Annotated in this window: 54 protein-coding genes and 6 pseudogenes (2 of these 60 running past the window's edge); 23 read left to right on the forward strand and 37 right to left on the reverse strand. The window is 61.1% G+C overall.

Translation table 11 applies throughout. The annotated features are described in order from the left end of the window. From AC07XM_RS03340 to AC07XM_RS03355, 4 genes and pseudogenes are all read left to right on the forward strand, one after another. A protein-coding gene (locus AC07XM_RS03340) for a cytochrome c (protein WP_102688877.1) crosses the window boundary here: on the forward strand, positions 1–909 show its 3' portion. 387 nt of this gene lie to the left of the window's left edge; only the last 909 of its 1296 coding nucleotides appear in the window; its start codon lies off the left edge, out of view; the stop codon is at positions 907–909. Positions 910–1073: 164 nt separating this feature from the next. Beyond that, positions 1074–1604 (forward strand): annotated as a pseudogene (locus AC07XM_RS03345) (NAD-dependent epimerase/dehydratase family protein); the annotation flags it as partial. After that, a pseudogene (locus tag AC07XM_RS03350) lies at positions 1603–1788 on the forward strand (cyclase family protein); the annotation flags it as partial. The pseudogenes AC07XM_RS03345 and AC07XM_RS03350, both read left to right, overlap by 2 nt. 395 nt (positions 1789–2183) lie before the next feature. After that, complete coding sequence (locus AC07XM_RS03355; RefSeq protein WP_016486311.1) at positions 2184–2699, forward strand: MgtC/SapB family protein; 516 nt, start codon at positions 2184–2186, stop codon at positions 2697–2699. 39 nt (positions 2700–2738) lie between these two features. Here AC07XM_RS03355 and AC07XM_RS03360 read toward each other — a convergent pair whose 3' ends face one another. The 3 genes from AC07XM_RS03360 to AC07XM_RS03370 form a co-directional block, all read right to left on the reverse strand. Further along, the gene (locus AC07XM_RS03360) at positions 2739–6848 is read right to left on the reverse strand and encodes a CheR family methyltransferase (RefSeq protein ID WP_102688878.1); all 4110 of its coding nucleotides are present in this window, start codon (positions 6846–6848) and stop codon (positions 2739–2741) included. Between the two features lie 120 nt (positions 6849–6968). Continuing rightward, positions 6969–8066, reverse strand: coding sequence for a mechanosensitive ion channel family protein (locus AC07XM_RS03365; protein ID WP_016486313.1), 1098 nt, complete (start codon positions 8064–8066; stop codon positions 6969–6971). A gap of 72 nt (positions 8067–8138) precedes the next feature. Then, positions 8139–8639, reverse strand: a complete 501-nt coding sequence (locus AC07XM_RS03370) for a DUF4142 domain-containing protein (RefSeq protein WP_102688879.1) — start codon at positions 8637–8639, stop codon at positions 8139–8141. Positions 8640–8853: 214 nt separating this feature from the next. Between AC07XM_RS03370 and AC07XM_RS03375 the strand changes: the two genes are divergently transcribed. The 6 genes from AC07XM_RS03375 (at position 8854) to ku (ending at position 13529) form a co-directional block, all read left to right on the forward strand. Beyond that, positions 8854–9039: a hypothetical protein gene (locus tag AC07XM_RS03375; protein WP_016486315.1), complete on the forward strand. Its 186-nt coding sequence runs from the start codon at positions 8854–8856 to the stop codon at positions 9037–9039. A gap of 14 nt (positions 9040–9053) precedes the next feature. After that, a complete protein-coding gene (locus AC07XM_RS03380; protein ID WP_016486316.1) occupies positions 9054–10379 on the forward strand; it encodes an iron-containing redox enzyme family protein in 1326 nt (441 codons plus the stop codon). Continuing rightward, positions 10379–11332 (forward strand): methyltransferase, encoded by a 954-nt coding sequence (locus AC07XM_RS03385; protein ID WP_102688880.1) that lies wholly within the window; start codon positions 10379–10381, stop codon positions 11330–11332. The genes AC07XM_RS03380 and AC07XM_RS03385 overlap by 1 nt, the downstream gene beginning before the upstream one ends. 7 nt (positions 11333–11339) lie before the next feature. Next, entirely contained in the window at positions 11340–12446 is a 1107-nt protein-coding gene (locus tag AC07XM_RS03390; RefSeq protein ID WP_016486318.1) for a carboxylate-amine ligase, read from the forward strand. 99 nt (positions 12447–12545) lie between these two features. Then, positions 12546–12683 (forward strand): PSPA7_2676 family Cys-rich small protein, encoded by a 138-nt coding sequence (locus tag AC07XM_RS03395; RefSeq protein WP_016486319.1) that lies wholly within the window; start codon positions 12546–12548, stop codon positions 12681–12683. 9 nt (positions 12684–12692) lie between these two features. Beyond that, positions 12693–13529, forward strand: coding sequence for a non-homologous end joining protein Ku (ku, locus tag AC07XM_RS03400; protein WP_016486320.1), 837 nt, complete (start codon positions 12693–12695; stop codon positions 13527–13529). Between the two features lies 1 nt (position 13530). On the opposite strand, the gene AC07XM_RS03405 is transcribed toward ku, so the two are convergent. The 5 genes and pseudogenes from AC07XM_RS03405 to ligD all read right to left on the reverse strand — a co-directional run bounded on the left by AC07XM_RS03405 (position 13531) and on the right by ligD (position 19039). After that, positions 13531–14193, reverse strand: a complete 663-nt coding sequence (locus AC07XM_RS03405; protein ID WP_016486321.1) for a glycosyltransferase family 2 protein — start codon at positions 14191–14193, stop codon at positions 13531–13533. Beyond that, a complete protein-coding gene (locus AC07XM_RS03410; protein ID WP_054888249.1) occupies positions 14190–14789 on the reverse strand; it encodes a class I SAM-dependent methyltransferase in 600 nt (199 codons plus the stop codon). The genes AC07XM_RS03405 and AC07XM_RS03410 overlap by 4 nt, the downstream gene beginning before the upstream one ends. Continuing rightward, entirely contained in the window at positions 14786–15556 is a 771-nt protein-coding gene (locus AC07XM_RS03415; RefSeq protein WP_102688881.1) for a PIG-L deacetylase family protein, read from the reverse strand. Before AC07XM_RS03415 ends, AC07XM_RS03410 begins: the two co-directional genes overlap by 4 nt. Further along, positions 15553–16578, reverse strand: coding sequence for an acyl-CoA dehydrogenase family protein (locus AC07XM_RS03420; RefSeq protein WP_024717784.1), 1026 nt, complete (start codon positions 16576–16578; stop codon positions 15553–15555). The genes AC07XM_RS03415 and AC07XM_RS03420 overlap by 4 nt, the downstream gene beginning before the upstream one ends. Further along, positions 16575–19039: pseudogene (gene ligD, locus AC07XM_RS03425) on the reverse strand (DNA ligase D). The gene AC07XM_RS03420 and the pseudogene ligD overlap by 4 nt, the downstream one beginning before the upstream one ends. Before the next feature lie 155 nt (positions 19040–19194). Here ligD and AC07XM_RS03430 point away from each other — a divergent pair. Then, a complete protein-coding gene (locus AC07XM_RS03430) occupies positions 19195–19656 on the forward strand; it encodes a hypothetical protein (RefSeq protein WP_054888251.1) in 462 nt (153 codons plus the stop codon). Further along, positions 19653–19883, forward strand: a complete 231-nt coding sequence (locus AC07XM_RS03435; protein ID WP_016486327.1) for a metallothionein — start codon at positions 19653–19655, stop codon at positions 19881–19883. Before AC07XM_RS03430 ends, AC07XM_RS03435 begins: the two co-directional genes overlap by 4 nt. A 97-nt stretch (positions 19884–19980) precedes the next feature. Here AC07XM_RS03435 and AC07XM_RS03440 read toward each other — a convergent pair whose 3' ends face one another. Genes AC07XM_RS03440 through AC07XM_RS03460 form a run of 5 tightly spaced genes read right to left on the reverse strand, consistent with a single transcriptional unit; the run spans position 19981 to position 24285 of the window. Then, positions 19981–20409 carry a hypothetical protein gene (locus tag AC07XM_RS03440; RefSeq protein ID WP_016486328.1) on the reverse strand — a complete coding sequence of 143 codons (429 nt, stop codon included), beginning with the start codon at positions 20407–20409 and terminating at the stop codon, positions 19981–19983. A gap of 27 nt (positions 20410–20436) precedes the next feature. Further along, a complete protein-coding gene (locus tag AC07XM_RS03445; protein ID WP_024717783.1) occupies positions 20437–21396 on the reverse strand; it encodes a lysylphosphatidylglycerol synthase domain-containing protein in 960 nt (319 codons plus the stop codon). Next, positions 21396–22598 carry a cardiolipin synthase ClsB gene (gene clsB / locus AC07XM_RS03450; RefSeq protein ID WP_016486330.1) on the reverse strand — a complete coding sequence of 401 codons (1203 nt, stop codon included), beginning with the start codon at positions 22596–22598 and terminating at the stop codon, positions 21396–21398. Before clsB ends, AC07XM_RS03445 begins: the two co-directional genes overlap by 1 nt. Further along, positions 22595–23368: an endonuclease/exonuclease/phosphatase family protein gene (locus AC07XM_RS03455; RefSeq protein ID WP_054888252.1), complete on the reverse strand. Its 774-nt coding sequence runs from the start codon at positions 23366–23368 to the stop codon at positions 22595–22597. Before AC07XM_RS03455 ends, clsB begins: the two co-directional genes overlap by 4 nt. Then, the gene (locus tag AC07XM_RS03460) at positions 23365–24285 is read right to left on the reverse strand and encodes a DUF72 domain-containing protein (RefSeq protein ID WP_016486332.1); all 921 of its coding nucleotides are present in this window, start codon (positions 24283–24285) and stop codon (positions 23365–23367) included. The genes AC07XM_RS03455 and AC07XM_RS03460 overlap by 4 nt, the downstream gene beginning before the upstream one ends. A 164-nt stretch (positions 24286–24449) precedes the next feature. Between AC07XM_RS03460 and AC07XM_RS03465 the strand changes: the two genes are divergently transcribed. After that, positions 24450–24830: a low affinity iron permease family protein gene (locus AC07XM_RS03465; protein ID WP_016486333.1), complete on the forward strand. Its 381-nt coding sequence runs from the start codon at positions 24450–24452 to the stop codon at positions 24828–24830. Between the two features lie 90 nt (positions 24831–24920). After that, positions 24921–25085, forward strand: coding sequence for a DUF6021 family protein (locus AC07XM_RS03470; RefSeq protein ID WP_176393845.1), 165 nt, complete (start codon positions 24921–24923; stop codon positions 25083–25085). A gap of 84 nt (positions 25086–25169) precedes the next feature. Here the strand turns inward: AC07XM_RS03470 and AC07XM_RS03475 are convergent, their stop codons facing one another. From AC07XM_RS03475 to AC07XM_RS03490, 4 genes are all read right to left on the reverse strand, one after another. Further along, positions 25170–27614, reverse strand: coding sequence for a TonB-dependent siderophore receptor (locus AC07XM_RS03475; RefSeq protein ID WP_016486334.1), 2445 nt, complete (start codon positions 27612–27614; stop codon positions 25170–25172). A 138-nt stretch (positions 27615–27752) separates the two neighbouring features. Further along, complete coding sequence (locus tag AC07XM_RS03480) at positions 27753–28709, reverse strand: FecR domain-containing protein (RefSeq protein ID WP_102688882.1); 957 nt, start codon at positions 28707–28709, stop codon at positions 27753–27755. Continuing rightward, the gene (locus AC07XM_RS03485) at positions 28706–29212 is read right to left on the reverse strand and encodes a sigma-70 family RNA polymerase sigma factor (RefSeq protein WP_016486336.1); all 507 of its coding nucleotides are present in this window, start codon (positions 29210–29212) and stop codon (positions 28706–28708) included. The genes AC07XM_RS03480 and AC07XM_RS03485 overlap by 4 nt, the downstream gene beginning before the upstream one ends. A gap of 162 nt (positions 29213–29374) precedes the next feature. Beyond that, on the reverse strand, positions 29375–29914 hold the full coding sequence (locus tag AC07XM_RS03490; RefSeq protein WP_016486337.1) for a type 1 glutamine amidotransferase domain-containing protein: 540 nt from the start codon (positions 29912–29914) through the stop codon (positions 29375–29377). 167 nt (positions 29915–30081) lie between these two features. Between AC07XM_RS03490 and AC07XM_RS03495 the strand changes: the two genes are divergently transcribed. The 3 genes from AC07XM_RS03495 to AC07XM_RS03505 all read left to right on the forward strand — a co-directional run bounded on the left by AC07XM_RS03495 (position 30082) and on the right by AC07XM_RS03505 (position 32391). Next, a complete protein-coding gene (locus tag AC07XM_RS03495; RefSeq protein ID WP_102688883.1) occupies positions 30082–30324 on the forward strand; it encodes a hypothetical protein in 243 nt (80 codons plus the stop codon). After that, a complete protein-coding gene (xth, locus tag AC07XM_RS03500; protein WP_102688884.1) occupies positions 30321–31118 on the forward strand; it encodes an exodeoxyribonuclease III in 798 nt (265 codons plus the stop codon). The genes AC07XM_RS03495 and xth overlap by 4 nt, the downstream gene beginning before the upstream one ends. A gap of 163 nt (positions 31119–31281) precedes the next feature. Beyond that, complete coding sequence (locus AC07XM_RS03505; RefSeq protein ID WP_054888257.1) at positions 31282–32391, forward strand: sensor histidine kinase; 1110 nt, start codon at positions 31282–31284, stop codon at positions 32389–32391. Between the two features lie 5 nt (positions 32392–32396). On the opposite strand, the gene AC07XM_RS03510 is transcribed toward AC07XM_RS03505, so the two are convergent. The 6 genes and pseudogenes from AC07XM_RS03510 to AC07XM_RS03535 form a co-directional block, all read right to left on the reverse strand. Next, a complete protein-coding gene (locus AC07XM_RS03510) occupies positions 32397–32645 on the reverse strand; it encodes a hypothetical protein (RefSeq protein ID WP_080641017.1) in 249 nt (82 codons plus the stop codon). A 77-nt stretch (positions 32646–32722) separates the two neighbouring features. Continuing rightward, the gene (locus tag AC07XM_RS03515) at positions 32723–33187 is read right to left on the reverse strand and encodes a PA2171 family ribosome-binding persister protein (RefSeq protein WP_016486340.1); all 465 of its coding nucleotides are present in this window, start codon (positions 33185–33187) and stop codon (positions 32723–32725) included. Positions 33188–33503: 316 nt separating this feature from the next. After that, positions 33504–33851 (reverse strand): annotated as a pseudogene (locus AC07XM_RS03520) (SDR family oxidoreductase); the annotation flags it as partial. A gap of 33 nt (positions 33852–33884) precedes the next feature. After that, positions 33885–34118, reverse strand: a complete 234-nt coding sequence (locus tag AC07XM_RS03525) for a PLDc N-terminal domain-containing protein (protein ID WP_016486342.1) — start codon at positions 34116–34118, stop codon at positions 33885–33887. A 13-nt stretch (positions 34119–34131) separates the two neighbouring features. Continuing rightward, positions 34132–34410, reverse strand: a pseudogene (locus AC07XM_RS03530) (glutathione-dependent formaldehyde dehydrogenase); the annotation flags it as partial. 9 nt (positions 34411–34419) lie between these two features. Further along, positions 34420–34596: pseudogene (locus AC07XM_RS03535) on the reverse strand (glutathione-dependent formaldehyde dehydrogenase); the annotation flags it as partial. Between the two features lie 357 nt (positions 34597–34953). On the opposite strand from AC07XM_RS03535, the gene AC07XM_RS03540 reads away from it, so the two are divergent. Next, the gene (locus AC07XM_RS03540) at positions 34954–35373 is read left to right on the forward strand and encodes an NUDIX domain-containing protein (RefSeq protein WP_223817393.1); all 420 of its coding nucleotides are present in this window, start codon (positions 34954–34956) and stop codon (positions 35371–35373) included. 153 nt (positions 35374–35526) lie between these two features. Further along, positions 35527–35817 carry a hypothetical protein gene (locus tag AC07XM_RS03545; protein WP_016486344.1) on the forward strand — a complete coding sequence of 97 codons (291 nt, stop codon included), beginning with the start codon at positions 35527–35529 and terminating at the stop codon, positions 35815–35817. Positions 35818–35940: 123 nt separating this feature from the next. Here the strand turns inward: AC07XM_RS03545 and AC07XM_RS03550 are convergent, their stop codons facing one another. The 6 genes from AC07XM_RS03550 to AC07XM_RS03575 all read right to left on the reverse strand — a co-directional run bounded on the left by AC07XM_RS03550 (position 35941) and on the right by AC07XM_RS03575 (position 42643). Next, on the reverse strand, positions 35941–36267 hold the full coding sequence (locus AC07XM_RS03550; RefSeq protein ID WP_024717780.1) for a KGG domain-containing protein: 327 nt from the start codon (positions 36265–36267) through the stop codon (positions 35941–35943). 214 nt (positions 36268–36481) lie between these two features. Further along, the gene (locus AC07XM_RS03555; RefSeq protein ID WP_102688885.1) at positions 36482–38680 is read right to left on the reverse strand and encodes a xanthine dehydrogenase family protein molybdopterin-binding subunit; all 2199 of its coding nucleotides are present in this window, start codon (positions 38678–38680) and stop codon (positions 36482–36484) included. Beyond that, positions 38677–39678, reverse strand: a complete 1002-nt coding sequence (locus tag AC07XM_RS03560; protein WP_016486347.1) for an FAD binding domain-containing protein — start codon at positions 39676–39678, stop codon at positions 38677–38679. Before AC07XM_RS03560 ends, AC07XM_RS03555 begins: the two co-directional genes overlap by 4 nt. Then, on the reverse strand, positions 39675–40202 hold the full coding sequence (locus tag AC07XM_RS03565) for a (2Fe-2S)-binding protein (protein WP_016486348.1): 528 nt from the start codon (positions 40200–40202) through the stop codon (positions 39675–39677). The genes AC07XM_RS03560 and AC07XM_RS03565 overlap by 4 nt, the downstream gene beginning before the upstream one ends. A 98-nt stretch (positions 40203–40300) precedes the next feature. Beyond that, a complete protein-coding gene (locus AC07XM_RS03570; RefSeq protein WP_016486349.1) occupies positions 40301–42088 on the reverse strand; it encodes a thiamine pyrophosphate-requiring protein in 1788 nt (595 codons plus the stop codon). Between the two features lie 174 nt (positions 42089–42262). Beyond that, positions 42263–42643, reverse strand: a complete 381-nt coding sequence (locus AC07XM_RS03575; RefSeq protein ID WP_016486350.1) for a hypothetical protein — start codon at positions 42641–42643, stop codon at positions 42263–42265. Between the two features lie 629 nt (positions 42644–43272). Here AC07XM_RS03575 and AC07XM_RS03580 point away from each other — a divergent pair. After that, complete coding sequence (locus tag AC07XM_RS03580) at positions 43273–43602, forward strand: hypothetical protein (protein WP_080641019.1); 330 nt, start codon at positions 43273–43275, stop codon at positions 43600–43602. Here AC07XM_RS03580 and AC07XM_RS03585 read toward each other — a convergent pair. The 3 genes from AC07XM_RS03585 to AC07XM_RS03595 all read right to left on the reverse strand — a co-directional run bounded on the left by AC07XM_RS03585 (position 43591) and on the right by AC07XM_RS03595 (position 48585). After that, the gene (locus AC07XM_RS03585; protein WP_102688886.1) at positions 43591–46140 is read right to left on the reverse strand and encodes a bifunctional diguanylate cyclase/phosphodiesterase; all 2550 of its coding nucleotides are present in this window, start codon (positions 46138–46140) and stop codon (positions 43591–43593) included. The genes AC07XM_RS03580 and AC07XM_RS03585 overlap by 12 nt on opposite strands. Before the next feature lie 140 nt (positions 46141–46280). Further along, the gene (gene chrA, locus AC07XM_RS03590; protein WP_102688887.1) at positions 46281–47651 is read right to left on the reverse strand and encodes a chromate efflux transporter; all 1371 of its coding nucleotides are present in this window, start codon (positions 47649–47651) and stop codon (positions 46281–46283) included. Continuing rightward, positions 47644–48585 (reverse strand): chromate resistance protein ChrB domain-containing protein, encoded by a 942-nt coding sequence (locus AC07XM_RS03595; protein WP_145914299.1) that lies wholly within the window; start codon positions 48583–48585, stop codon positions 47644–47646. Before AC07XM_RS03595 ends, chrA begins: the two co-directional genes overlap by 8 nt. A 383-nt stretch (positions 48586–48968) precedes the next feature. On the opposite strand from AC07XM_RS03595, the gene AC07XM_RS03600 reads away from it, so the two are divergent. Then, complete coding sequence (locus AC07XM_RS03600; protein ID WP_102688888.1) at positions 48969–50108, forward strand: glutathione-independent formaldehyde dehydrogenase; 1140 nt, start codon at positions 48969–48971, stop codon at positions 50106–50108. A gap of 181 nt (positions 50109–50289) precedes the next feature. Here AC07XM_RS03600 and AC07XM_RS03605 read toward each other — a convergent pair whose 3' ends face one another. From AC07XM_RS03605 to AC07XM_RS03620, 4 genes are all read right to left on the reverse strand, one after another. Then, complete coding sequence (locus AC07XM_RS03605; protein ID WP_102688889.1) at positions 50290–52044, reverse strand: glycoside hydrolase family 15 protein; 1755 nt, start codon at positions 52042–52044, stop codon at positions 50290–50292. Positions 52045–52224: 180 nt separating this feature from the next. Then, positions 52225–52668 carry a DUF421 domain-containing protein gene (locus AC07XM_RS03610; RefSeq protein WP_054888264.1) on the reverse strand — a complete coding sequence of 148 codons (444 nt, stop codon included), beginning with the start codon at positions 52666–52668 and terminating at the stop codon, positions 52225–52227. A gap of 9 nt (positions 52669–52677) precedes the next feature. Next, the gene (locus tag AC07XM_RS03615) at positions 52678–53184 is read right to left on the reverse strand and encodes a hypothetical protein (protein WP_024717777.1); all 507 of its coding nucleotides are present in this window, start codon (positions 53182–53184) and stop codon (positions 52678–52680) included. An 11-nt stretch (positions 53185–53195) separates the two neighbouring features. Further along, positions 53196–53699 (reverse strand): CinA family protein, encoded by a 504-nt coding sequence (locus AC07XM_RS03620; protein ID WP_054888265.1) that lies wholly within the window; start codon positions 53697–53699, stop codon positions 53196–53198. Between the two features lie 153 nt (positions 53700–53852). Here AC07XM_RS03620 and AC07XM_RS03625 point away from each other — a divergent pair, with 153 nt between their 5' ends. Beyond that, complete coding sequence (locus AC07XM_RS03625; protein ID WP_016486359.1) at positions 53853–54014, forward strand: hypothetical protein; 162 nt, start codon at positions 53853–53855, stop codon at positions 54012–54014. A 52-nt stretch (positions 54015–54066) separates the two neighbouring features. Here AC07XM_RS03625 and AC07XM_RS03630 read toward each other — a convergent pair whose 3' ends face one another. After that, positions 54067–54924, reverse strand: coding sequence for a glucose 1-dehydrogenase (locus AC07XM_RS03630; RefSeq protein WP_016486360.1), 858 nt, complete (start codon positions 54922–54924; stop codon positions 54067–54069). A gap of 196 nt (positions 54925–55120) precedes the next feature. Here AC07XM_RS03630 and AC07XM_RS03635 point away from each other — a divergent pair, with 196 nt between their 5' ends. Next, positions 55121–55192, forward strand: partial view of a hypothetical protein gene (locus tag AC07XM_RS03635; protein ID WP_016486361.1) — the 5' end (the start) only. 453 nt of this gene lie beyond the right edge of the window; the window shows 72 of its 525 coding nt (coding positions 1–72); it begins with the start codon at positions 55121–55123; its stop codon lies beyond the right edge, outside the window.

The following is a 55192-nucleotide window of genomic DNA, read 5'->3' on the forward strand; positions in this document are numbered from 1 at the left end:
GTGACCCAAGCTACTCAGGCCCCGAACATTCCCTGGCCGCTATCGATGCGTTGGCCACTGCATGTGTGGCGCAACCTGTTCGCACCAAGCGTCGACACGGCTGCTGCTGACACGCCGATGCAAGACCCTGTGCTTGCGCGGGGCGCGTACTTGGTAGAAGGGCTCGGCCATTGCGGCGCCTGCCATACGCCGCGTGCGTTCAGCCTGCAGGAAAAAGCGCTCGGCGCTAGCGAAGGCGAAGCATTTCTCGCAGGTGGTGACGCGCAGGAAGGGTGGGTCGGAAAAAACCTCAGGGGGGATCATCGACACGGCCTGGGAAGCTGGAGCGAGGCTGAGCTGGTCGACTTTTTCAAGACCGGGCGAACGGACAAAGCGGCAGTCTTCGGCAGTATGAGTGAAGTGGTGGTGCACAGCCTGCAGTATCTGACCGATGAAGACCGGTTGGCGATCGCCCGATACCTCAAGCAGTTGCCAGCGCTCGATCCGGACGATCGCCCTCACGTTGCGGACCCTGCCACCTATCAGGCACTGCATGACGGCCTGACTCCGACCCTGGGCGCAAGGCTCTACGCGGATAACTGCATGGCTTGCCACCGCAGTGACGGCAAGGGCTACGCGCAGGTCTTTCCTGCATTGGCCGCTAACCCTGTGCTGAATGTCGACGATCCGCAATCGTTGATTCGCCTGGTGCTTGAAGGCGGGACATTGCCTTCGACCCACGCCGCACCGACGTCGTTCAGCATGCCGCCGCTGGGGTGGCGCCTGAGCGACAATGAGGTGGCCCAGGTGTTGAACTTTGTCCGAGGTGCCTGGGGCAACTCCGGAGTGCCGATCACTGCAAGCTCCGTTGCTCGAATACGCGACGCGTTGTCAGCTGACGCATTGCGAGTACCTGGAATGCAGAAATAGAGTGCGGTTTCAGATGCCCTGAGAGTTCAAATGGAGCTGATCAATCTGCCACGCTTGAGCGGCGCATTTCACCGTCTACTAATCGCAATAATCCCAGCGGATTGGTATTTTGCAGCGCCGGGGGCAGTAACTCGTCCGGGTAATTCTGGAAGCAGGCCGGACGTAGGAAAGCGTTCTATCGCGACCGCCTGGGCTTCGTCACCACCGACAGCTTCATGGGCGTCGGCCCGTTCATGCGCACAGCCGGCATGGACGACCACCACTGCCTGTTCATGATTCAGACGCCGCCGCACATGCAGGGCTGCGAGCACTTCACCTTCCACATGGGCAGCGGCACCGAGGTGCTGCTGGCTGGCACGCGCTTCCAGCAGAACGGCTGGACCAGCTTTTGGGGCCCAGGCCGGCACCTGCTGGGCTCCAACTGGTTCTGGTACTTCAACAGCCCGCTGGGGGGTTACCCGGTGAACCTGCAAGCCAGCCTCGAGCTGCTCAACCAGTTGCGCAACCCCAATTGGCCACCGGTGCTGGTGTATGCCAGCAGCGTCGTGGTGTACGGCGGTGAGTTGCCGGCTCGCATGGACGAAGGCCAGCCGGCGTCACCTCAACTATCTTATGCAGCGCACAAGCGCAGGGTGGAAATCGCCTTGCTGGACCTGTCACGCACATGGATGCGCCCTGGCACTATGCGTCAGTGAAACGGGAGATGCTTCAATCATCTGGGAAGGGCACAAGGCCGGGCGGGATATCGGTTATGGGCAGATGGAAAAGCTGGCCAACCTGGAGCAGTTACCTGATTTCGGTTTTCTGGTGAGTTGTTTTCCGTACAAGATCCGCCATGCCTCGGCCGGGTTTGTTCGAGCTGTCGCAATAATGGAGTAAATGAGCGCTGGTACAACCATTCCCCCATCAGGCGCAGCATGACCCCGGAAGGCTTCTTGGCCGCCTACAGACTGTCAGGGTCGCCAAAAAACATTTGGAAAGGCCTCTGGAACGGCGTTTCTGGCTTCAAAAAGCAGAAATGTACCCCCAAAAATACCCGCGATACCCCCAGCAGGATGCGCGATCGAGAATGGCGATTTCTGACAGCTGTCAAAGTCAGCCAGACGGCTTGCACTCGACCTGCCAGGCAGTCCGATGCAGCAACCTTGAAGTGCTCGCAGTCATACGCTTTAACCGTCCTCGGAAGCCGCTGCCATGCCGATCAAGATCGAACCAACGAGCGCCTGTGAAGAGCGCCGCACCAGCAGAAAGCCTCATCAGGCCGGTACCTGTCAATGGACCTGATCTGGCAAACAATCCAGGCCGAATTCGCCGACATTGGCGATGAGCGCGAGATCGTACGAATCCTCGTACGCCTGGTAATGGCTGCCGTACTCGGCGCAGTGCTGGGCTTCGAGCGCGAGCACAAGGGCAAGTCCGCCGGGGTGCGCACGCACATGCTGGTGTCGCTGGGGGCGGCGCTGTTCGTGCTGGCACCGAGCATGGCAGGTGCCGATGCGCAGGCGCTCAGCCGGGTGATTCAGGGCATCGTTGCCGGTATCGGCTTTCTGGGCGCGGGCACCATTCTCAAAGGCAATGGCCAGGACACCAGTCATGTGAAAGGCCTGACCACAGCCGCGGGGCTATGGATGACGGCGGCCATCGGTACGGCAGCCGGGATGGGACGCGAAGCCACGGCGCTGGTCAGCACGGTGCTGGCGCTGTTGGTGCTGGGCACGATGCCCTTGCTGGTGGAAAAGGTCGAAAGGCAAGACGAAGAAAAACAGAAGGAGGAGGGCAGGAAGCACTGAGGGGCGTGGGTCGCCCCCGCAAAGCCTGCCTTCCCTTATTCAGACCGACGCTGATCCATTCAGGCGCTCGATCGCTTCGATCAGGTCGTCATAGCCCACAGGCTTGTTCAGGTGACGGTCGAACCCGGACTGGCGAGACTTGTATTGGTCGGCGCTGGCCCCATAGCCTGTCAACGCGATGGCCGGGATGTAGCGCAGATGCTCCAGGCCGCGCAGCGCCCGGATCAGAGCATGGCCGTCCATGCCAGGCATGCCGATGTCGGAAATGATCACGTCGTAACGCGCATCTGCCGCCGACTGCAGCGCCAGTTTCGGGTCGCTGTAGGCATCGACGTCGGCATCTTCCATCAACAGCAATTGTTCCATCACTTCCAGCACATCGACCGAGTCATCCACCAGCAGGATACGAACCCCTTTCAGCCGACCTTCTGATGGCAGCACTTCGGCTTGCACCTGGGGTTGCTGGGCGTACGCGCACAAGGGCAGGGTGATGATGAACGTACAACCCTGGCCTATTCCGGGAGACTCTACGCTGACCGCTCCGCCATGGGCTTCTACCAATTGACGAACCAGGGAAAGGCCAATACCTAGCCCCTCTCGCCCATGGCCGGTGGGTGCAGCCTGGTTGAACAGCTCAAAAATATCTTCCAGGGAGTTTTTGGCGAGGCCTATGCCCTGATCGATGACTTCAAGTCGCGCCTGCTCATCCTGCCGAGCAAGTCTCAACAGAATTTCGCCATCGGCAGGGCTGAACTTCAGTGCGTTGTTCAGCAGGTTCCAGATGATCTGGTCGACACGGGTGCTGTCGGCCTCCACATAGACCGGTTCCCCATCGGCCGGCAGCGTCAGCCGAACACTTCGGCCGCGCTGCTCATTGCAAGCTACGGAGCAGATACCCTGCAGCACGGCGCACAAATCGACCGGCTGGGTCTTCAGTTTGAGTTTGCCCGTGCGGATGCGCGCTACATCGAGCAAGTCATCGATGATCCGCGCCTGGCTGGTGACCGCTTCGCGAATGACGTTGACCGCTTTGCTCGCCATGCCGGTACTTGTGACCGATGGTATACGTCGCAAGATATCGGCATTGAGCTGAATCAGGTTCAACGGGTGCTTGAGCTCGTGGGACATCACTGCGAAGAACTCGTCCTTCATGTGGCTGGAGCTTTGTGACTCGGCCAGGCGCTTGCTTTGTTCGTCCTGCAGGCGCTTGTGGCCGGTCAGGTCACGGGCGATCTTCACGTAACCGCGCAGGCTGCTGCCCTTGAGGCGTGACACTTCGCCACTGCAATAGAAGCGGCTGCCGTCCTTGCGCACATGCCAGCGTTCGTCCTGGCCGCGGCCATGCAGGCGCGCGGCACGCAGTTCACGTTCTGGTTCGCCATCTTCGCGGTCCTGATCGGTGAAGATCAGCGCATAGTGCTGGCCAATCACTTCATCCTTGGCGTAGCCGAAGATCAACGCAGCGCCCGTGTTCCAATCGATTATCAGGCCCTGTTCATCAAGCAGGATGATGGCGAAGTCATGGGTGCTCTCCGCGACCAGGCGCATGCGCTCCTCACCTTGGCGCAAGCGTTCTTCGGCTGCGCGGCTTTTGGTGATATCAATGAACGTCAGCACGGTGCCATCGACATTCTGCTCGCTGGCCCGGTACGGTAGCAGGCGCGCCAGGTACCAATGCTGGTCCTGGCCGATCACTTCACGCTCGATCGTGGTTTCGCGCTCGATCACCGCACGCGCATCGTCCGCCAGGCCTGGATATTCCAGGCGATGGGTGATGTCGAGCAGCGAGCGGCCGGTGTCGACCGGCAGTATGCTGAAAATGGCGGTGGCCCCAGGGGTGAACCAGCGAATGTGCAGGTTGCGGTCGACAAACACGGTGGCGATCTGGGTGGAGGCGATCAGGTTGCTCAGGTAGTCGTTGATCTTGTCGGTTTCATCGACCTTGGTCTTGAGCTCGTAGTTGACCGTCAGCAATTCCTCGTTGATGGATTGCAGCTCTTCCTTGCTGGTTTCCAGCTCTTCGCTGGCCAGGCGCAACTCTTCGTTGACCGCCTGCATTTCTTCGTTCGAGGCCATCAGCTCCTGGCTGGAGATGTCGGACTGCTCGATGGTTTCCTGCAACTGCTGACGGGTACGCTGCAGTTCGCGCTCCAGGGTGCTCAACACCATGCCTTCGGTTTGCTGAATGGCAGGCGGGTTGTGGGGATCAGCTTCGCGAACCTGGAAAATCACCAGCAGGCATTCGCTGCCACTGGGTTCGTCCTGGTGGGGCTGTACCTGTACCTGGACTTCGACGCGCTGATCGTCGACGGTGATGATCACTGCGCCCGAGCTGACCGGCTGGCCGGTGTTTTGAGCCTGCAACAGGGTACTGCGCAGGGCAGGGCGCAGCGGCGTGAGTACCAGGTTGAGCAGGCTGGGGCTGACTTCGCCACCGGCGTGGCGCAGGAAGCGGCCGACACCATCGCTCATGTGCAAGATGTTGCCGTCAGCATCGACGATCAGGCTGGGCGGTGTGCGCCTGGACAACGCCCGGTGATGGATTTCAGCATAGGACAGCTTGCGCAGGGGCTTGGGTTTGGCGCGTACTGCTGGCGTGTCGGGCGTCTGAAGCCGCCCCGGGCGGCGCGCCGGTTCCACTTCCCTGGCGCGGAAGATGCGATGGCGCTTGTCCACGGCAATAAACAGGTCGGCCGCCACGTCCGCTGATTCCGAACTGCCCAGGAACAGGTAACCTCCTTTACGCAGGGCGAAGTGGAACAGCCGCAGGATTTCCCGTTGCACTTCCCGGTCCAGGTAGATGAGCAAGTTACGGCATACCACCAGGTCCAACTGAGAGAACGGTGGATCGGACAACAGGTTGTGCCGGGCGAACAGCACTTTTTCGCGAATGTCCTTGCGTACGCGGTAATTCTGATTTTCCTTGATGAAGAACTGGCGCAGCCTGGCCGTGGGAACATCGGTGGCGATGGCATCGGGGTAAACGCCCAGCCGGCCGACATTGATCGCGCGCTCGTCGAGGTCGGTGGCGAACACCTGCACCTTGGCACTGCGCTGCTCCATCGCCAATTGCTCGGTTGCCATCATCGCCAGGCTATAGGCTTCCTCGCCGGATGAACACCCCGCCGACCAGATGCGTATTTCGCGCTGCGGATCCTCGCTGTCATCGTTGGCCAGCCCCGGCATCGCCTGTTGTTGCAACGCTTCGAAGGCGTCCCGGTCGCGAAAGAAGTTGGTGACCCCGATCAGCATGTCCGCCAACAGGGCGCGAGACTCCTCAGGATGCCGCTCGAGGTAGTCGCGGTAACCGGCAAGGTCGGTCTGCGCGGTGACGTGCAGGCGACGTTCAAGCCGGCGCAGCACCGTCGCGCGCTTGTAGTGCTGGAAGTCGTGGCCGGTGCTGGCATGCAGCCGGGCGAGGATGTCGTCGAGGAGCGGGTCGCATTGGGCTGGGTCGCCTGAGCGTTCGCCTAGCGGCGGCGGGAGGCTGTCATCCTCGATTTCCGGCAGTTTGACCTTCTGAGCCGAGCGACACAGTTCTACCAGCTTGCCCGGAATCTCGGTCACCGGAAGGATCAGGTCGACCATGCCGGTGGCGATGGCGGCCTTGGGCATGTCAGGGTACTGGGCGTCATCGGGCGACTGCACAAGCGTCACGCCACCTTGTTCCTTGATCCGCGATAGGCCCACTGCGCCATCGCTGCCGCTGCCCGAAAGGATTACGCAGAACGCATGGTCCTTGTGCACATCAGCAAGGTCGCGAAAGAACAGGTCGATGGCGACGTGGTCGCCGCGGCTGCGCCTGGCCGGGCTGACCCGCAGGTAGCCGTCATTGGTGGACAGGCGGTTGGCTGGCGAAATGACATAGACGTGATCACGCTCGATCGGTACCGGCTCGCTTACCTGGCACACCGGCATTCGCGTGACGCGCTGGATCAAGCGGTCTGCCTGGCTCTGGTGGTCCGGCGACAAGTGCAACACTACAACGAACGCCATGCCGCAGTTTTCGGGGACGCGCTGAAAAAACGCCTGGACCACCTCCAGGCCGCCGGCCGATGCACCGATACCCACCACTGGGAAGTCCAGATGGCTGGGGCTTAGGGCAGGGTTTTGCGGCGAGGCGGGCGTGGGTTTGCTGGACGATTTCATGGGCACGAGCCTTGTGCGAACCGGGAGTGAGCAGTGGCAGCGATTATAGGCCTGGCACCGATCAATCTACGAGCGGGGTTCAAGTAGGACTGCCCATGCTGGCCAAAGTGCCGCTGTCGGTCAAAGGGCCTGGGGCTGCTCGAGGGATTGTGGCAGTGCGGTCACCTTGATGGCACGTACCGGTACGGCAAACTTGGCTCCGATCCTGTTGAAGCGCTCGAGCAGGTGGAAATTGATCGCCTGCTGAATATCCATGTAGAGGTTGTAGCCAGGGTCTCTCACGATATAGACGCATTCGAACTCCAGTGCCTCTTTGCCAAAGCCGCGCAAATGGGCGCGATCAAAACGCACCTGCTGTTGGGCTGTGATCGCCTCTTCGACGATGGCGGGCGCCTGTTTTACCGCATCAGTGGGCGTGTCGTACGACAAGCCGAACTCGAACACGATGCGTCGCTCCTGCAAGCGTTTGTAGTTCTGGATCGTGCTGCTGATCATGCTGGCATTGGCCATGACGATCTGCTCGCCACCCAGGCTGCGGATGCGTGTGGTCTTAAGCCCCACGTGCTCCACCGTGCCCGCCAGCGGACCGATGACGATGAAATCACCGACTTCGAACGGTTTGTCGACGGCGATCGACAATGAGGCGAACAGGTCACCCAGGATGTTCTGCACGGCCAGGGCGACGGCAATGCCGCCCACACCCAGGCTGGCCACGAAGGCGGTGACATTGACGCCCAGATTGGACAGCATGGCCAGCAACACCACCGACCACAACAGCACGCGCGCGCCCCAGGCCGAAAGCGTGGCCAGCGCACTGCCTTGGTATAGGCCGTCGGCGCTGTGCCGGCTGAAGTAGCGGGTGAGGCCCAGCGCGATGGCGCGATTGACCCAGAGGCCGATCTGCAGGGCAGCGACCACGAACCACAAGCTACTGACCCGGCCCAGCCAGCGCTCGGGCAGGTCCAGCATGCTCAAGCCGACCAGCAGCGAAGCGAGCAGCAGCAGGCTGTTGCTGGTGCCGGCCAGTACCTTGGCCAGCACCTGACTCATTGCCCCGTCATGTTCGGACCAGCGCTGCACCCGGCGCATCAACAGGCCGATGACAGCTCTGGCAATCACGAACGTCAGCACAGCAACGCACAGCGCTACCAGCAGGTTGAGGATGGAAATGCCGAAGAATGTGGTGTCGGTGAACAGTTCGATGATTCGATCATTCATGGGGAGCCCACCTCCAGATGGCTCAAGGCAGGGCCGCAGGGCGGCCCCTGGGATTACGTGGTGACGTGTGGGTTACTTGCCGTGAGTGGCTTGCAGCGCCTTGGCCTGTTCCAGATGGTGTTGCAGCGTTGGCAGCTTGTCGCTGGCGAAGGCCTTCAGCTCCGGCTTGTCGGAGGAGGCGGCCTCTTTCTTGAACAGTTCCACGGCCTTTTCGTGCGCGTCGACCTGGCTATTGACGTATGACCGGTCGAACGACTCGTCGCGCCATTCGAGGATCATCTTCTTCACCTTGTCGGTCAGCGCCGCTTCGTCGGGCACGCTGATGTCCAGCTTGCGGGCGATGTCACCGAGTTCCTGGTTGGCTTTGGTATGGTCTGTGACCATTTGCTGGGCGAATTGCTTGATGTCTGCGCTCTGGCTCTTTTCCTGCGCCAGGTTGCCGGTGACCACTTCGGCGATACCGGCTTCAGTGGCCGCATCGACGAAATCGTCCGAAGACGCTGCCTGTACCTGCAGCGAAGCCAGGCCCATCAACAGGGTAACGCCGGCGATTTTCAACAATGGTGTGTTCATGTCTCACTCCTTCGTTCTGTTGGCGCGACCTCAATGTCGCACTCGGTTGAACCGCAGGTGTGGGTGAAGGTTTAGTTTTTCTTGAAAACAGGGCCGCCGTGGCAGCGCAATCTGCGTGTCCGGGCACCGCTCATCCGCTATGTCGTAATCAGAACGAATTCAGGGGGACGGTGAGACTCGTTGGTTTAGGTCTTCACAAAAACGAGTAACCATCATGAAAAACAACCTGTTCGCCATGTTGCTGTTGACTGCCAGTTTCTCGCTGCTCGGAGGTTGCTTCGACCGCGACAGTGATCATCCAGCGAAGGATGCCGACCCAAGCAAACCGTCACTGCAGATGCAGCAACCCAGTGACCCTGTAATTAACCCTCCAGCTGAGACCAAACCGCAGAATCAATGAGTGAGGTACAGGGCATGGTGGCAACCACAAAGGCAGGTATAAGACCTCAAAATGCCGACTTAGGGCTGGAGCATCGCTATCGAGCGCTACTTGAGGGCCCGGAGCCCACCACCGAGGCCTGGCTGGAAGAGCAACTGCATCTGGCCCGTGCGCTTTGCGACGACCTGCCAGATGATCCTGGGCTACTCCCGCAATGGGCCGATAACCATGCGGGACGTGTCGCCAGCGAGCATGCGGCCTACCTGGAACAACGGCGTCAGGGCGGCCCCCGTCGTTTTTTTGCCAATCGGGCCCATGCCTTGTGGTTTCTGCAGCAAGTCGCGCCGACCAAAGCGGTCGACGGCGCCTGGCTACACGGAGCCCTATGGCATTGGCAGGACCCGCGCTTCCATGGGCTGATCCGCACCTTCCTCGAAGAACTCGGAGACGGTGACCCACGCTGCAATCACGTGTTGATCTACCAGCGCTTGCTCAGTCGCCTGGGTTGCCTGCAGGAGCCATCGCTTGACCCCGCTCGCTACCTGCAGGGCGCGTTGCAACTGGCGCTCGGCCAGCACTGCGAGCGTTTTCTTCCAGAAGTGATCGGTTACAACCTGGGTTACGAACAGCCCCCTTTGCATCTGCTGATCACCACCCACGAGCTGGCCGAGCTGGGTATCGACGCCCATTACTTCCAGTTGCATGTGACCATCGATAATGCCGCCAGCGGCCATGCGCGCCGCGCCGTAGAGAGCTTCACCGAGCTGGTGCGGGACGAGAAACCCGCGTTCTACGAGCGTGTCAGGCATGGCTACCGTCTTAATGACCTGGGGATCGACACGCCGTCGTTGATCGCCTCGTTCGACCTGCAGGCCGAATTGCTCGGCGCGCTGGAGCGCAAGCGCATCTATGGCCAGTGCATGCATTCGGACCGTTGTCGCCTGCAAGGACGCACCATCAACCAGTGGCTTGCCGAACCCGGCGCGATGCCTGATTTTCTGGAGGCGCTACAGGTTCAGGGTTGGATCAAGCGCGACAACGATCCCCGACAAAGCCGCTTCTGGTCGCTGATAGAAGGCCCTGTAGCGGCCATGTTCGGTGTGTTCGATGCTTATGAAAAGCAGCTTTGGCATGACTGGATCGCCGGAGACTGGCAAGGCGCAGAAATCCGTCGGGTGCTGCCAGGGCAGTGGGAGCACGCCTTGCAGTTGGCAGATGAAACACCCCTTGCGCCACCGGCTGCAGACATGGCTGCGCTGATCGAAGCGATGGCTGGCAATCGGCATGCTACCCCCCAGGGCCTGCAGGCCACCCGCGCGTTCATTCAGGCCACCGGCTTGATGCAAGGAGGGCTCTACTGATGCTGCTCGACCAAGACCAGATCCGTGCCGATGAGGCCTTGTTGCAGTTGGGGCGTCGCCTGCGTGCCGACGGCTATCGTTTCACTTGCGTGACGCCGGCGACCCAGGCCAGGGTCAATGCCCGGGCCGATGCGCAGCAGGCGCGTACCCTGCGTGATGTGTTCGGCTGGAGTAGGCCGTTCGCCGCGTCACTGCTCAGCCCCGATGAACTGGCGCAGCTGCGCCTCGCTGGCGTGCTGGAGGCCCAAGGTGCGCTGTGGCGCAGCACTGTGCGCTGGTCCAGCCTGGACGATCTGTTGCTGGTACATGCTGCCTGGCCAACGGACAGCCGCGACGCGGTGTTCTTTGGCCCCGACAGCTACCGTTTCGCCCAGCTGATACACGATCATTTGATCAGCACGCCCGAGCGCGTGCAGCATGCCGTAGACATCGGCTGTGGCAGCGGTGTAGGGGCGTTGGTGATCGCTCGCGCCGCCCAACACGCTCAGGTTTGCGCAGTGGACATCAACCCTATGGCATTGCGCTACACCGCCATCAATGCCGCCTTGGCCGGTGTGGCCAATGTCTCGGTCGAGCACAGTGACCTGCTCAATGACATCGCAGGTACGTTCGACCTGATCGTCGCCAACCCGCCGTACATGCTTGACGCCGGACAGCGCGCCTACCGCCACGGCGGCGGCGCACTGGGTGCCGAGCTGTCGCTGCGCATCGTCGACCAAGCCCGGGAGCGCCTGTCGCCCGGGGGCACGTTGCTGCTGTACACCGGTGTCGCCATCGTCGAGGGGCGCGACGCGCTGCTCGAAGCCGTGCGGTTACGCCTGGCAGGGCCTGCGTTCAGTTGGTTCTATCGTGAGCTGGACCCAGACGTATTCGGTGAGCAATTGCTTGAACCCGGTTACGAGCAGGTCGAGCGCATTGCCGCCGTGGCCCTGACCGTCACCCGTCGCGGCTGATAGCGTCGTGGCGCGGCAGTGCACGTTTGGCATCGAGGAAGAATACCTGCTGGTGAAGCTGGCCACCGGGCAGGTCATGGCGGCTCCGTCAGCAGCCGTGGCCCGCTGTTGTCGGGACGCGTTGGGCCCGTGGTTCGCCGAAGAAATGTTCCATAGCCAGATAGAGATCGCTTCGCCGGTTTTCGACACGTTGCACCAGGCGCGTGAGTTCTTTGGCGAGCGGCGACAGTGCCTGGCCCAGGCGCTGGCCAACGAGGGAGCGGGGCTGTACGGCGCGGCGAGCCACCCCAGCGCCCAGTGGCTGCGTCAGCGCCCACGTGGCTCCCCGCACTATCGCCAGTTGTTCGACGATTACCAGCTGGTGGCCCGGCGCAGCCTGTTGAATGGCCTGCACGTGCACGTCGGCGTACCGGTGGGCATTGATCGGATGCGGGTGATCAATCGGGTGCTGTACTGGCTGCCCTTGTTGTTGGCGCTCAGTACTTCGTCTGCGTATTGGGGCGGTGAGGATACCGGCTACATGAGCTATCGCCGCGCAGTGTGCGGGGAATGGCCGCACATGGGGCTGCCAGAGCCGTTGCCGGACTGGAGTGCCTACCAGCGCTACCGGGCATTGCTGCAACGTACCGGTAGCCTGGCCGAGGACGGTGACTTCTGGTGGGCGATCAGGCCCTCGCGGCGGTTTCCGACGGTCGAGCTGCGTATCTGCGATGGCTGCCCGCGGCTGGAGGATGCCCTGGCCGTTGCCGGCCTGTTTCGCCACCTGGTCGAGCAGGCGCTGGCCCGCCACGATGACCCCGCCAGCCGCGAGATGCGCTGGGTCACCCAGGAAAACTACTGGCGCGCCCTGCGTCAGGGCCGCCTGGCCACCTTCATCGGTGTCCACGCGCAACAGCCGGTCAGCGCCGAGGGCTGGCTGATGCAGTTGCAGCAGCAGTGCCCGGCTGACACCGCCGATGCCGAGCGTTCATTCATCCAAGCGCGGCACATCCTGCGCGAGGGCAGCAGCGCCGATCGCCAGCGCCAAGCCTTCGTACTGGCCCGTGAACAGGGCCTGGATAACCGTCAGGCGATGCGCGCAGTGTACGGGCAAGTGATGAGTGACTTCCGGTAGGTGGCCTGATGGCTGCCCGGCAAATCCGGATAAACCTTCTCGGCGCCGCGCAGTCAGTCACAGTAAGGGCCTGTATTTCTCGGGCCAGGGAGGTGGCTGATGAAATTCGTCTGCCTGCTGCGAGGCTGCCAATGGCGCAGCCTGTTGGTGAGTGAAGTCGCCGGCCTTCACTGCCAGTGTTGCGAACGCTGTGGCGCGTTGCGCTACAGCCATCCCGGCCAATCTTTCGATGCATAGGAACCGACCATGGCGAGGGCAATCTGGAAAGGCGCGATCAGCTTTGGCTTGGTGCACATCCCCGTCTCGCTGAATACCGCCGTGCGCAGTGAGCGAGTGGACTTCGACTGGCTGGACAAGCGCAGTATGGAGCCGGTTGGCTACAAGCGGGTGAACAAGGTGACCGGCAAGGACATCGACAAGGAGCACATCGTCAAAGGGGTGGAGTACGAAAAGGGCCGCTACGTGGTGATCAGCGAGGAAGAAATCCGCAAGGCCAGGCCCGAGGCGACCCAGACCATCGACATCTTCTCGTTCGTCGACGCCGGCGACATTCCGCTGCAACAGTTTGACACCCCCTACTACCTGAGCCCCGATCGTCGTGGTGGCAAGGTCTATGCCTTGCTGCGCGAGACCCTGCACAGCACCGGTAAGGTGGCCTTGGCCACCGTGGTGCTGCACACCCGCCAGCACCTGGCCCTGCTGCGCCCGCTGGAAGATGCACTGGTCTTGATCACCCTGCGCTGGCCGGAGGAGGTGCGCGGGCTGGATACGCTGGAACTGGACAAGAGCGTGACCGAGACTAAGGTCGACAAGCGTGAGCTGGACATGGCCAGGCGCCTGGTGGAGGACATGAGCGGGCAATGGACGCCCGATGAGTACCATGATGCGTTTCGCCAGACCATCCTCGACCTGGTGGAGGAGAAAGCCAGCAAAGGCAAGATCGAAACCGTGGACAAAGGCGAGGGCGCGACGGCTGAGAAGGGCGCCGACATCATCGACCTCACCGAGCTGCTTAAACGCAGCCTCGGCGGCAAGACCAAAGCGAAGAAGCCGGCGGCCAAGCGACCGCGCAAGGCTTCATGAGTTACGCAAGCGGTCCCCCCAGCCCCTTGAGATAGTCCCCAAAGCCCTCGCGCGCACGGCTGTCCACCCGGCTGCTGGTGGCCACGCTGTGCGCTGCGGTCCAGACGATCTGTGCGCCGCTGGCTTCCAGGGCCAGCACCAGTTGCACATCTTCATGCGCCGGCAATGGCTGGAAGCCGCCCACGCGCTCGTAGGCCTTGGCGCATACGCCGAGGTTGGCGCCATGGATATGCCGATGCCCTTCACGGGCCTGATAACGGCTGCGGTACAACTGGCGTAACGCTGCGTTCTGCCAAGGCTGCCAGCGTTCGATGTGCACCGTGCCGCACACCGCGTCCGCGTGCCATTGCAGCTGTGACACCAGCCAATGCCTGGGCACGCGACTGTCGGCGTCGGTGAAGGCCAGCCACTGGGCACCGCGCTCGATCATCCACGCCGCCCCCAGGCGCCGGGCGATGCCGACGTTGCCGGCCTCCAGTTCCAGGGTATGCACGCCGTGGCGGCGGGCGATGCGCGCGCTGGCGTCGACACAGCGATCGAGCACCACCAGCACCTCCACCGCCAGCCCAGCCCCCTCGGCGTGTGCCACGGCCTGTTTGACCGCAGTCAGGCAGCGCCCCAACCGGCGCGCTTCGTTGTGCGCGGGGATGATGACGGCGATCATGGGCAGATCTCGTCAAGGTCCACGACGCTGGGCTGACACGACCAGTATTCGAGCAGGAAATCCGCCTCTTCGTGGCGCAGCACTGGGTAAAGTGGCAGATGCCGGGCCAGCAGGGCATGCACCTCGCGGCCATCCTGCGGGCAGCCGGCGATGGGATGGCGCCAGTGGCAGGCCAGCAAACCACCGTCATACGCCAGGCTGGCCACCGACTGCTCGATCACCTGCAACCAGTCGGTGGGGTCCAGGTAGTAGCCGATCTCACTGAACACGATCAGGTCAAACTGACCGCCCGGCCAGTCGCCCGGCAGGTGGCCCTGTTCGACATGGGCGTGGCTCACGCCTGCAAGCCGTTGACGGGCCAAGGCCACAGCGGTCGCGTCGATGTCCTGGCACGACAGGCTGGCGCAGCGCTCGGCCAGCAGAACGCTCAGCTCGCCGTTGGCGCAGGCCGGCTCGAATACGCGCTCGTAGCATTGGCGCGGCAGGCTGGCCAGGGTCAGCTCGCGCTTGCGCCGTTCGTACCAGCGGGTACGAAAGGCCCAGGGGTCATCGTTGCCGGCGTACAAGTCGGCGAAGTACTGTGCGTCCAGGCTCATGTTGCCTCCGTTGACAGAAAGAGCAGCTCGAATGGTTGCAACAGGCAAGCCTGCAGCTGTTCCGGCACAACCGGTGGGCGATCACCATCAGGCTGCAACTGGCTGGCATGTGCAGCGAGGGCTTGGCGCTTGAGCGCCAGGTGCTCATCGCACAGTTGCACGCGGTGTGCGCGGGGCCAGGGCAGGCGCGGGTCGTCGGGGCTTGCCCAGTGCCAGGCCCAGACTGGGGCCTCAGCGAGTTGTACACGCCTGGTCTGGGCCGCCTGGGCACAGGCGCGACCTGATGCTTCGTGGTCGCAATGGCCGTCGCCGCGCCACGTGGTCAGCAGCAGGTCGCCAGGTTTGAGCAACTGGTTCAGGTGGTTGACCAAAAAGGCTTCATCGTGGGGCAGCGCGCCATCCTTGAGGTTGAGTCGTCGCCAGTCGAGGCGGTTGAGGTCCAGCCCAAGCAGTTGCAGGGCATGGCGGCTTTCCAGTGGGCGCTGATGGCGCAGGCGGCGCTCTGGCCATTGTGAGGAATGCGGGTGGCTGCCCTCGCCATTGGTGGCAGAAAGAAGCAGCACGTCCTGTTCTCGTCCCTGGAAGCTGGCCAGCAGCCCGCCGGCCATGAGGATTTCGTCGTCCGGGTGCGGAGCCAGCAGCACCAGGCGCCTCCCGGGTGGGCACAACTGCTCGGGCAGCGTCCAGCTGGCGCGGGCCAACTGAGCAGAATGCTGCCAGGCGCTCCACGGTGTGCCTTGCGCGGCCTGTATCAAGTTCTGGCTCATAGTTGCCATGCTCCCGCCGGCAGGCCGGTCAGTTGCCGGCCCAACTCGGCCAGGTCGCGTTCGGCGTGGCTCTGGCGTATGTATACCGGCAGGTCGGCACTGAGCCGGGCGAAATGGCTGCTGCAACAGAACGGCGTGGCACCGAGCGCCCGGCCGGCATGCTGAATGACCTGCTCGACCGCCTGCTCGACCTGGGCGCGGGTGCGCCGCACCTCGAAGCTGGCGTCATCCTGAGGGTGAAGGTCGATCCAGGTGGCGCATTCGCGAAGGGCGGCACGGGCACCGTACAAGGCTGCATCGACTGCGCCCAGATGCGCATCGGCATGCGGGTCGCGCCGGGGTTTGCGGCACTGTTCGTGAAGGTACCCGGCCAGTGCCTCGGCGGCGCCATACCAGCAAGCGGCGATACCCGCGCCGCCTTGCCAGAAGCCAGGACGGGACAGGTACTGGCCGGGCGAACCGATGGCCAGCCCTGGCGAGTCGTCGAATTCGATCACAACGCTGCGGGTGGCGGCCATGCCTACGGCCTGCCAATGTTCGGCCAAGATGCGCTGGCTGGGATGAGGCAATTCGATGGCCACCAACTGAGGCTGGTCGTCTTCCCAGGCCGTCAGCAGGGCACGGTCGACCTGCAACGCGCCCGAACACCAAGCCTTGCGGCCTTGCAGGCGCACGCGTTCACCGTCCCGCTCGACAATGTATGCCCGGGCATCTGGCGGCTCGGCGGCCCACACGCCCCAAATGCCGTTGAAGGCATGCTGGGCGGCGCCGCATTCGGCGAGGATTGCCAAGGCGTCGGTATGGCCTTCATAGAGTTTGGCCAGGCTTAGATCGTAACCGGCGACCCGCGCCAGGACGCGCCAGCGTTCGAGCGTGCAGCCCTGGCCGGGCAACGGGAGTACGTCGAGCCGGTCGCCCTGCAAGGCCTGCATCAGTTCTATTAGCGAAGCGTCGCGTTCGATGGCCTGCGAACGGTGAGCAAAACGGTGTAACAACGAATCGAAGTGGGTCAGTTCCATCATGCAATTCCCAACTGCTTGCGCATACGCAACGTGATCGACTGGCGTGTCTTGCCCATTTCGGCCCACGGGTCTTCGACCTGTGCAAGCCGCGTGTGAAGGTTGCCGATGTTCCACTGGTTGGCACCCTTGAGCTGGCTCAGTTCCTCACGCCAGATCGGCACCGACACCGGCAGGCCCTCGCGGGCCCGCAGCGAGTAGGCGGCGACGGTGGTGGCACCCTTGCCGTTACGCAGGTAGTCGATAAAGATCCGCCCGACCCGGTTCTTCGGCCCGGACACGGCGCTGAGACGATCAGGGAACAGCCCGGCCATGTGATTGACCAGGGCATGGCTGAAGTCCTTCACCTCGTCCCAGCCAGCGCGTCGGGTCAAGGGTACGACGAGGTGCATGCCCTTGCCGCCGCTGGTCTTGAGAAACACCTTCAGGCCCAGTTCGTCGAGCAGGGTAAGGGTCAGCTGGGTGGCCTCGAGCATGGCTTTCCACGGCAGCGCCGGGTCAGGGTCCAGGTCGAGGACAAAGCGGTCGGGTTTATCGAAATCCTTGGTGGTGGCATTCCAGGTGTGCAGTTCAAGCGTGTTCATCTGCACCGCGCCCAGCAGGCTTTCGGCGCCGTTGAGCACCATGGCCGCCTGGCCGGCCTGGGCCTTGTTGTAGCTGAGCACCTTGGGAATATGCAGCTGGCCGGCGTTTTTCTGAAAGAACAGTTCGCCGCTCAGACCATCGGGGCGCGGACGAGGGCTACAGGTCGGTCCTTGAGCTGGGGCAGCAGCCAGTCGGCGACCTGAGCGTAGTACTGGGCGACCTCGCGCTTGGTGGTGCCCGTGGTTGCGTCGACCACGCGGTCGGGGTGGGTCAGGCGCAGGGTGCCCAGGTTCTCGGGTTCTGTCTGTGCTGCGCGCTTGGTGGGCATTGCTCGCTCCAGGTCGATGGCGGTGGCAGGTTTATCGTCACGCAGGCCGTGGAACACCGAGTGACGCACGATGCCTTCGCGGGTCATCTGGGCATAGGCGACCTCTGCCAGCAGCTGTGGCCTGAGCCAATGCACGCCGCGGTCTTCGGCACCGGTAGGTGGTTTCGGCAAGGGGGATCTGTCGGTTTGCAACGGCTTGAGGCGGGCGTGAATGCTGTCCAGGGTGGCCGCGCTGAAGCCCGTGCCGACCTTGCCGGCGTAACGCAGCTGGCCGCTGTCGTGGTCGTGCAAGGCCAGCAGCAGGGCGCCGAAGCCGTTGCGGCTGCCCTTGGGGTCGGTGTAGCCGACGATCACGAACTCCTGGCGCTGCTTGCACTTGAGCTTGACCCAGTCGCTACTGCGCCGGCCAACGTAAGGGCTGTCGGCACGTTTACCGATCAAGCCTTCGAGTTCCAGTCGGCAGGCGCTGTCGAGCAGTGACTCGACGGGCTCCTCAAAATCGGCGGAATACCTGAGTACCTGCGATGCATGGCCTTCCAGCAACCGGGCGAGGGTTGCACGGCGCTGTTGCAGCGTCAGTGCTCGCAGGTCCTCACCGCCCAGCCAGGGCAGGTCGAACAGGTAGTAGGTGATGCGCTCGTCATGCTCGGTGTCGAAGGCGTTCTGCAAAGCCTGGAAGTCGGCCACGCCGTTGTCGTCGACCACTACCATCTCGCCGTCCAGCCATGCCGAGTCGAGGCCCAGGGCCTTGAGCGCCTCGACCTGCCGGGGCATCTTCGCACTCCAGTCGTGGCCATTACGGGTAAACAGGCGTATGTCGTCACCGTCGATACGCGCCAGGATGCGGTAGCCGTCGAACTTGACTTCGTAGCGCCAATCGCCGCTTGGCGGGGAATCGACCAACGTGGCCAGTTGCGGCTGGAGTATATCCGGCAGGGCTTTGCGGCCGGCTCGCTTGTGCCTGGTGGTGGTCGCCTTGGCCGGGCTGCGCGGGGGCAGGGTGCGCTCGCTCAGCACGCTGTCCGGCAGGGCCTCGACAATGCTGTAGTCCGTTTCACTGCGTGCCTGCCCATCATGGGACTTGACCAGCATCCACTGCTCTTTCTTGCCGGCCAGGTGAGTGCGGAACAGGTTCCAGACCCCTGACAGTTTCTCGCCCTGCAGGCGAAAGCGCAGCTTGCCCTTTGCATAGGCTTCGCGCGGGTCGCCCTCGGGCTCCCACACACCCCGGTCCCAGACAATGACATCGCCGGCGCCGTAGTGGCCTTCAGGGATGCTTCCTTCGAAGTTGGCGTAATCCAGCGGATGATCCTCTACATGCACTGCCAGGCGCCGGACCTTGGGATCCAGTGAGGGGCCCTTGGGGATGGCCCAGCTCTTGAGGGTGCCGTCGAGCTCCAGGCGAAAATCGTAATGCAGGTGGCTGGCATCGTGCTTCTGGATGCAGTACTGCAGCGCATGGGCCGAGCGGGGGCGGGCGCGTTTACCAGCCGGCTCGGGCGTGGCATTGAAGTCGCGCTTGCGCTGGTACTCCTGTAGGGGTTTGGCCATGACGGGCTCCGGAAGGGTTCGCGGGTCTCAGGATTGGGAGGCGGCGGTGGCGCGAGGAGTTCAAAAAATGCGAGGGGTGGGGGGCTGGCAGAAACTCTGAATCATTTGCCGCTGGGGAGGATCGACCGAGTGAAGCCCACAGACGGAGAACGTTCATGTCCACACCCGATGACCCAAGACCGCCCATTGAGATCGACGACACCGAGGACCGCATGGGCAGCGTCCACGAGCTGGATTTCAGCGAACGCCGCGATGAACGCCAGGGGCGTGTCGGCGACGAGCGACCGGCGCGGGAGATCGCCGAGGATTATCCGCCCCGGCGTGTCGCCGAAAGCGGGATGACCGGCGGCGAGGCGCTGAGCGACAGCCTGCACGAGGACAATGTCACCCTCGATGACCTGAGCCCCGATACGCTGCTCGATGAGACCGGTGCCCGCGATCCGGATGAGCCTGGCAGCGGCGGCCCGGCGGACAAGACCTTGCGCCAGGTGCAGGCCCACGAGATCGGTGGTGGGTTCGGCCTGGACGAGGCCGAACTGGCTCGCTCCGCGCCGCTGGACGGCGAGCTGTGGACCGATGACGTGGTACCCGATGACGAAGGGAGAGAGCCGAGATGAACGAGCAACGCTGTTCCTGCACCCATTGTTCTTGCACAGTGGATGCCAATGCTGTGGTCCAGGATGGCAAGGCCTATTGCTGCGAAGCCTGTGCGAAGGGCCATCGCAACGGCGAGCCCTGTCGTATGAGCGACTGCAAGTGTGGTGAGTTGGCTGAGTCGAAAGAATCCAATGTCGATAATGCACTGGATGAAACATTCCCGGCGAGCGATCCGATTTCGCCATGAGGCCCAGTGGCTGACAGATGTGAGACGGGAGAGCGACAGGACGTTGTTCAGATCATGTGGAAACTCACCCGTCACGCATCTGGTTTGAGTTACGCCCTCAATGGGTCTGCCAGACACCGTTGTTGCGTTCGCAATCGCTACGTGCCTGGCCCAAGCCAGGGGTGTCGTAGTAGTAGGTGATGATCCGCGCATCCTTGGGTAGTGCAGGGCGGGTGGCAGGCTCATCACGCCCAGCGGCATCGGGGTTGGCCAGCGTCTCCTGCGTCAGAGGCGCGATGCAGCTGCCAACGCTGCCGTCGGGGCAACGCTCCACCCGACGCTTCTGGCTGTTCAACATTTCCTTGCTTTCGTTGCTGCACGACCAGGCAATCGCCTCAGCGGGCATGTTGCCGTAGCTGTAACAGGTGTGTTGCTGCACCGGTTTGACCGCCTCGCTGGATGAGCGGGTGACCACGTCGCAACCTTCGGCCAGCACCTGCCCGCTGCTCAGGGTGCCCAGCATTGCCATGTACAGAGCGAATCGCATGATATACCTCCCGGGCACCAGGGCCCGTCAGCGCTTGTCGAGGGCTGCCCCGGCCTGTCTGCGCAAGGCCTTGGCACGCTTTTCGAGGATCAGGTAGGTCACCACCGCCATTAGCAGCGGGATCAGGTAGTACAACGTCCGATAGCCGAGCAGTGCGGCCACCAGGGTGCCTTGGCCTAGCTGGCCGTGGAGCAGCGCCAGGAATACGGCTTCCAGTACGCCGAGTCCGGCAGGAATGTGAGCGACCACGCCGGCGACGCAACTGATCAGCAACACACCCAGCACCGAGGGATAGAACAGCTCAGGGGGCAACAGCAGGTGAATCAGCGCTGCCATCAGCGCCCAGTTGCTTGCGCCCAGCGCCACCTGGCAGAGGGCCATACGCAGGCTCGGCAGAGTGACTTCGTGCCCGCGCAGCGCCCACGTGCGCCGCGTGGCGAAGGCACAGGCGCACAGGTATGCCAACGCTACCGCCACCATCAATACGCCGATCAGGCGCAGGCCGCTGGCACCCACCGCCCAGCTTTCCGGCAGTTTCACAAAGCCCAGGGCGAATACCGTACCGGCCAGCAGCAGGTAGCCCATCCAGTTGGTCAACAGCCCCAAGGTGATGATGCGGGTGATGGTTGGGGTATCCAGGCCCAGCCGGCTGTACAGGCGATAACGCAGGGCAACGCCACCGACCCAGGTGGTGAAGTTGAGGTTGAACGCATAGCAGACGAACGCTACCGGCAGTACCTGTCGGGCCGGCAGGTGGTGGCCTGTGTAGGCGCGGGCGAGCAGGTCGTAGCTGGCGAATACCAGGTAGCTGCACAGGGCCAGCAGCAACCCCAAGGCCAGGGTCGAGGGCCGGTACGCCAGCAGCGACTGGCGGACTTCGTTCCAGTCCAGGTTACGTGCCAGGGTGAACAGCAGTACCGGTATCAACACCAGGAACAGCACGGTCAGCAAGCGCTTGCCCCAGGTCTTCCAGCGTGAAGTGGCCATCATGTCTTGCCCCCGTGGTAGTCGGCCGGGGCCTCGCCGTCGCCTTGCAGCGACTGCAGGCGCTGCCGGTGCGCCGGAAACCAGCCGGCGATCCGCGGGAAATAGCGCGTGATGTGGAAGCCCAGAAAGATCAGCGGGGCACGCCACCAGTAGCCGCGCACCATGCGCTCCAGCGTCACGGTCTTGCAGTGCTCCCGGCTCAGTTCGGTCAAGTGCTGGTACAGGTGTTCGTTGAACGCGGGGTCGCGAATCAGCAGGTTGGCCTCAAGGTTGAACGACAGGCTCAGGGGGTCGAGGTTGCTTGAGCCTACGGTGGACCAGTCATTGTCCACCAACGCAACCTTGCCATGGAGCGGCCGCTGGCAGTACTCATGGATGCGCACGTCGTCGCGCGACAGGTAGTTGTAGAGCAGCCGCGAGAGCGCGCGTACCCAGCGCATGTCCGGTTGCCCCTGGAGGATCAGCGTCACCTCGACCCCGCGCCGGGCGGCGTTGCGCAGTTCGCGCAGCAAGCGGTAGCCCGGGAAGAAGTAGGCGTTGGCCACGACGATACGATGCCTTGCTTCACGGAAAACCTGCAGGTAGCAGGCTTCGATATCGTTGCGATGGCGCTGGTTGTCGCGCTCCACCAGCACGGCGCTCGTCGGGCCTGAAGCGATGCCGCCCGGCTGAACCCTGCTGGCGGCATCCAGCACCGGTGCGAGCATGCGGCAGGAAGAAGCATGCACCTGGGCCACCACCGGGCCGACGACCTCCACGGCGTAGTCCTGCTTGGCCTGTGGGCCGAAGTCATCCAGGTGGTCGGCACTGTAATTGATGCCGCCAATGAAGGCGCGTTGCCCGTCGATCACCAGGATCTTGCGGTGCAAGCGGCGAAACAGGTTGGTGCGCATGCCCACCAGCCGTGGTTGCGGATCGAAGGAATGGAAACGCACCCCGGCCTCGGTCATCGACGAGATGAAATCGTCAGGCAGGTCGGCGGTGCCGTAGCCGTCCACCGCCACCTCGACCCGCACCCCGCGCCGCGCGGCATCGATCAGGGCGTGGCGCAAGGGTTGACCGACCTTGTCGTCGTAAATGATGAAAGTTTCCAGGAGGATTTCCTCGCGTGCCTGGGCCATGGCCTCGAATACGCGGGGGTAATACTGCTCGCCGTTTATCAGCAACTCGACGCGGTTGCCGTCGCACCAATTCAGTTTCATAGCGTCACCTGCGCCACCAGCGGGGCATGGTCGGAGAGGTGGGACCATGGGTATCTGGACAACACCCGTGCTTCGCAAGCTTGTGCGTTACGCAGGTAGATGCGGTCCAGCCGCAGCATCGGCAAGCGCGCGGGAAAGCTGCGTGCCGGCTTGCCGAAAGCTTCCACCAGGTGGCCCGACAGCCGCGCATCTGCTTTCAGGCGCCAATCGTTGAAGTCGCCGGCGACGATGACCGGCTCATCCGGCGGCAGGCTGTCCAGCAATGTCAGCAGCAGGCCGACCTGACGCTGACGATGCTCCTCACGCAGGCCCAGGTGTACGCAGACGGTGTGCACCTGTTCATGGCCCGGCACTTCCAGCTGGCAATGCAGCAGGCCCCGTTCTTCGTTGCCATGGACCGAAACATCCAGGTTGTCATGGGCACGGATGGGGAACTTGGACAGCAGGGCGTTGCCATGGTCGCCATGGGGGTAGACCGCATTGCGGCCATAGGCGAACTGCGGCCACATGCTGTCGGCGAGGAATTCGTACTGGGGTGTCTGTGGCCACTTGGGATGGCGCTCGGCATGATGGTGATGAGTGCCGTGCACCTCCTGGAGAAACACCAGGTCGGCGCCGGTCGAGCGTACCGCCTCGCGCAGCTCCGGCAAAATGAAGCGGCGGTTGAACAGGGTGAAGCCTTTGTGCACGTTGAGGGTCAGTACCGTCAGGCGATGTACGGCGGTGACCTTGTCGATGATGCAGCGGGGGGCGGGCAGTGTCGGGTTCATAGCGGCTCCTGCGGCTCGACGCCTGGTTCGGTCACCAACTCGCCGTCAAGGCCTAGCTTGTCCAGCAGGCGGCGGGCATCGTAGGGGGCGTGGACTTTCTGGTCGTTGTCGAAGTAGCAGTAGACGTCACGGGAGGTGCGTTTTGCCGGAGCGCGGCGCACCACACGCTGAGCATCCTCAGGCTGGCTGCCCGCAGCCCAGGCCTGGATGCGCAGGCGCCAGCGGCGCAGCGCCCTGGCCGTGTAGCCGCTGCTGTACAGTTCGACATCGCCATGCAGGCGCAGGTACACGAACTCGGCCGTGACCTCTTCGACATAGGGCCATTTGCCGGCGCTGTCGGCGACCACCAGGGCAACCTTGTGCTTGCGTAGCAGGTCGATGAAGGTGTCGCAGAGGAAGCTGGGGTGGCGGATTTCCACGGCGTGGCGCAAGCGCGCATTACCCGGCACGGCCGTGCCGCCGTTGCCTTGCAGGCGTTCGGCGGCGTGGTGCGCAAGGCTGCGGGCGGCTTTGCGGTCGCGTGGCAGCTTGGCCAGAAAGTCGCTGAAGCGCTGCGCGTCGAACTTCAGATTCGGGGGAAACTGCCACAGGAAGGGGCCCAGCTTGTCACCCAGCAGCAAGGGGCCCGACGCGAAGAAGTTGGCAAGCGCCTCGTCGATTTCGCGCAGCCTGCGTACGTGGGTGATGTAGCGCGGCGCCTTGACAGAGAACACGAACCCCTCCGGTGTCTCGTCACGCCACTTGGCATAGCGCTCGGGCGTTTGCAGTGCGTAGAACGAACCGTTGATTTCGATGCTGTTGACTGCCCGCGAGGCAAACGCCAGCTCGTCGTCCTGGCGCAGCCCCTCGGGGTAGAAGTCCTTGCGCCATGGGCCATAGCGCCAACCGGAAATTCCGATGCGGATCTCGCTCACCATAAGTCCCTGCGCTCCTGTATGTAACAGTAGCGACAGGAACCGGGACCGGATTGTTCAGTGCGATTGACGAGTGGATGGCCATGCAAAAGGGAACTTTACCGGTATTGCAATCCTCCACCGGATGCCTGGGTTCCACTGAGGTACACCATGAAGGAGGCTCAGCCATGAAGTTTGATCGGTTTGCACAATGGCTAGCCAACCATAGCGGGCGGCCGTTGACGTTCGTTATTGCCTTTATGCTGATCATTGCCTGGGGCGTAAGCGGGCCCTTGTTTCATTTCAACGACACCTGGCAGTTGGTCATCAATACATCGACCACGATCATCACGTTCCTGATGGTGTTCCTGATCCAGAATACCCAAAACCGTGATAGCGACGAGTTGCACATCAAACTTGACGAACTGTTGCGCACTACCCAACGGGCGCACAAGGCGTTGCTCGACCTTGAAGATATGGGGCCAGCTGAACTCCATGCGCTTCGTAAGCGATACCAGCAACTGGGGGAGCACGACGAAGCGGGGCCAGGCAGGGAGGACTCCCATTGACGTGTTCAAGATCAAGCCACGACATTGTTCAGACAGGGCAAGGCCGTGACGGTGAACAAACCACATTTCTCACACTTCGGAGACTAGATGATGAACAAACCCGACGATCAGCGGCAGAAAGGCCCCCATTCTTCCGATCATGCAACAACTGATCAGGACTTGGGTTTCGACCCGGACTCCCCTGATCTGGACGACCCTCAAGTGGACCCCCAAGGCCCCGCGAAAGCACCAAGGGACGTGGAAAAGAAACCGTGAGCCAAGCTACCGTGGACGCATGTCTGCCGCACATGGCATCCATCTGTTGCCCCGGCTGTTCAAGAGCCGGGGGCAGCACAGCTATCAGAATGTGTACTTCAGCGACAGCATCAGGTTGCGTGGCTCACCGTAAACGTTGCTCGGCACCGCGACAGAGTTGCTGAGGGCGTTGTAGTACTTCTTGTCGAACGCGTTGTTAAGGTTGACGCGCGCATCGATGTGTTCGGTCGGCTTGAACCCCAACATGAAGTCCACCAAGGTGTAGCCATCCTGCTCGATCATGAAGGTGGTGTTCTTGTTGTAGATTCGATTCTGGTGATAAAGGGAGGCTCCGACACGCCACTGGTTGTATTGACCCGGCAGTGTGTAGGACGTGCTCATCTTGAACAGATGGCGGGGTATGTCGGTGTCGAACAGACGGCCCTCGTTTTCTTTCTTGGTATCCTTGACATACTTGGCCTCGGCAAAAGTATAACCGGCAGCCAGTTGCCAATCAGGCGTCAATTGGCCCTGTACCTCCAGCTCTATGCCCTTGCTGCGCACTTTGCCTGCCGCCTCGTAGCACGGGGTAGTCGGGGCAGTAGGGCAACCGTCGGTAAACGATTTCGCACGGTTTTCCTGGTCGATCTGGAAGAGGGCAGCCGATGCGTTCAGTGCCCCGTCGAAGTATTCACCCTTGATGCCCAGTTCATGGTTTTTTCCGGTGATCGGCGCAATGATGTTTTCGGAAGCATCCTTGTAGTTCTGGGGTTTGAAGATATCGGTGTAGCTCACATACACGCTGTGATGCTCGTCGATGTCATAGATCAGGCCGGCGTACTTGGTGACATGCCGGGTGACTTTCAGCTCGCTCGGGGCGGTGCTTTTGTAGGGCGAGGTGGTGGTGTTGTCGTACCAGTCCAGGCGGCTGCCCAGGATCAGCTTCAGCGGGTCGGCCAGGCTCAGGCGTGTGGTGGCATAAACGCTGTTGAGCTTGGCGTTGGTGTTCTGCCAGCCGTACTTGTCCTGGCTCGGCGGTTTTGGTGTGGCGCCAGCATCCCAGTTGTAGAGGTCGATGTTGCTGTTCAGCAAGATGTTGTAGGGCACATCACCGTTGAACACCACCCGCCGGTGGCTGGCGCCGACCACCAGTTCGTGGTCTCGGTCCATCAGGCGAAACGGGCCGCTGGCATAGGCGTCGAAGCTGTTCTGGGTTTCCCGATAGTGCCCCGCGCCGACGAACTGGTTATAGGCCTGGGTGGTGGTGTTAGCGACCAGATAGGTGCCCAGCATGTCGAGGTCGGCCCAGGTTTTGGTGGCCGAGAGGTTGAGCTTCCAGCCATTGTCCAGAATGTGGTCCAGTGCCGCGTAGGCAGAGGTGCTGGTCTTGTCCCAATACTCCCAGTCGCTGCTCAGCGAAGTAGAGCGTGACAAATGCAGGTCGCTGCCGTCAAAGCCCACCGGCAGGCCGGTCCAGCCGTTGCCATTGTTGTTGTCTTGCTGGCGCGATGCACTCAGGGTCAAGGTGGTGCTGTCGTCCAGGTCGGCCTCCAGGATGCCGTAGAACAGGTTGCGTTCGTTTTCCAGTGTGTCTCGGTAGCTGTTGCCGGTCTGATATGCCGTCACCATTCTGCCGCGAACGGTTCCGCTGTCGTTGAGCGCGCCGGAGACATCGACCTCGGTGCGGTAACGGTCCCAACTGCCCATGCTGCCTTCGATGCTGGCCTGGAACTCGCGCGTCGGCCGCTTGCGGATCAGGTTGATCGACGCCGCAGGGTTGCCCGCACCCTGCATCAGGCCGGTGGCACCGCGCACGACTTCGACCCGGTCATACATGGCCATGTCGGCCGACAGCAGGTCCTGGGATACTTGTGAGCTGTCCAGGCTGGTGGGCAGGCCGTCGTACATGATGTTATCGAGGGAAAACCCCCGGGCGTAGTACGAGGATCGTTCGGGGCCAGTCCGGCGCAGGGTGAGCCCAGGAGTGTTCTGCACCACCTCGTTGAGGTTGGCGAGGTTCTGGTCCTCGATGCGTTGGCGCGTGATGACCGTGACCGATTGTGGCGTCTCGCGCAGGGACAATGGCAGTTTGGTCGCCGTCTGCGCTGAACGTGAGGTGTACGAACCTGTGCCTTCGGTGGTGCCAGACAGCAGTGCGCCGGTTACGGTAGTCGCCCCCAGTTCCAGGGCACCTTCGCTGTCCGCTGCCACTTCTATGATGTAGCTGTCCTCACCCTTGAGCACGCGCAGGCCGGTGCCGGTCAGCAACTGGGCGAGGCCATCGCTCACCGAGTAGGTGCCGCTGAGCCCCGGGGTATGCTTGCCAGCGGTCAATTGTGCGTCTGCGGACAGCAAGATGCCGGACTGGCTTGCGAAACGGTTCAGCGCCTGATCAAGGCCCCCAGCCGGGATGGCGTAATGGCGTGTCTGTTCACTTGCGTAGGCCAGTGCGGCAGGCATGGCAAGCAATAAAGGGGCGCCGCCGAGCAAGCTGGCAAGCAGGATGTGGCGGGTCAGCCGTGAACGGGTTGGCGTGGGCAGGTGCGACACTCTGAACGATCCTCTTGAGAAGGCTTGTTGATGGGTTTCAAGAGGTATCCCGTACAACTCGACCAAAACGACAACACCGCACAAACTCTTTTTTGCCATTCCAGGCTGGCAGCAAACGGCCAGCAGTCTTGTGCGTTTCTAAGCCGGGCTGACATTGACCCAGAAGCGCGTCAATCTCTGTATTTTTACGGGCAGCGACTGCTGAACTGCCATCAGCACGCGGTCGGTGTCTGCCAAGGGAAACACCCCCGTCAGTGGCAACTGCGCTACAGCGGGGTCGCAGCGAAGCACACCGGGACGATGGCGAGCCAGCTCGGCGACGAAGTGCCCCAGCGGCATGCGCTCGGCGATCAAGCGGCCGTCTAGCCAGGCGATGGTGTTGAGGTTGGCTGGCCCGAGGTCGCCGAGGCGATTGGCGGAAAACCAGCGACTTTGTCCTGCGTGAAGGCGGCTGGCGGGCGACTGCCGCGGACGCAGCTCCAGCTCGCCTTCAAACAGCTCGACGTGGCTGCCATCCTCACGCTGGTACACGGAAAAGCGTGTGCCCAACGCTTGGATTTCTCCCGCTGCAGTTTCAACGATCAGCGGGCGATGCGCCGGGTCATGACCACGTTCAAGCAACAACTCCCCAGCGAGCAGGCAAATGCGCCGTTCCGACGCGTTGTACCGGATATCAACCGCAGTGCCGCTGTTCAGGCTAAGTTGGCTGCCATCGTCCAGCGAGCGTTGCAAGCGTTCGCCAGTGCCGCTGCGCAGGTCTGCCGTGGCTTCGCGCCAAGGGGATTGTGAATGGACCAGATAGCCGCTCCCGCCGGCCAACAGCAGCGTGCCGAGCAGCTTGAGCGCCTGCCGACGACGTGCATCGGGCAGCTCGCGCAGCACCCCTAGTGCTGTATCCGCTGGGACACCGCTCAGGGTACTTTGCAGGCGCTCCAGGCGTCGCCATGCGCGATCGTGCTCCGGGTCCGCGGCGCGCCATTCAAGAAAGCGCTGCTGTTGCGCCGCTTCGAACTCACCGCTCCATTGCAGCATGAGCCAATGGCTGGCCTGCTCGACGATTGCGGGGGAGAGGGGGGCTTCGCTGACGTTCTTCATTCAGCGTACAGGACCTGATAGCAGGCAGTGATGGCGCGGAGCATGTACTTTTGCACCGAGCTGACGCTGACGTCCAGCCGCGCTGCGATCTGTGTGTAGGTCAGCCCTTCAAATTGCGACAGCAGGAATGCCTCGCGTACCTTTGCAGGCATCTTGTCGAGCATGGCGTCGATCTGCATCAGGGTTTCGATCACGATCGCGCGGGTTTCCAGTGACGGCGTTTCTGGCTCGGGCAGGGCGGCGATGCTCTCCAGATACGCTTGGTGGATACGCTGGCGACGCCACTGGTCTATGACCAGATTGCGGGCGATCTGCACCAGGAATCGACGGCCGTCGCGCTGTTCCGGCAGGCGGCGGGTTACCAGCAGGCGCAGGAAAGTGTCCTGAGCGATGTCCGCCGCCCGCTCGCGATCACCCAGGCGGTGGCGCAGCCAGCCTTGCAGCCAGCCGTGGTGGTCGCGATACAGGCTGTCGATGGGTTGCAGTGGGGCGTCGATGGGCACTTCACCTTTCCGCTAATCAGATGCATATGGGAATTAATCGCGATTGTAAGGTGGTGGGCCGGTTTTGCAAACCGTTGCAGCAACCGTCAGGTGATTGCATGCAAACGGCGCTGGCGTGTTGAACTGGCAAACCAGGTATTTGCCAGTTCACGGGTCGGGCAGCTAGCCAGCAAGGGCCCTGATCAATTGCTCGCTGAAGGCGGGGATATCATCCGGCTTGCGGCTAGTGATCAGGTTGCCGTCCACCACTACCTCTTCATCGACCCAGTCACCACCTGCATTGCGGATATCATCCTGCAATGTCTGGTAACTGGTCATCCGTTTGCCCTTGGCCAGTCCACTCGACACCAGCAGCCAGGCGCCGTGGCAGATCACCGCCAGCGGCTTGCTGGCCGAGTTGTGGCTTTTCACCAGTTTCTGGGCGCCAGGTATCAGGCGGATGGTGTCGGAATTCTGTACCCCACCCGGTAGCACAATGGCATCGTAAAGGTCGAGGTGGGCGCTGTCGAACGTCGCGTCCACCGCAAACTCGTCGGCCGGCTTGTCATGGTTCCAGCCGCGGACAGTGCCTTCCTTGTCACTCAGGATGTCGATCACGGCCCCGTTTTTCTCCAAGGCTTCACGCGGTCCGGTCAACTCCACTTGTTCGAAGCCATCGGTGACCAAAAAGGCTACGCGCTTGCCACTCAGTTTTGCACTCATCGTTCTATCTCCGTTTTCGCCAGGTGTGGATGTGGGACGTCTCGGAAGGGGTGAGAAGTTCCAATGCACTGCTTCAGCGGTAGGGAGGCTGACCGGCTGACCGTTGCAGTTGAACAATTGCGCGGGGCCTGGGCTCTCACTAGCAGGGATAGAACGAGGCGGCCGTCATGAGCATCGAACGCAGCATTCCTGAACTTGAAGCCTGGTACGCGCAGTACGACGACATCGGCTACCGGCGCGAATCGCCGGATGCCTACCACCACGAACTGGTTCGCACCGCCGAGGCGCTGCGGGACGACGGCGCGATTGACTGGGATGACTGGTTGGCGCTGAAGGCACTGGCCGACGAGGCACATATACGGGCACTGGAGGATGCCGTACAGGCTCACGTGAGCGACCCTGACGCATGAAAGCGCTGAAGATCGCCACCTTCAATATCAATGGCATCCGCAGCCGCCTGCCCGCGCTCTTGGCCTGGCTGGAGCGGGAGCAACCGGACATTGCCTGCTTGCAGGAGCTGAAGGCGGCCGATCAGCAGTTTCCGCGCCAGGCCATCGAAGCGGCAGGTTATGGCTGCCTGTATCAGGGGCAACCCTCCTGGAATGGCGTGGCGATCCTGGCGCGCGATAGCGAGCCGCTGGAGGTACGTCGCGGGCTGCCCGGCATGCAGGACGATCAGCAGAGCCGCTATCTGGAGGCTGCGGTGCACGGTGTATTGGTTAGCTGCCTTTACATGCCCAATGGCAACCCGCAACCTGGCCCCAAGTTTGATTACAAACTGCGCTGGTTCGAGTGCCTGATCAAGCATGCCCAAACACTGCAGGGCAGCAGCCACCCTGCGGTGTTGGCGGGCGATTTCAATGTTGTGCCGACCGATCTGGACATCTATAACCCGCGCTCATGGCTCAAGGACGCGCTGCTGCAACCTGAATCGCGGGCGTGTTTCCAACAATTGCTGGCGCAGGGCTGGGTCGATGCTGTTCGTCACCTGTATCCCGAGCAGCGCATCTTCACGTTCTGGGACTATTTTCGCAATCATTGGGCGCGCAATGCCGGGCTGCGCATTGATCATCTGCTGCTCAACCCCAGTCTCAGCCCTTATCTGAAGCTGGCGGGTGTGGATGCCTGGGTGCGCAACGAAGCCAAGGCCAGTGATCATGCACCGGTCTGGATCCAGTTGAGCGGGCGTCGCCAGCAGCGCTAGCTGCCAGCGCAGATGCCCGCTGGAACGGGCGGATTGGAAAGGCCTCTGGGCACACATCGGGAAAGTTACACGCACTTCACCTCATCGCGTTCATCTTCAGTCATCAGCGTCGTCTATGCTGATCATTCACCCATGATGCTTGCGATTACACCGAGGACCCGACGTGCGGCTCTATGCGTTCATTACACAGCACATCGAGCTCATTCTCGAGGCTTTTGAGGATTTTGCTCGCACCGTCGAGACCCCTATGCCGGATCTTGATGCTGCAGGCCTGCGTAACCACGCTGAAGCCATGTTGCGAACCGTTGCACTGGACATGGCATCCTCACAGACAGCCCGCCAGCAGTTTGAGAAGTCTCGAGGCATGCAGGCAACGAGCTCGGTCGAAACAGCCGCTCAGGCCCATGCTGTTACCCGGCTGAGTGCCGGGTTCACGCTTGATCAAGTGGTCGCAGAGTATCGTGCGCTGCGTCTTTGGTTTGCGCAGCAGAGGGCTGATGAACCCCATGCTATCGATGATATGGTTCGTTTCAACGAGGCCATTGATCAAGCCTTGAGCGAATCCATCACCTCGTACGGCATCGCGGTGGAGACAACACGGAAACTGGTACTGGGTGTACTTGGGCATGATCTACGAACGCCGATGACGGCAGCCCTTCTGGGCGCCGAGATGTTGAGCCGTAAAGGTCAGCTGAACGAGCGCGACCGAAAAATTGCAGACCAGATTGCGGCCAGTGTGACACGATCCAGGCAAATCGTGACTGATCTACTCGATCTCGCCAAAGCGAACCTGGGGACTGGCATACCCATCCAGAAAGAACCTGTCGACCTTTCCCAGGTGTGCCATACGCTTGTGGACGAGCTTCGCATTTCCCGCCCTGAGATCACAGTTGTCCTGAAGGGCGGCCAGCAAGCATTTGGCCAGTTTGACGTCACCCGGATGGGGCAGGTGTTTTCCAACCTGATAGCCAATGCGTTTCACCACGGTGATCATGCCAGGCCCATCACCGTAACACTGACCCAACGCCCTGAGGCAGTCGAGTTCAGCGTACATAACTGGGGCAAACCCATTGCGCCGGATGTTGTGCCTCATCTATTCAACCCTCAGGCCAGGTACTCCCGATTGGCGTCGGAACATCACGAGGCATCCGGTGGGCTGGGTCTTGGCCTGTTCATCGTCGGCGAGATCGTGGCCCGGCATGGGGGGGCTATCGACGTGGCATCCAACTCGTCATCGGGCACCACCTTCCGCGTATCCCTGCCCCTGGCATGAGCTGGTCACGCCGTCGCTTCCAGTTGCGTATTTTTTCGCCAGCCTCGCAGGTTCATGGCACAGAGGCAGAATTGCAGGATGATCAATGCCCAGGCTTCAGCTTGCCAGCCCCAGACGGCCCACAACACGTTGCTTGCGATAAAACAACAGAAACCTGCCTTCCTCCGCCCCGGACGGCGCGAACCGATGCACCACGCTGCCAGCACAGTCATCAACATCGCAGGCCATTCAAGTAACCCAATCCAGTATTCCATGACACCTTCCGACTGATGATGGGGTATCTGAAGCCGATCACCTGCCACGCGCTGAGCGCTGGCAGGTGATCGCTTGACTACGCCGCTCGCTGCTCGCCCTTGAGCATCTTTTTCTGCATTTCCATGGCTTGCCCAAGCTCCTCGAGGGTGTCCTTGCTGAGCAGCTTCTTCGCGGTGGGGAACAGTTCGCCTTCCTCTTCCTCGATGTGATGCTCCAGCAACTCTTTCATGACCTTGACCCGCCCGGCGAATTCGACGGTGCCGGTTTCGGTATGCAGGAGGTCGGGCAGAACGAGGGCGTCGACAGTGCGGTGTTCTTCCTTGGCCTCGTAGTACATCTTCGCTTCTTCCTTGCCACCCGCTTGCTTGATGGCCGGGTAGAGTATTTCTTCCTCGAGCGCGGTGTGGATCTGCAACTCCTGCTCGATCCTGTGGAGTAACTCGGCCCGTTTCTTTACGGCACGCTCGGTAGTGGTCGACAGCTCTTCGAGCAGCTTCTTCACGAGCTTGTGGTCCTGGATCAGTAAGTCGATAGCGTTCATGGCGTTCCTCATCACGGATTGAATCAAGCACTTGCTCGAGGTTGAGTACACGCAGAAAGAAACGGTTCAATGATTAAGATGGCTGGCATCCCCTCAGGCGCGCCCGCTGCCCTCGTTACGCAGACCGCCTCTAGCCATCTCTGCGTCGTGAATGTGTGAGTGTGAAACCCACAAGGACTCCCAACGCCGCTGCACCGATCAGCAGCGGCGTTTTGTGTTTTGACTTCCTCCAGCCTCCGTCGATATCCCTCTTGCCATTCGGAGGCTCAAAGAGGTTTCCCGATGAGTCTTCGGCCTTGGGACTGCGATTTATCCAGGCGCCACTGTCAGGCGCTTCTCGTTCCGTACCCGATGCACCGGGGGCAACTGGGACAATGGTGTCGCTGGCCTCGATCCGTAAGAGCTCAAGGGAAGTGCCATCGACCAGGGTCAATGTCAGCCCTTCGACCGTGCCTGCCTCCCGGTTTGGAAAAACGGGTTCACCTGCGGCATCCAGGCTGTCATAGATGAAGCGTGTACCTTCAAGCCAGCCCACGGCGGTGAGAAGTTCAGGGCCGAGATAATACTTCCCGTCCTGGAAGAAGCCTGGAAACTGATGAGCGCGCTCCACGTTTTGCACGCGATAGCGTTCGCCGGATTTCATGCCTGTCGCTTGATCGATCATGTTGAAAACCCCTGTAAATGCAGCTGGCAGATGTCAGCCTTTGCTGTGCTCGTCGGAGGTGGGCCCTGTACCTCGCTTGATGCCGCGCGGGCCAGCAACGCCCCAGATTCCCAGGCCGACTACCGGCAGCGCGAGGATCAGCAGGGCCCAGGCCGCTTTGACTGCATCTGACTTGTCGCTTCTGAAGACGCTGACGATGGCCCACAGATCGATGAGCAAGAGGATTGCCGCCACGGCAATCCAGAAGTAGCTGGCAAGACCGTTCATGACTTCACCTCCTCTATACGTAGTCAGGGCCCAAGGTGCCGGGTGCAGCGCCTGGCACGAGGATGACCTTGCGGCAGTTGTCCTGCTTCTGATCGAACACCTTGTAGCCCATGGCTGCTTCTTCGAGGGCGAGGCGGTGAGTGACGATCAATTCCGGTTGTAGACGGCCTGCTTCGATGTGTTCCAGCAGTTCAGGCAGGTATTTCTGGACATGGGTCTGGCCCATCTTGAAGGTAAGGCCCTTATCGAACGCGTCGCCGAACATGAACCCGTGAATGAAGCCCGCGTACATGAACTCGTGGCCAAAGATATCACCCGCTTCGGGCTCTGGAATTTTGCCTCGGTCGAGGTGCAAATCGGAGCCGCAAATGGCGGTGGCAGTCACCTTGAGGATGATGTCGTCTTCTCGCTCGATGATGGGATCAGGGACGTTGTCGACCCTGACGTCGTTTGCTCCGTGGTAGGTCAGTGCTCTCATGCTCCTAGCTCCTGCATCACAAAAATCGTGGGGGTATGCAGGGGAAGCTTCCAGGCCATGCAAAGTTCAAAACAACAGCTTCAATGGCGATGCTTGAGAACGGGCAGACTGGTCCTGTCTGGGCCATCCACCGACCGGCGGCTACCGAGATTCCCCGATTTGCCAGCAACTTGCACTTGAGCTCACTAGGGTCATTGGCCCCCAAAATTCGGGTATGCAACTGCTCATGCAGTGCCGGGCTCTGCTGATCTGAGGCGAACCGATGGCTAATACGCCCCTGTGATTGAACGAGTCGCAGCATGGAAACGTCTTCAGGGAAGAAGTCCATTACTCTGTGTCGCGAGAGGGTGGGTGTTGATGGGTAATGATGATACGAGTGTGTGCATGCGGGACAAACGAAAATGCAGAATCAAATCCAGGGCAACGATAATCTGCCTTCGAAGCGGCAGGGTACTGCTTGTTCGGAAAAAAGGCGGCAAATGGAATTTCCCAGGTGGTTTGATTGAGCCTGGTGAGAGCCCTCATGCAGCTGCGGCAAGAGAGCTACGTGAGGAGACATCCATTGAAGGGCATGGCCTGCTTTCTTTGTGTTCAATCAGAGTGGGGTCAGTTGTGCATCACATCTTCACCACCCGATTCCACGAAAATGAGAAGCCCGTTGCCGACCATGAAATTGTCGCGTGTAAGTGGGTGCTTCGCGAAAAGCTTACCCCTGAATTGCTGAATTCCGCAGCTGCCGGGCTCTTGGCAACGCGGTTGCCTGCTCTGACCGCCTGACCAAGGCTGCAAAGTTGTACAGGAAAATAAGTTTGTATCGAAAATCAGACCGGCTGTCTGTTACCTGTATGACTACCGACTACGTCATTGAACTGCCTCCCAGCTTTGCTATGTTGAGGTTTCCGTATAAGACTAAAGTCGTAGGAGGGCGGCATGCGTGTTCGAGGTGATGTGTTTTGGGAATGGGCGGATCCAGTGCTTCATCATCGTACCCATGACGAGGAGCTCGATGACGGCACCACGATTGATGTGCAGGTCAGGCTCTCGCGCACCGGTCAGACGCAAATGTTCATCGGTGTGTATGCCGGCTGTGGAATGGCATTGCACGAAGAAGCGTTCAATTCTCGTCCAGGCGAGTCCATGACTCGAGCTCTGGCCTGGGGTGTTGATAGAGCCAGGCGCCTGGCCACGGATCAATGGCGCAAAGCGGTGCAGGTGGCCTAGGACAGGGTGTAATTCGAGGTTGATCGTTAGACACAGAGGCTGACGGCCAACTGTTCAAGGCGAACTGCTGCATCTGAATTACGGACGGTGAAGAAACCAGGGCTCTCCATCGCCCTGGTGGACTTAGCGGTTGTCTTCCGTCATCCCGCTGTCTTCGTCCTGAATAGCTTGCGACCCTTCGTCCATACCTTGCTCCCGGTCAGATTTGCTGCCAGAGGTATGCCCTCCTTGACCACCGTGTTGGGTTCCACCACCGGCACGCTGAGGATTATCTTCCTTAAGGTTACCGCCGCTGCCTTGCCCTGTTTGTTGATCCTCAGATTTCCCTCCGGGCATTTGACCGCCTTTCTGGCCGGTTTCCGAAGCCTTCTCACGGTCGTTTGCAAAACTACCAGGGTTGGTTTGCGCGGCGCCGCCTTGCTGACCCGCCTTGTCTTGATCGTTCGCCATGATCATGCACCTCGTGTGTTCACACAGAGAGCCTGTGTTTTCTTCCGATGCCCCGCGAGTACTGGAAGCTCCTTTTACTTTTGTACCTGCTGACAGGGTGCGCGAAAGGTCGTCAAGGGCAACCTATTGCGTGATAAAGAACCCTGCCATGGCTTAGCGGTTGTGGCGCGTCGACGATAGCCCAAAGCGGGTGGGCGACTCGGCCCCTGTCCGATTACAGCACTTTATCGAGCGTGATCGGAAACTCCCTTATACGCTTGCCTGTGGCATGGTAGACCGCGTTCGCCACCGCAGCGGCCACCCCGACAACGCCGATTTCGCCTACGCCCTTGGACCCCAGTTCGTTGACAATGTCATCGTGCTCTTCAACGAAGATCACTTCGATATCCCCGCAGTCTGCATTGACCGGGATGTGGTACTCCGCCAGGTTGTGATTGATGATGCGGCCCAACCGGTGGTCGGTCAATGCGGCTTCGTGCAGCGCCATGCCCACCCCCCAGACCACGCCCCCCAGGATCTGGCTGCGTGCGGTTTTGGGGTTGATCACACGGCCTGCCGCCACAGCGCTGACCACCCGGGCTACCTTGATCGTGCCAAGGTCCTCGTCGACGTGAACTTCCACGAATACCGCCGAATGGGTGGCGGTGGAGAACGGTTGGCGCCTGGCGCCGGGCTCGGCGTCGATCTGCACTTCGAATTTACCGTTGGGGGCGCTCGCCACGATGTCCGCCAAAGCCCAGCGATGGTTGCCCGCGTGCAGGTAGCCCTCGGTGAAAACGATCTGCTGCCGGGGTGTGTTGGCCACCTGGGGGTATATGTTGCGCGCGTGTTCCAGCACCTGGGTGCGCAGGACATGGCAGGCTTGGCGCACGGCCGAGCCCACCGACGACACCGTGAACGATCCGCCCTGAAGCGGGGCGGTGGGCAGTGAGGAGTCACCCAGCATGAAGGTGACATCCTGCACTTTGACGCCAGCTGCGTCGGCGGCGATCTGAGTCATGACGGTATAGGTGCCGGTCCCGATATCGGTGGTGGCACTGCTGACGGTCAGGTGGCCCTGGGCATTGATGCGCGCCTTGGCACTGGCCTTCATCTGCATGGCTTCCCAGACGCCGCCGGCCATCCCCCAGCCGACCAGTTGGTTGCCATTGCACATGCTGCGCGGTTGGGGAGTGCGGTTATGCCAGCCAAAACGTTCGGCACCTTGCTGGTAGCACGCCAGCAGTGCCTTGCTGGAGTAGGGCTTGCCCTCGTTGGCATTGTTGGCGGCAAAATTGCGGCGGCGCAGCTCTACCGGGTCGATCTGCGCAGCACAGGCGAGCTCATCCATGGCGCACTCCAGCGCAATCATCCCGGACGCGGCCCCAGGCGCCCGCATGTCCAGCGGGGTGTACACATCAAGCGAGGCCAGGCGGTAACTGAGCGCAACGTTATCGCACTGGTACAGCATGCCGCTCCATTCGACCAGGTGTTCGGTGAAGTCCTCGAAGCGGGAGGTCTGGCCAAGCGCATCATGAGCGATCGCAAGCAAACGCCCGTTTGCGTCTGCACCCAGGCGCATGCATTGTTCGGTGCGGGGCCGGTAGCCAAAGGTGAACATCTGCTGGCGGGTCAGTGTGACGCGCACCGAGCGCTTCAGGTGCAACGCCGCCATCACTGCCAGCGGCAACTGGTACTGCGGGCGCAAGCCCGAGCCGAAGGCGCCGCCGACGAACGCCGCGCGCACACGAATGTTTGCCTTGGGCAGGCCGAACACCTTGTGCAGGTAGTCCTGGCAGTTCTGCGTGCCTTGGGTCTTGTCGTGGATTTCCAGAGTGCCGTCGGCCCTGTAGTGCACGGTCGATGCATGGGGCTCCATCGGGTTGTGGTACTCGTTGGCCGTCAGGTACGTGGCATCCACCTGCACCGGCGCTTCGGCAAACTGCCCGGCGAAGTCGCCACGCGGCGCCGGTGTTTCGGCGGGGGCGGCATGCGATTTTTGGCATGCGCCCAGGTCTGTCTGGTGAGCCTCCTCGGCATAGTCGATTTTGATCAGCGAGCCTGCATAGCGGGCCAGTTCCAGGGTTTCGGCGATCACTAATGCCAACGGTTGCCCGCTGTACAGCACTCGATCATTGAACAAGGGCCGAAAAGGCGCCCCCTCGGCAGAGTCGGCATCGCTGTAGTCGTCGTCATAACTGGAGACAGGCGGACGATGGCCATGGTCGAGCACGGCGATTACCCCGGGCACGCGCATGGCCTGCGTGCTGTCGATGCCGAGAACCCGACCGCGGGCGATGGTACTGGACACGACGCTGCCGTGCAGCAGGCCCGTCTGGGGGTATTCGCCCGCATAGCGGGCCTGCCCGGTGACCTTCGCCACACCGTCCACGCGGTCCAGGGGCGTGCCGACTACGGGTGTGCTTGTGATCATGGCCGTGCCCCCCCGTTAGCGGCGCCGCGCGCCGCGTCATCCAATGCCCGCACGATTGCTCGCTGGGCGAGCGTTACCTTGAAACCGTTGTGGCTCAGGGGTTGTGCGCCTTGCAGCAACGTTTGCGCGGCGCGGTTGAAGAGCGCTTCAGAAGGCACCTGGCCGGCCAGCAGGCGCTCCACAGCCGGGTCCCGCCAGGGTTTGTGGGCAACGCCGCCCAGCGCCAGGCGCGCCTGCTGGATCACGTCGCCATCGAAGTTCAAGGCTGCAGCGACTGACACCAGCGCGAACGCGTAGGAAGCGCGGTCGCGTATTTTCAGGTAACGGTAATGGCGTTCGAACACCGGGGGCGGCAGCTCGATGCCTGTCACCAGCTCATCGAATGCCAGTTGATTGTCGCGCTCGGGGGTGTCACCGGGCAGGCAATGGAAATCCGCGAAGGGTATCTGCCGTTCGCCGGACCGCCCCTGTACGTGCACTACGGCTTCGAGCGCTGCCAATGCCACGCACATGTCCGAGGGATGGGTCGCGACACAGGCATCGCTGGCACCCAGAATGGCATGGATGCGGTTCATGCCTGCACGCGCAGGGCATCCGCTGCCCGGTTCGCGCTTGTTGCAGGGGGTGCCGGTGTCGTAGAAGTAGTAGCAGCGGGTACGTTGCAGCAAGTTGCCACCGGTGCTGGCCATGTTCCTCAACTGCGGCGATGCCCCCGCCAGGATCGCGTCTGACAACAGTGGATAATGCTGCTCGATCAACGGGTGCCAGGCCAGGTCGGCATTGCTCACCCGCGCACCGATGAATACGCCGCCGCCAGGGGTAACGTGAATGCCGTTCAGCCCAAGGCCGGAGATGTCGATCAGGCGCTCGGGGCGCACCACGTTTTCCTTCATCAGGTCGACCAGGTTGGTACCCCCGGCGATGAAGTGCGAACAGGCGTCAGCCAGGTTCACCGCTTCGCTGACTGAGGCGGGCTTGTGGTAGCTGAAGGGCGTCATGGGTGCTGCCCTCGTGGTGGTTGGGCGCTGTCCGTCATCAACGGCAGGGCTTCTTCTACCGCAGCGACGATGTTGCCGTAGGCGCCGCAGCGGCAAAGATTGCCGCTCATGTGCTCGCGAATGGCCTCGCGGGTGTCGGCACGTCCCTCGTGAACCAGCCCGACCGCAGAGCAGATTTGCCCCGGGGTGCAGTAACCGCACTGGAACGCATCGTGGGTAATGAAGGCGCGCTGCATGGGGTGCAGGACGTCGCCACTGGCCAGCCCTTCGATGGTCACCAGGTCGGCCCCGTCGCACATGATGGCCAAGGTCAGGCAGGCATTGACGCGCTTGCCGTCGCGCAGCACCGTGCAGGCGCCGCACTGGCCGTGGTCGCAGCCTTTCTTGGTGCCGACCAGGTCCAATTGCTCACGCAGCAGGTCAAGCAAGGTGACCCAAGGATGCACCTGCAGTGTTCGGGGCTGACCATTGAGGGTCAGACGGATGGGGTGCTTTGCAGCCCCGTTTGAAGCGATCGCGGTCATGGTAGGTCCTCACGGTCAGGGTTCGCGCAGTCTGCTGCGTCTCTGTTGTGCGACCGGGCCGGCAGATCAAACGTTCAGCCGGCTCGCCGGGGTGCCGATCACTTCTTGCCAGGCAGCACCGAGCCGAGCACCTGCTTGGCTGTCTGCACGATGATGCCCGCCTGGTCGGGGTCGCCCTTTAGCAAGGTACTGGCAAATTTCTTCGCCTGCTCCAGCTTGATGTGGGGTGGCAGGGGTGGCACGTTCGGGTCGGTCTTGAACTCGATCAGTACTGGCCGATCAGCAGCCAGCGCGCGCTCCCATGCAGCGGCAACGTCCTCTTCGCGATCTACGTAGATACCTTGCAGGCCAATGGAAATGGCGAAAAGATGGTAGGGCACGTCGGGGATCGACTGCGAAGCTTCGAACTTGGGGTCGCCCTCCATCACCCGCTGCTCCCAGGTCACCTGGTTGAGGTCCTCATTGTTGAACACGGCACAGATCCATTGCGGGTTGTCCCACTGCTGCCAGTATTTGGCCACGGTGATCAGTTCGGCGAGGTTGTTCATTTGCATCGCCCCATCGCCCACCAACGCAACTACAGCCCGTTGCGGATGGGCGAATTTGGCTGCAATCGCATAGGGCACTGCGGCGCCCATGCAAGCCAGGCCGCCGGACAGCGAACACTGCATACCCTGGCGAATCTGCAGGTCGCGCGCAAACCAGTTGGCACAGGAGCCGGAGTCGCTGGTGATGATGGCGTGGTCGGGCAGGCGAGGGGACAGTTCATGGACCACGCGTTGCGGGTTGATCGGGTCCGCCTTGACCAAGGCGCGCTTGGCCACGGTCTTGTCCCACTGCGTACGCCAGGTTTCCACCTTGTCGCGCCAGCGCCGGTCGGTCTTGTGCTCAATCAATGGCAACAGTGCGCGCAATGTTTCGCTGGCGTCGCCGACCAGGTTGACCTCCATCGGGTAGCGCAGGCTGAGCATGTCGGGTTGCAGGTCGATCTGCACGCCTCGCGCCCGGCCTTCCTTGGGCAAAAATTCGGAATAGGGAAAGCCGGAGCCGATCATCAGCAAGGTGTCGCATTCGGTCATCAGCTGATAACTGGGTTCGGTGCCGAGGAGGCCGATCGACCCGGTGACCCATGGGAGGTCGTCCGGCACCACAGCCTTGCCCAGCAGCGCTTTGGCCACCCCGGCGCCGAGTTTTTCGGCAATTGCAATGACCTGCTCTGTCGCCTGCAGTGCGCCGGCACCCACCAGTATCGCCACCTTGTGCCCGGCATTGAGCACCTCGGCGGCGCGCTGCAGGTCTTCGTCGAACGGCAACACCCTGGGCTTGCTGTAGCCGATGCCGGAATGCACCGTACCGTGGGCCCTCGGCGGTTCGTCATAGGGCAGGTCCTGCAGGTCGTTGGGCAGGATGATGGCGGTGACGCGGCGTTCGCCGACAGCCGTACGCACTGCACGGTCAAGCAGGTGGCGCACCTGCTCCGGTGTCGATGCCTGCTGAACGAACGCACCGGCCACGTCCTTGAACATCGACAGCAGGTCCAGCTCTTGCTGGTAATGCCCGCCCAACGCCGCCCGGGCCTGTTGACCGACGATGGCCAGCACCGGCTGGTGGTCCATGCGTGCATCGTACAGGCCGGTGAGCAGGTGCGAGGCGCCCGGGCCGGATGTGGCCATGCACACACCGAGCTCACCGGTGAACTTGGCATGGGCGCTGGCCATGAAGGCGGCCATTTCCTCATGGCGGGCCTGAATAAATTCAATCTTGCCGTTGGCCCGGCTCAGCGCGCCGAACACGCCATTGATGCCGTCGCCGGGGTAACCGAAGATGCGCCGTACGCCCCATTGATACAAACGCTCCACCAGAAAGTCGCCTACCGTGCCGGTCATTGCCTGCTCCCGTTCAGTTATCGATAGGCGTCTGGACTTGGCACGTGCCGGGAAAGTTTCAACGGTATGCGCAGCGGTCTGGCAGCTGGAGCCTGGTAAAAGCCGACAGGCTCGAAGGTGAACCGATAACCCACAAAAATGCTGTGGGCCTTGCACTGCGCCAAAAGTTTCCCGTCAACCCAGTTTATGCAGGGCTTCTACCAATTGAGCCTTGTTCATGGTGGAACGCCCTTTGAGATCTTTGCTGCGCGCCTCCTTCATCAGGCTTTCCTTGCTTTGCGATTCCAGCGACGCGCGCGAGGTGCGTGAATGCCCCTGACGAGACTCGGCGGCGCGCTTGGCTGAATCCGTGCGCGCGGTCTTCTTCTCACGCGACGGCGTCTTGCTGCCCGAGCCTCCCGGCTTTTCACCGCCACCGGATTGTTTGTTCACGGTGGCCCAGGCGCGCGCTTCGGCTTCGTCCTTGCCCACGCCCTTGTCCTCGTACGATTGCTCAATGTGCTCGGCCTTGCGTTTCTGCTTGTCCGTATATTTGTCCTTGTCACCGCGTGGCATGGCATTGACTCCTGAGTGAGTTGCTTGATCAATGGTGAAACCGGAACGCCGGGCCATGGACGGGAGATCCACGGCCATTCGGCCATTCCACCTAGCTGCCCGATCCTGCGCCTGATCCACCACCGGTTGAGCCATCGCTACCACTCCCCGGACCTGCACCGCTACCGTTCCCTCCATTACCGCCGGAGCCCGTTTCAGTATCGGTACCGTCACCTCCCGTGTTGTCCGTTCCATTGTCATGGGTACCGCCATTACTCGTGCCCATGCCATCGGCTGGTGTTCCTGAGCCTGTCGCACCGCCTTGGCCGTTCATGTGCCCATTGCTGTGCGGTTGCGTGCCCGGGGCGCGTTGATCGTTCAGGTCGGTGGCGGCCAGGGCAAGTGGCGCCGTGCAACCCAGGCACATTGCGAGTAGCAGCGCGTATGTTTTTTCTGCGTTCATGGTGAAACTCCGTTTCTGGTTGTTCACCCAGTGTTCGGCCTGCCGTATACCGAAGGGTGCCCTCAGCGCGACGGAAGGTGCAAAACGGATGGACAAATGCCACTTGTCTGGCCGCGGGCACCCGTGAGCCACGCCCGCTTCTCACGTTTAGGTGCAGATACCATCTGCCTCTGAACGGAGAAAGGACATGGACATTGATGCAAACGAAGATGAACCATCCCTCGGTCCCGGGACCAAAGCGGTTGAGGTACCACTGCCGCCAGATGATGAGTCACCCATCGAAGAACAGATGGACGACGTGGATGCAAACAACTCAGTATCCAGTGAGCATCCAGATCCTGGCGGTGCGAACAGTGGATTGGGTATGCCCCGGGATGCTCAACTGAACGAAGGGGCTCAGATACCTGACGACCCGCCCAAACCTGATGGTCCGGGTTCCAGTCCCGGCCTTGGCAATGACAAGGAAAACCAGCGCTCCCCTGGAGTACCGGCTAGCGACCCTGAATCAGGGGTATGATAACTGCTCTCTCATCATCCCTATCAGCGCTTCGTTTTCCAGCGGTTTGCTGAGCAGGAAACCTTGCACTTCATGGCATTGGTCATCGCTAAGGAGGGCCAGTTGCTCAGCGGTCTCGACACCTTCGGCAGTTACCGTCATACCCATTGCGTTGCCAAGATTGATGATGGCCTGGACCACGCTACGGTCACTGCCGCTCTTGCCCAGATGCTGCACGAAGCGCTTGTCGATCTTGATGCTGTCGAACGGGTAGGTACGTAGGTAACCCAGAGAGGAGTAACCGGTCCCGAAGTCGTCCATGTTCAGGCGCACGCCTAGCTCCTTCAGTGCCTGCATGGTATGCAGAGCGCCTTCAACGTCGTTGAGCATGACGTTTTCAGTAATTTCCAGTTCCAGGCGATGGGCCGGCAGGCCGGTGGTGCGCAATGCGTCTCCGACGTCGCGAACGACATCGCTGCGGCTGAACTGGGCCGGCGACATGTTTACCGACACCATCACTGCCTGCGGCCAGCCGCGGGCTTTATCGCAGGCTTCCTGCAACACCCAGTTGCCAAGCAACACGATCAGGTCTGACTCTTCGGCCAGCGGGATGAACCGATCCGGGCGCAGCAGACCCAGGCGTGGGTGTTGCCACCTCACGAGGGCCTCAGCCGAGGCGAGCGAGACCCCGTCGACCTTGAAGCGCGGCTGGAAATGCAGCACAAGCTCGCCACTTGGTATGCCGTCGCGTAGTTCGCTTTCCAGCACACGCTTGTCCATCAATGCTGCATTCAGTTGCGCCGAAAAAAAGCGCCAGGTGTTTTTGCCCGCCTGCTTGGCGCTGTAAAGGGCCACGTCAGCGTAGCGGATCAAATCGGTTGGCGTACCGGGATACTCGGCCGACATCACGACACCAAGACTCACACCCACTTGAACACTATGCCCCTCGACTTGCATGGGTCGCCTGATTGCTTCGATCAAGCGGATGCAGAATCGGTCCATGTCCTTGTGATCCCCTGGCCGTGTCACTACGACGATGAACTCGTCGCCTCCCAGGCGGGCGACAAGGTCACTCTCGCGAGTAACCTGACTTAGGCGGCCGGCCACCTCGAGCAACACCGCATCGCCGGCCGGATGCCCCAGGCTGTCGTTGATCGGCTTGAAATTATCAAGATCCAGTATCAGCAGTGCTACCTGGAGGGGGCCAGTGCCGGTAATGGTTTGTTCGAGGAACCGGAACAGCTTGTTGCGATTCGGCAGCCCGGTAAGGGCGTCGTGCAAGGAGAGGTGCTGAATGTGGGCATGTGCGGCTACTTCGTCGGTGATGTCGCTGCAAGTGCCACGAAATCCGGTACAGACGCTCTGATCCACGATTGCGCGGGAAGCGATTGTGCAAATACGCTGTTGGCCAAGATGATCCTGGTACTGGCAGCGTAGGGTACCGGAAGAGCCTGTCGCAGCCAGACTATGAAGCCAGGTCTGGAGATGGCTGGTATCACACGACAGCAGCTCGGTAATCGGGCGCTGTCGCCATACGTCGACAGGATGCCCGGTCAGTTCGCTAAACCGGTCCGACAGGTAGGTTAGTCTCAGGAGCACATCGGTTTCCCAGATCCAGTCCGACGCGGCTTCGGCCACGGCCTTGAAGCGTTCTTCACTCGATTGCAGGGCAGCTCTGGAGATCTCAAGCGCACGGTGGCTACGATCGATCCTGGTGCTGGCCCGCATCGCATAGCGTGCAAACAAGGCAATGGTCAGCGCAATCAGGAGCACAGCGATAGCGAGGGGCGTGATGACTGTCTTGATCAATTGGGAACCAGGCTGCGGTAAATCCCAGGTAAGGGCGCGACCGATGCCTTCGAGTGCAAGAGCACCGCGCCCTTTACGCTGCTCGGTCGAATCGCTTACAGCCACGCCGGACAACCCCGCCGACTTGCCCAGTTCCCACAGCAGCTTAGGCGAAAGAACACGAATGAATACCATCACCGCCGTAGGTTCCGGCAGGTGGTGGGGTTGGGCCTGTGGACGTATCAGTGCAGCGCTGTACAACGATGGCAGGCCACGAAACATGATGTATCCCGAAGTCGCCTGGTCATGCTGCGCGGCTTGGCGAGCAAGGTGCAAGATCTTGCCAGTACTGTCGGTTAGCTGCTCAAGCCCCCGCTCGCTGAGCTGACCTTCCAGCATGGCGTACCGGGTACCGTCATCATCGAGCACGTATACCCCCTCGTACCCATCGGAGGTGAAGAGCGTGGCTCCTACATTATCCTCGATGTATGCCCAATGCGCGTCGACCTGTCTCCCCAGGTGATCGTAGGCGGCCTGCCAATCGGCGTGGGTCAGCAGAAACGTCCTGTCGTTCCTCTGCAGTTGGTTGATGGCCGAATCAGCATGGAAACGGCTTTGCTCCATTTGTTGAACATCGAGCGCCTCGGCGAGGCGGTAGAGGGAAAACAGCCCCAGCAACAGGGCTAACAACAAGATCAGGGAGAACACCAGGATGAGTTGCCCCACCACATGACTACGGGTCGACATTTCATTGTCAGCAAGCACGTCCATTGGTTCACCGTCGCGGTCGAGGTCTCCAAGGGTTGACCGGGGAGCCGGCTTGGAGGTCAATGGCGCTGACGACCGGTGGTGGGCGAAAGGCGTGGTTGATCGACCGACACTGGCAGCATTGCTTGGCACATCCACTGGTTTCATGCCCGCCACAGGTGAACTGCCAGGCCGGCCAGGGCGCAAGCGAACAGCACTTCGATCACGCCCCGCTTGAAGCGGAACAAAGCAATCGCAGCTGCAGCCGCAATAGCCGCGCATGGCCAGTCAAGCGCTCCACCAAAGCCTTTCGGCCAGAGCACGTGGTAGCCGAAGAACAGGGCGAGGTTCAGGATCACGCCCACTACTGCGGCCGTGATCCCTGTCAGCGGTGCGGTAAATTTGATCGCGTTGTGGGTCGACTCTACCAATGGCCCACCGATGAGAATGAACAAGAAAGACGGCAAAAAGGTGAACCAGGTGACGAGGCTCGCCGCGACGGCGCCAGCAAGGAATGGGTGTTCGCTCCCGAACATCGGATTGACGTAGCCACCGACGAAGCCGACGAAGGCGACCACCATGATCAGTGGCCCCGGTGTGGTTTCTCCCAAGGCGAGACCATCGATCATCTGGGTGGGTGTCAGCCACCCGTAGTGCCCTACAGCGCCTTGGTAGACATAGGGCAATACCGCATATGCACCGCCAAAAGTCATCAGTGCGGCCTTCGTGAAGAACCAGCCCATCTGCGTCAGGGTGCCGTCCCAGCCAAACGACAGTGACAGAAGTCCCAGGGGCAGGACCCAGAGCCCAGCACCTATCAGCAGCAGGCATACCAGATGCCTCAAGCTGAAACGGGCATGTTCGGGTGTTGGGGTATCGTCATCGATCAGGGCAGGGCCATAGCTGTTCTTCGCGCCCCCATGACCGCCACCGATCACGAATTTGCCTGGGGCGAAGCGACCACCCACGTAGCCGATGATGGCAGCCACCAGCACGATCAGCGGGAACGGCACGTTGAGGGCGAAGATCGCCACGAACGAGGCGCCGGCCATGGCCCACAGCCAAGCATTCTTCAGGGCTCGCGAGCCAATCCGGTGGGCTGCGTGGAGGACAATCGCCGTCACCGCCGGCTTGATGCCATAGAAAATCCCTGCGACTACCGGTACTTCGCCAAAAGCGACGTAGACCCACGACAAACCGATCAGGATGAACAGCGAAGGTAGCACGAACAACGCGCCGGCAATTACCCCGCCCCATGTGCGGTGCATCAGCCAGCCGATGTAAGTGGCCAGCTGCTGAGCTTCAGGGCCAGGCAGCAACATGCAGCAGTTCAGCGCGTGCAGAAACCGCTTCTCGCTGATCCACCGCCGGCGCTCAACCAGCTCCTGGTGCATGATCGAGATCTGCCCGGCGGGCCCGCCAAAACTGATGAAGCCCAATTTGAGCCAGAACAGGAAGGCTTCATAGAGGCTAATCGGCTGCAGAGTCGCTTGCGATGGCGGCTGCTTGCTCACTGCAGAGGTGGTCTCAGCCATTTGGGGTTTCCTCAATCGCGAAAGCCGTCAGCAGGCCATCAAAGATGCCTCCGGCGACCATTGTCAGTTGATCGTCATCGCCAATGCTCTCTCTCAGGCCGGCGAGGACACGCTCGATACCGGGTGCTTCGGAAGGTTGGTATCCCCCAACATCCAGGTAGTGGATAACACCTGCCAGGCGTGCCAAGCCTGGCTGCTGAACGGCAAAGCTCTCAATGAGGGTTTCGAAGGAAACACGGTGGCCGACGTGGCTGAACATGGCCCCATCAAAATCGAAGCCGAGCGCATCGCTTGGGCAGTCACCTGGACTGTCCAGCCAAATGAATCGGGCGTCGGGATCGATGAAGCGACGGATCAGCCAGGCACATGCCAACCGGTCTACCCATGGGCGCTTTCGCGTTGCCCATCGGCGACCTTGGTATTCGCTGCGTTCCAGCTGGCTGATGGCCTCATCGTGTGCCCTCGGCTCATCGGGGGACAGTGCACGGCTAATCGAGGTCTCAAGCGCCTGCAGGGCCAAATCGGCTTGTGCCTTGAGCACGCCTGGGAAGAAGTCGATCGCCGCCAACTGACCGAAAGCCTTCCTGAGCTTGCGCACCTGCCGGGCTATCTGCAGTGCATTATCCGGGGACAGGTCAGCCCGCCAGCCTGCAATTTCCTCCAGCAGCTTTTCGTACTCATCGCTTCTGTCGAATAGCCCGCTGAAACGCTCCTCGCGCTCAGACAGCGACAGCAGAAATGCCGTGCCGTTGATGGCCAGCACATCTCGCTGCACGGCTTGAAACGCTTCACGGCCCACGCTTTTTTCAGGCAGCAGGTATACGCCATCCCGTAAAACTGCCGCACCAGAGGCCTTCAGGGTTCTCCAAGCGCGCATTCGCTCGGTAGCGTTCGCCGTGGGCAAACCAAGGATCAAAAGCGACCAATCAAGCATGTAGAGATCTCAACATAAAATGTTTATCTATTTACATTATGCAAGACCCACAGAAAAGCAATCCAACACAGGCGGAAGTGGCGTTGGTCAATATCTTCATGAATGCGCGTGACGCGCTCATCGGCCGCAAGCGCCCGCACGTGTTCATTGCTTGCGCGCAGGGTGAGGCAAGTTCTCGATGGCCCGACCGGCGTGGGGTGAGGTTGCGAGGCTGTCCTGCCTCTGGGCTTGACAGTCTAAGCGTGTTTGCAACGCCCGTAGCAACGTTGATTAGCGCCACTGATCCGGCTCAAGACGTGACGCATTGAACACTCAAACCTGAGTGAACGCCTGAACAGGGTAGGGCAACTTTTCTGTCGCCCCTCACTTTCAGGGAGTTCAACATGAAAGCAATCGTGTACAACGGCCCACGTGACGTAGCGGTCAAGGATGTGCCGGACGCAAAAATCGAAAAGCCTACGGATGTGCTGGTACGCATCACGACGACCAACATCTGCGGTTCTGATTTGCACATGTACGAAGGCCGCACCTCATTTGAAGCCGGGAGAGTGTTTGGCCACGAAAATCTCGGTGAGGTCATCGAGGTTGGGGCAGGGGTCGACCGGGTCAAGGTCGGTGATCGGGTCTGCCTACCTTTCAATATCGGCTGTGGGTTCTGTGAGAACTGTGAAAAAGGCCTCCCTGGGTTTTGCCTTACAGCGAACCCTGGTGCTGCGGGCGCCGCTTACGGTTTTGCCGACATGGGCCCTTATCAGGGCGGGCAGGCTGAGCTGCTGCGTGTGCCTTATGCGGACTTCAACTGCTTGATACTGCCGGAGGACGCCCAGGAGCGTGAAGACGACTACGTCATGCTCTCGGATATTTTTCCCACCGGTTGGCATGCAACAGAACTGGCCGGCCTGCTTCCGGGTGAGAGCATTGCGATTTACGGCGCGGGGCCTGTCGGCCTGATGGCGGCCCATTCGGCAATCATCAAAGGCGCGTCTCAGGTGTTCGTCATCGACAACCAACCGGATCGGCTGCAACTTGCCGCGCAGCTGGGGGCAACCCCAATCAATGCAGTCGAGCAAAAAGCAGTCGAAGAGATCATGAACCTTACCCACGGCAAAGGCACCGACCGGGGCTGTGAGTGCGTGGGCTACCAGTGCTGCGACAAGCATGGCCATGAAGCGAACTACCTCACCATGAACAACCTGGTCGCTTCCACCAAGGCTACCGGTGGCATTGGCGTAGTAGGCGTGTTCGTGCCTGAAGACCCTGGTGCGAAGAACGACTTGGCGAAAGAGGGCAAGATGGCCTTCGATTTCGGTGCGTTCTGGTTCAAGGGCCAGCAGATCCGCACAGGTCAGGCGAACGTGAAGGCCTACAACCGTCGTCTTGCAGAGCTCATCCAGCATGGGCGTGCCAAGCCTTCCCAGATTATCTCTCATCGTTTGAAGCTTGCTGAAGGCCCAGATGCCTACAAGCACTTCGATGCGCGGGATGATGGCTGGACGAAAGTGGTGCTCAAGCCTGCGGCGTGATCCGCTCTCACTGCTTCCAAGGACGGAAGTTTGGTGAGAAGGGCAACCTGCATGTATTAGAAGCAACCCTCACCGGCTTGTCAGTGCGTTATCACCCGGCAATTTCCAGTTGTGTGTTCTTCCGCCATCCTCGCAGATTCATGGCGCAAGCGAGACGGTTCAACGCAGATGATGTCTGGCGTCATCGTTCAGGATGGCAGCCCCCGATAGCCATTGCAGCCTTGAGGGCTGCCAGGTGAGTCAGGCCCTGCGGAAGGTTGCCCAGATATTGCCCAGTCTGCGCATCGATCATCTCCGAGTAGATGCCTACCCCGTGTGATAGCCCTTTCAAAGCATCTGCATAGGCGGCTACGGCGCGATCCTGGTTACCCAGAATGGCCCAGGCTTCGATCAACCAGAATGTGCAGGCCAGGAAGCAACCTTCCTCTTCCTCTGCATCGGTGTAGCGATAATGGAAAGCTCCGGCCCTAAGATCATGATCAATGGCTTCCAGTGTGCTGCCCATACGTTCTTTACTGGGGTAACCGAACCTGACAGCCAGTGCCAGTGAAGCGTCAAGTCGGTCGCTGTCTGGATAGAACAGGTACGCCTGGCGTTCTTCGCTCCAGCAGTGCGCCTCGATCCATGCCTGGATGCGCTGCCGCTCGCGATCCCAGCGTTCCCGGCAGGTGGTGGGAAGGTGGCCACCATCTGCCAGTTCGATGGCCCGGCTCAAGGCTTGCCAGCAACTGATCTTGGACATCGTGTAGTGCTGCTTTTCCGGTAACTCCCAGATACCGGCGTCCTGCTGACGCCAACAGCCGGCGCATTGGTCGGCAAGGTCTGAGAGGAGCATTGCGCTCGGAGAATCAAGAATGTTGCCGCTGTCGATGAAGCAGCGCGCTGTTTCGAAGATATCGCCGAAGACGCCGTGTTGGAGTTGGTCGCGGGCATCATTGCCGACGACTGGCGGGGAGTTCTTGTAGCCAGGCAGATCGACGGGGCGCACGCAATCACCGATAGCACCGTCCAGGGTATAAAACACCCGTGGCCCATGTTCATCCAACCGGCGCAGTAGCCAAGTGAACGCAGCTTTGGCTTCCGGCTGCGCGCCGATACCCAGAAACGCTTCGATGGTGTAGCCGGCATCGCGTTTCCAGGCGAAGCGGTAATCGTAGTTCTTGCTGCCGCCAATCCGTTCGGGAAGGGATGAGGTCGCTGCCGCCATGATCGACCCACTTGGAGAGGACAGCAGAAGCTTGAGGGCCAGCGTATTGCGGACTACTTGGGTCTGGTACGGGCCGTCATAGACCAACCCCTTCGACCATTGGCACCACTCCCGATGCGAGCCGTCGATGCGTTCATCGATCAGGGCCAATGGGGGTACCACCAAGGGCTCATCTCGTCCTGCGATGATTGCGACCACTGAGCGTTGTCCTGCTGCAAGGCTAAGGACAGCACGGACGCCCATGTCGTCTTTGCGTTCGATGTGCACATGATGGTCGTGCAGGAACATGCCGAGTATTCGGCCCGCATGAAAAACGCAGGCATTGTCATTCGGCGCCACGTAGGGGCTTACCGTGTCGGCCTGGGTTCCGAAGTCGATAGCTATCACGAAATCGACTTTACCCTCGATACCTTCGATGCGTCTGGCAAGTTCGGCCCAAGGCAGGCGTCCAGCAGGGCCACTGTTCAAGGATTCCGTCAGCCGGGCACGACCCTGACGGGTAATGAAAATTGTCTCAAGAACGTTGCTGTCTGCCAGGTAGCGGCGCTCAGCAACGAATGGCTCGCTAGGGGTGATGGCAAAGAAGCCTCCAGTCTGAGGGGCCAGCAACTTGTCGAACAGGGGGGGTGAATCCATGTGCGGCACACACCACCAGTCGATGGAACCGTCCAGTCCAATCAGTGCCACGGAACGTCCATCCCCGAGCGCACCATACTGCTCCAGGGGCAACCATCCACCCTCATCTCGCTGAGGTTTGCCCTGTTGGACTTCTGCCGGTTCTCTTTCCATCGGTATGCCTACCAGATCATGTGTTCTGCTTCCGACATGGCTACCTGGCGTCTGGTTCGTCTGAATTGAGTACTGAGCAATCGGGGGCAATTCGGGATGAGCGAGGAGCGGCCCCGTGCCTTACTCGGCAGGAATGATCGAAATCTTTCCGTTGCGTTCGACGATAGCGAACTTCACCTGCTCAATCCTCTCGATGCCTTGGCTGTCCCGCGCTGATTCAAGGATATCGTCCTCCGTGAGGCGTGCCCGACGCATGCGGTGATGCAGAAAGCGCCCATTCTCGACAACCAAGGTAGCGTGCCCATCCAGAAACCTGGCCAAGGGCCTGGAGTTCAGCTTCGCGAGTGAAAGGCCGACGTCCAGAACGATCAGCGTGGCAATCACCAGCATGGCATTGGTGAATGAAAAATCGTCACCCAGAAGCGCCTGCTGGGTGGCTTCCCCGATGATCAGCAACAACACGAAGTCGAAGGTCGTCAAATCGGCCAGCGAGCGCCGCCCGGCCACGCGAAACAGCAGCATGAGGGCGACGTACATTCCGGCTGCGCGGAGGATCGAGTCCATGACGCACTCCTAGGGGTAAAGGAATGTGGAGAAGTGAACGGCGCTTTCAGGGCCAGCCTTGACGCTGCACTCCAGAGTCCCCACGTGCTCACTTCGTAGGGTCAGGTACAGGGTGGCGACCCCATCGTGCTTGGTACCCAGCTGGAACAGCATGGCCTGGCCATGCGACATCGAACGTTGCGGCTCCGGTTGTAACGTCTCGATGCTGGCGTCACGGAGCAATGATCCCTCGAGTTGCAGCTCCACCGGCTGACCAGGAATACCCTGAACGGTGATGAAAAGGCTGTCTGTCGTGCCGCTTCGGCTGAGGCGTTGATACTCAACCCGTACCCGGCCATCCTGGCTGACCACCTCGGCATCGCTCAACGGGCCATTACCGAACAGGCCTGCCAAGGCAAGCAGTACGATGGCCACAAGCACATACCATCCCACGCGCTCGAAGCGCCAGACACGCTGCTGCATCGGCATGTCTTCTTGAACAGGATGACGCCTGGATAGCAGTTCATCTTCCGACATGATCACAGCCCTCAGGCGCGCTCGCCGCGTAACCAGCGCTGGTGATAGTGGGAAAGCCGGGTCAACCCGAACAGCGCGCCTTGGCGCATGACCTCAGACCGCTCGCCGAAGAAACGTTGAGTGCGCGTGAAAACGGCAACGGGGTCGCCGGCAAAAGCCCACGCAAAGCACATCGTCCCCGGTGGTATCCCGGACTCGGGCGCCGGCCCGGCTACCCCGGTGGTGGCGATCACCACATTGGCATCGCTGTCTCGCAAGGCGCCCAAGGCCATTTCCCGGGCTACTGCTTCGCTGGTCAGGCCGTATCGCTCGATGGTTTCGGCGCTGACCCCCAGCAGGCGTTTCTTGGCGCTGGGCGAGTAGACGACATAGCCGCTTTCCAGCACCTCTCCGGTACCCGGTATCGCCGCCAACAACGCCACAAGGCAGCCTGCAGTGCATGATTCTGCTGTGCTCAGAACCAGTTTGTTGTTTTTGAGATAGCCGAGAGTGGCCAGTACAGGGTCGTTTTCCATTCCAGCGTCGACTCGCTTGTTTTGCGGTGGACGCGATCCTGGTGTGTTTGGTTCATCTCATCTACTGCCCGGCTATCTCGAGAAGTGAACCTGACATGAACTTTGCCCGTGCTTTGGCTTCCCTTGTTCAAAGGCAAAGGACAGGAGCGCAAGATGAAGAAACAGAGCAACAGGCAAGAGGACGCCGCGCAGACGAGGCCGCCCGGCGAAGAGGAGCGAGATAACGATGCCCATCGTCCGGATGGGTCCACCGGCACATCCCATGACTCGACAGCGCAAAAAACGGCCCGTGATCACGATCAGCACAAACGCTGAAACTGCCACGCTAAAGGGGGTGAGGCTCGCCAGCACGGCGAGCCTCTTTTGGCTAGAGGATCGGTTTGCCACCCGTCACTGCGTAACGTGAGCCACTGATGTAACTGGCCTCGTCGGAGCCCAGCAGCACGTAGATCGGCGCGACCTCCACCGGTTGACCGGGGCGCCCCATCGGGTAGCTGGAACCAAAGTTCTTGACGGCCTCGTCCGGCATGGTGGCCGGAATCAAAGGCGTCCAGATAGGGCCTGGCGCGACGCTGTTGACCCGAATACCTTTCTTGCCTAGCAGCTGAGCAAGGCCCGCAGTGAAGTTGGCAATGGCCCCCTTGGTCGTGGCATAGGCAAGCAGGCTGGGGGATGGATCGTCGGAATTGACCGAGCTCGTGTTGATGATCGAACTGCCCTTGGGCATGGAAGGCAGTGCCGCCTGGCAAATACGGAAGATGGCGGTGATGTTGGTATCGAAGGTCTTGACCCATTCGTCATCGTCAATTTCCTCCAGGGTCTCGTGGGACATCTGGAACGCCGCGTTGTTGACCAGGATGTCGATACGCCCGAACTGGCTGACGGTCTTTTCAACGATGTCGTAGCAGTGCTGTTTATGCGCCAGGTCTCCGGGCAACAGAAGGCATTGACGGCCTGCGGCCTCGACGCAGCGTGCGGTTTCTTGCGCGTCGTCATGCTCATTCAGATAAGCGATGGCGACGTCGGCTCCTTCACGGGCGTAGGCAATCGCTACTGCCCGCCCGATGCCGCTGTCGGCTCCGGTGATGAGTGCAATCTTGCCTTCGAGTCGATTGTGGCCGGTATACGACTGCTCACCACAATCCGGGTAGGGCTCCATCTTGCGCTGTGAGCCGGGGACATTTTGTGGCTGTGAAGGGAAGGGCGGGGTAGGGAAGTCTCGCATGGTAAAAGCTCCTGCAGTTGAGAACGTTCATACCGGTTCGAAAGGCCTGGCCTGTGTGTGTTGGTTTCAATCTGCGGTTGGTACGACGAGCGGTGCGGGCTATCAATTCAATTGAATTCCATGCCCCATCGCCTGTTCTACCGAATTCAGCTCCAGGCTCATCCCGTAGCTCGGAGCCCTACTCCCGGAGCAGCGAGTGCCTCGAATCATTACCCCTACGACCCCTGAGCACGAGATCAGCGAACACAATGCCAGGATGTTTGGCTCT

The organism is Pseudomonas sp. GW460-LB5 (genome assembly GCF_059423245.1).

Coding starts and splice junctions, on each gene's coding strand:
- AC07XM_RS03430 (WP_054888251.1), top strand. CDS start 19,195: ATGTCCACACCCGATGACCCAAGACCGCCCATTGAGATCGACGACACC.
- AC07XM_RS03565 (WP_016486348.1), bottom strand. CDS start 40,202: ATGACCGCGATCGCTTCAAACGGGGCTGCAAAGCACCCCATCCGTCTG.
- AC07XM_RS03465 (WP_016486333.1), top strand. CDS start 24,450: ATGAAGTTTGATCGGTTTGCACAATGGCTAGCCAACCATAGCGGGCGG.
- AC07XM_RS03395 (WP_016486319.1), top strand. CDS start 12,546: ATGAAATTCGTCTGCCTGCTGCGAGGCTGCCAATGGCGCAGCCTGTTG.
- AC07XM_RS03545 (WP_016486344.1), top strand. CDS start 35,527: ATGCGTGTTCGAGGTGATGTGTTTTGGGAATGGGCGGATCCAGTGCTT.
- AC07XM_RS03480 (WP_102688882.1), bottom strand. CDS start 28,709: ATGAAGAACGTCAGCGAAGCCCCCCTCTCCCCCGCAATCGTCGAGCAG.
- AC07XM_RS03515 (WP_016486340.1), bottom strand. CDS start 33,187: ATGAACGCTATCGACTTACTGATCCAGGACCACAAGCTCGTGAAGAAG.
- AC07XM_RS03630 (WP_016486360.1), bottom strand. CDS start 54,924: ATGCGAGACTTCCCTACCCCGCCCTTCCCTTCACAGCCACAAAATGTC.
- AC07XM_RS03610 (WP_054888264.1), bottom strand. CDS start 52,668: ATGGACTCGATCCTCCGCGCAGCCGGAATGTACGTCGCCCTCATGCTG.
- AC07XM_RS03540 (WP_223817393.1), top strand. CDS start 34,954: ATGGGTAATGATGATACGAGTGTGTGCATGCGGGACAAACGAAAATGC.
- AC07XM_RS03360 (WP_102688878.1), bottom strand. CDS start 6,848: ATGAAATCGTCCAGCAAACCCACGCCCGCCTCGCCGCAAAACCCTGCC.
- AC07XM_RS03620 (WP_054888265.1), bottom strand. CDS start 53,699: ATGGAAAACGACCCTGTACTGGCCACTCTCGGCTATCTCAAAAACAAC.
- AC07XM_RS03585 (WP_102688886.1), bottom strand. CDS start 46,140: ATGGACGTGCTTGCTGACAATGAAATGTCGACCCGTAGTCATGTGGTG.
- AC07XM_RS03550 (WP_024717780.1), bottom strand. CDS start 36,267: ATGGCGAACGATCAAGACAAGGCGGGTCAGCAAGGCGGCGCCGCGCAA.
- AC07XM_RS03445 (WP_024717783.1), bottom strand. CDS start 21,396: ATGGCCACTTCACGCTGGAAGACCTGGGGCAAGCGCTTGCTGACCGTG.
- AC07XM_RS03355 (WP_016486311.1), top strand. CDS start 2,184: ATGGACCTGATCTGGCAAACAATCCAGGCCGAATTCGCCGACATTGGC.
- AC07XM_RS03435 (WP_016486327.1), top strand. CDS start 19,653: ATGAACGAGCAACGCTGTTCCTGCACCCATTGTTCTTGCACAGTGGAT.
- AC07XM_RS03570 (WP_016486349.1), bottom strand. CDS start 42,088: ATGACCGGCACGGTAGGCGACTTTCTGGTGGAGCGTTTGTATCAATGG.
- AC07XM_RS03385 (WP_102688880.1), top strand. CDS start 10,379: ATGCTGCTCGACCAAGACCAGATCCGTGCCGATGAGGCCTTGTTGCAG.
- AC07XM_RS03575 (WP_016486350.1), bottom strand. CDS start 42,643: ATGCCACGCGGTGACAAGGACAAATATACGGACAAGCAGAAACGCAAG.
- chrA (WP_102688887.1), bottom strand. CDS start 47,651: ATGGCTGAGACCACCTCTGCAGTGAGCAAGCAGCCGCCATCGCAAGCG.
- AC07XM_RS03420 (WP_024717784.1), bottom strand. CDS start 16,578: ATGATGGAACTGACCCACTTCGATTCGTTGTTACACCGTTTTGCTCAC.
- AC07XM_RS03440 (WP_016486328.1), bottom strand. CDS start 20,409: ATGCGATTCGCTCTGTACATGGCAATGCTGGGCACCCTGAGCAGCGGG.
- AC07XM_RS03580 (WP_080641019.1), top strand. CDS start 43,273: ATGGACATTGATGCAAACGAAGATGAACCATCCCTCGGTCCCGGGACC.
- AC07XM_RS03495 (WP_102688883.1), top strand. CDS start 30,082: ATGAGCATCGAACGCAGCATTCCTGAACTTGAAGCCTGGTACGCGCAG.
- clsB (WP_016486330.1), bottom strand. CDS start 22,598: ATGAAACTGAATTGGTGCGACGGCAACCGCGTCGAGTTGCTGATAAAC.
- AC07XM_RS03375 (WP_016486315.1), top strand. CDS start 8,854: ATGAAAAACAACCTGTTCGCCATGTTGCTGTTGACTGCCAGTTTCTCG.
- AC07XM_RS03410 (WP_054888249.1), bottom strand. CDS start 14,789: ATGAGCCTGGACGCACAGTACTTCGCCGACTTGTACGCCGGCAACGAT.
- AC07XM_RS03370 (WP_102688879.1), bottom strand. CDS start 8,639: ATGAACACACCATTGTTGAAAATCGCCGGCGTTACCCTGTTGATGGGC.
- ku (WP_016486320.1), top strand. CDS start 12,693: ATGGCGAGGGCAATCTGGAAAGGCGCGATCAGCTTTGGCTTGGTGCAC.
- AC07XM_RS03615 (WP_024717777.1), bottom strand. CDS start 53,184: ATGTCGGAAGATGAACTGCTATCCAGGCGTCATCCTGTTCAAGAAGAC.
- AC07XM_RS03460 (WP_016486332.1), bottom strand. CDS start 24,285: ATGGTGAGCGAGATCCGCATCGGAATTTCCGGTTGGCGCTATGGCCCA.
- AC07XM_RS03595 (WP_145914299.1), bottom strand. CDS start 48,585: ATGCTTGATTGGTCGCTTTTGATCCTTGGTTTGCCCACGGCGAACGCT.
- AC07XM_RS03365 (WP_016486313.1), bottom strand. CDS start 8,066: ATGAATGATCGAATCATCGAACTGTTCACCGACACCACATTCTTCGGC.
- AC07XM_RS03525 (WP_016486342.1), bottom strand. CDS start 34,118: ATGAACGGTCTTGCCAGCTACTTCTGGATTGCCGTGGCGGCAATCCTC.
- AC07XM_RS03405 (WP_016486321.1), bottom strand. CDS start 14,193: ATGATCGCCGTCATCATCCCCGCGCACAACGAAGCGCGCCGGTTGGGG.
- AC07XM_RS03490 (WP_016486337.1), bottom strand. CDS start 29,914: ATGAGTGCAAAACTGAGTGGCAAGCGCGTAGCCTTTTTGGTCACCGAT.
- AC07XM_RS03510 (WP_080641017.1), bottom strand. CDS start 32,645: ATGGAATACTGGATTGGGTTACTTGAATGGCCTGCGATGTTGATGACT.
- xth (WP_102688884.1), top strand. CDS start 30,321: ATGAAAGCGCTGAAGATCGCCACCTTCAATATCAATGGCATCCGCAGC.
- AC07XM_RS03455 (WP_054888252.1), bottom strand. CDS start 23,368: ATGAACCCGACACTGCCCGCCCCCCGCTGCATCATCGACAAGGTCACC.
- AC07XM_RS03555 (WP_102688885.1), bottom strand. CDS start 38,680: ATGATCACAAGCACACCCGTAGTCGGCACGCCCCTGGACCGCGTGGAC.
- AC07XM_RS03470 (WP_176393845.1), top strand. CDS start 24,921: ATGAACAAACCCGACGATCAGCGGCAGAAAGGCCCCCATTCTTCCGAT.
- AC07XM_RS03380 (WP_016486316.1), top strand. CDS start 9,054: ATGGTGGCAACCACAAAGGCAGGTATAAGACCTCAAAATGCCGACTTA.
- AC07XM_RS03625 (WP_016486359.1), top strand. CDS start 53,853: ATGAAGAAACAGAGCAACAGGCAAGAGGACGCCGCGCAGACGAGGCCG.
- AC07XM_RS03600 (WP_102688888.1), top strand. CDS start 48,969: ATGAAAGCAATCGTGTACAACGGCCCACGTGACGTAGCGGTCAAGGAT.
- AC07XM_RS03415 (WP_102688881.1), bottom strand. CDS start 15,556: ATGAGCCAGAACTTGATACAGGCCGCGCAAGGCACACCGTGGAGCGCC.
- AC07XM_RS03560 (WP_016486347.1), bottom strand. CDS start 39,678: ATGACGCCCTTCAGCTACCACAAGCCCGCCTCAGTCAGCGAAGCGGTG.